We start from the raw sequence: 55037 nt of genomic DNA, 5'->3' as shown, positions 1-55037 counted from the left end.
GTTCACCACCACCTTGGCCCCCTCGCGGGCCAGGGCCAGCGCGAAGTCGCGGCCGATGCCGCCGCCCGCGCCGGTGACCAGGACCACCTTGTCCTTGACGAAGGTTCCGCTCATTTCGATTCCTCCCCGGAAGCCGGTCGCATGTGCGCGGTGGCGATCTCGTCGATGTGGTGCCAGATCTCCTCGCCCATGGGCCGCCGCGACTCCTCGAGGATGTGGCCGACCAGGCCCACCGCACGGGCCATCACGCCCAGGCCGCGGCAGATCTTCCAGTCGAAGCCCATCGTGCAGCACAGCGCGCCGATGGCGCCGGTGGCGTTCATGGGAAGCACCTTGCCGGTGGCGCGCCCGGCCTCCTCGGCGATCGCCTCCATCAGGCGCATGTACGGGCCGTCGAAGCCGGTCTCGCGGGCGATCTCCTGCAGGCGCGGGGCGCGCGGGTCCACCGGCTTGTGCACCGGGTGGCCGATGCCGGGGATGATGCGCTTGCCCTCGTGGGCGGACTTGACGACCTGGCGCGCGATCGCGGCGAAGTCGGCCTGCGCGTCGGCCTGGGGCATCACCTCGTACAGCAGCTTGGCCACCGCCTCGATGCTGCCCACGAACACGGTACCCAGGCCATTGAGGCCGGCGGCCACCGCGGACTGCATGGCCTCGGGCGCGCCCAGGTAGGTCAGGCGGGCGACCAGGGCGCTGGGCGTGATGCCGTGCTCCACCAGCGTGACCACCATCGCGTTGAACATGCGGGACTCGTCGGGCGAAGGGAAGCGCCCGGTCAGTTCCAGGAAGCCCATGTCGCCCAGGTTCAGGTTCCCCAGGATGTCGCGGGTGAAGTCACGCCCGAAAAGCGTGATGCTGCTGGCATTGCTCCAGCCGATGTCGGTGCGTATTTCCTTCTTCCTGCGCGGCATGGTTCTTTCCTGGTCTCCGGGTTGGCGATGCTAGGATCGGCACCGCCCAGGCACAAGTCAAATAATCTGAGTGATTGTTCATATCGGAACAGGCATTCCCACGGAGACGGCATGAAGGTCAACTTCAAGGTGCTCTCGACCTTCCTCTCGGTCGCCGAGCACACCAGCTTTCGCAAGGCCGCCGAGCAGCTGCACCTGTCGCTGCCGGCGGTGAGCATGCAGGTCAAGCAGCTCGAGGAGCGCCTGGGCGTGGCGCTGTTCCAGCGCACCACGCGGCGGGTGGAGCTCACGCCCGAGGGCGAGCAGCTGATGATCAGCACCCGCAAGGCAATGGCCGAGATCGACGGCGCGCTGGCGCGCCTGCAGCAGGCGGCCGACGCGCAGCAGGGCCACCTTTCCTTCGCCTGCGTGCCCACCATCGCCAGCACCCGGCTGCCGGCCCTGCTGGTGGAGTTCTCGCGCCAGTACCCCGGCATCACCGTGCGGGTGTTCGAGCTCACGCAGCCCGAGCTGCTGGAGGCGGTGCGCCGGCGCGAGGTGGACTTCGGCATCGGCCCCGCGCCCGACCGGCCCGGCGAGCTGGAGGTGCAGGCGCTGTTCGACGACGACTACGTCGCGGTGCTGCCCGCCGGGCATCCCTCGGCGGGCAAGTCCGGCATCACGCTGCGCGAGCTGTCGAAGATGCGGATGCTGGCGCTGGGCACCTCGCAGTTCCGCAAGCACCTGCACGCCACGCTGGAGGCCGAGGGCCTGCAGCCCGACCTGGGCTACGAGTTCACCCACGTGAGCACCACGATCGCGATGATCGAGGCCGGCCTGGGCGTGGGCATCCTGCCCGGCGTGGCGGTGCCCCGGCGCACCTCGCTGGCGGTGGTGCGCATCGTGCGGCCGGTGATGACGCGCACGATCTCCGTCATGACCATCCGCGGCCACACGCTCTCGCCCGCGGCGGCGCGCTTCGTGGCGATGTGCGGGCTGCTGGCGCCGCCGCCCGCGCCCAAGGGGCGCCGGGGGGCCCAGGCCGCGGCCTGAGGCCGGCGGCGGCCCGGGCGGAGCGGCGTTACTGCGGCTCGATGCCGGCCTGCTTCATCAGCCGCTCCCAGCGCGGGTTGTCGGTGCGCAGGCGCGCGGCCAGGTCCTTGGAAGACAGCGGCAGCACCGAGGTATTGAGCACCTGGAATTGCGCCTTGACGGGCGTGGTCGCCAGCGCCTGGCCGAGGGCGGCTTCCAGCTTGGCCACCACCGGCGCGGGCGTGCCGGCCGGCGCCATGATCGCGATGATCGTCTCCAGCGAGCCGGCGGCGCGCGGAAAGGCCTCCTGCAGCGTGGGCACCTCGGGCGCGCCGGCATAGCGCTGGGCCGAGGAGATGGCCAGGGCGCGCGCGGTCTTGCCGTTGATCTGCGCCAGGGCGCTGCCGATGTCCACCGCCGCCACCTGCACCTGGCCGCCGATCAGGTCGGTGATGGCCTGGGGGATGCCGCGGTAGCTCACCGCGATCGGCTTGGAGTCGGTGACCGTGGAGAACAGCGACACCGCCACCTGCCCGCTGGGCGAGCCGTAGGCCATGCTCACCGGCGGCTGGGCCTGCTTCGAGGCCTTGGCCAGGTCGGCGATGCTGCGCAGGGGCGAGTTCGCGGCGACCAGGAACATCATGGCGGTGGAGCCCACGCCGGCCACCGGGGTGAAGCTCTCCATCGGGTCATAGGGCAGCGTCTTGTACAGGCTGCGGGCCACGAACATGCCCGAGGAGCCGACCAGCAGGGTGTAGCCGTCCGGCTTGGCATTGGCCACGTAGGCCGCGCCGATGGTTCCCTGGGCGCCGGCCTTGTTCTCCACGACCACCGGCTTGCCCAGCGAGGTGGACAGGGCGGTGGCGAGCACGCGGGTGACGGCGTCGGTCACCGAGCCGGCGGGGAAGGGGGCGACCAGGGTCACCGGGCGGGAGGGGAAGTCGTCGGCCTGGGCGTGTACGCCAGCGGCGGCCGCGGCCAGCAGCGGCGCGGCGACGCAGGCCAGCAGGCTCCTGCGAGGGAACATCGTGTCTCCTGGTTGGAATAGGTTTTGCCGCAAGCCTAGGGCTTCGCACACGGTCGGACAAATCAAAGAATCTGAACGATTGTTCAGGCGCGAGTTCAGCCGCCCTGAACTATCCTTCCAATCATCTGAGTTGTGACGGCGTCGGGCGCTGCCTAGCATCCCGCAACCAGACAGGAGACCCGCCGCCATGGAGACGCCCCGCCCCAACCGACGCACCGTGGCCGCCGGCCTCGCCGCTGCCCTCGCCACCCTGCCGGCCCTGGCGCCCCTGCCGGGCCTCGCGCAGGACTTCCCTTCGCGCCCGGTGACCATCGTCGTCCCCTATGGCCCCGGCAGCTACACCGACCTGGTGCTGCGCCCCTTCGCGCCGGTGCTGCAGAAGCTCCTCGGCCAGCCGGTGGTGATCGACAACAAGGCGGGCGGCAACGGCGTGATCGGCAGCCAGTTCGTGGCCCGCGCGCGGCCCGACGGCTACACCCTGCTGGCCGGCTCCTCGACCACCCTGGCGGCCAATGCCGGCCTGTTCAGGGCCCTGCCCTACGACCCGCTCAAGGACTTCCAGCCGGTGGCGGGCCTGGCCTCCACCTCGATGATGTTCCTGGTACGCGCGGACGCCCCGGCGCGGGACCTCAAGTCCTTCCTGGCCCATGCCGCGCGCCAGCCCCAGCCGCTAGCCGTGGGCTACGGCTCCTCGAGCGCCCAGGTGGCGCTGGCGCAGCTGGCCAAGGCCAGCGGCGTGCGCTTCACGCCGGTGCCGTACAAGGCCACGCCGCAGGCGATGACGGACCTGATCGGCGGGCAGGTGCCGGCGGCGATCTCGGATGTGAGCAACGGCGTGCCACACGTGCGCGCCGGCAAGCTGGCCGCCCTGGCGATCTCGGCGGGCAAGCGCAGCCTGGCCGCGCCCGAGGTGCCCACGCTCGACGAGGCCTTCCCCGGCACGCAGCTGGTCACCTGGATCGGACTGGTCGCGCCGGCAGGCACGCCGCCCGCGGTGGTGGAGCGCATCGGCCAGGCCGTCACCGCCGCCCTCGCCTCGCCGGAGTTGCGCCAGCAGATGGCGGCGCTGTCCACCGACCTCGAGCCCATGTCCGCAACCGAGATGGGCCGGCGCATGCAGCAGGACCACGCCCAGTGGCTGGACCTGATCAGGGCCGCCGGCATCCAGCCCGAGTGACCCGGGCCGCCCTCAGGCGGGGCGTTTGCGAATCAGGTATTTCTGCAGCCCCTCCATCACCAGTTCACCGCGCTGGTTGTGGACGGTCGATCGCAGCGTGAGCACGCCGGTCGTGCGATTGGGCTCCAGCCCCGTGACCTCGAGCGCGGGGTAGACCGTGTCGCCTACGAACACCATCCCGAGGAAGCGGCTGCTCTGCTCGATGAAGCCCTTGAGCGAGTCCTCCACGTAGTAGGCGAACAGGCCCGCGCCGCCGCAGGTCTGCGCCAGCACCTGGAATCCGTGGGCCAGCATGTGCGGCATGCCGCGGGCCCGGCAGTACTCCACGTCGTAGTGGACCGGATGGTTGTCGCCGCTGGCCATCTGGAAGGCGGCGAAGACGCCGTCGGTCATGGTGCGCGAGGGCAACACGAAACGGTCACCGAGCCTGAAGTCCTCGAACCAGCGGGTCTCGACCATCCGGTGCTGGCGCGGATCGAAAGGCGGCTGCGCAGCGCCGCCGGCCGAGGGGGTATTCGTGCGCACACTCATTGCGGGCGCAGCCCCAGCTCGCGCACCAGTGCGCCGGTCGCCGCGCTCTCGACCTGGACCGAGCGGGCCAGCTCGGCGCCGTCGCGCCAGGCCGCCTGCACGCCCAGGGCTGCGAGCTTGTCGACCACGTCGGGCTTGTTCATGACGAACTGCAGGTCAGCCTGGATCCGATCCTGGACCACCTTGGGCAGGCCCTTGGGCGCCAGCACGATGTGCGAGAGCGAGATGCGCTGGTCGCGGATGCCCTGCTCCTGCAGCGTGGGCACCTGGGGCAGCGTCTTCAGGCGCACCGGCGTGGTCACCGCCAGCGCGCGCAGCTTGCCCGATTGCAGGTGGGGCAGGTTGTTCACCACCGCGTCCACGCCGACCTGGATTTCACCACCCAGCAGGGCCTTGGTCACGTCCGGCCCGCTCTTGTAGGGAACCCAGGTGAACTTGACCTTGGCCTCACGGGCGAACTGCTCCTGCACCAGCTGCGTCACCGTGGCCGGGCCGCCGGAGTTCAGCGCGCCAGGCTTGGCGCGGGCCTGGTCCACCAGCTCGGACACCGAACGCGCAGGGAACGCGTCGGGCACCAGCACCAGCATGGGCACGTCGGTGGCCTGGCCGATGAAGGTGAAGTCAGTCATCGGGTCATAGGGCACCTTGAGGGTGTGGGGCGTGAGCGTGAGCGTGGAATTGATCGCCATCAGCAGCGTGTAGCCGTCGGGTGCGGCGCGCTGCACCTCGGCGGCGGCGATCACGGTGTCGCCGCCGGGCTTGTTGTCGACGATGACCTGCTGGCCCCAGCGCTCGGACAGTTGCTGCGCGATGGTGCGGGCCGTCACGTCCGCGGTGCCGCCGGCCCCGAACGGAATGACCAGTCGCACGGAGCGCGCCGGCCAGGCCGGGGACTGGGCGTGCGCTGCCAGCACGGGCGCGAGGAGAGCGAAGCCGGCCGCGCACGCGGCGAGGCGACGACTGATGCGAGTCATGGGGATATCTCCTGGTGTAGTTCTGCGTCACAAGCGAAGACGCGGTGCCTGCACTCCACGCAGTGCCGCGCCAGTGTCTGGCAGGCGCAGGCCCGACCACAATTCATTTAAGTTGAAGCGGTGTTCAGGCTGCGGCGCGCATGGCGCAGCCTCAGGAAAACCGAACCACTCTTCACCAAATCTGACTTGTGCGCGGCGCGGAGGCGTCACTAGGATCGCTCATGCTTTCTCCTGCTGACTCCACGGCGGGCGCGCTGCCCCGCCCTGCCCTCGTCACTTCCCGCGAGGACAAGCGCCTGCTCATTGGCGGGCGCTGGGTGCCCTCGCTGTCGGGCCGGACCTTCGAGACCGCCGACCCGGCCACCGGGGAGGTGCTGGCGCGCCTGGCTCGCGGCAGCGCCGCCGATGTGGACGCCGCCGTCACCGCCGCGCGCCGAGCCTTCGAGAATGGCTGGAACCGCGCCAAGCCGTTTGAACGCCAGCGCCTGCTGCTGCGGTTCGCCGACCTGGTGGAGGCGCACTACGATGACTTCGCCATGCTCGACACGCTCGACATGGGCATGCCGATCTCCCGCAGCACGCTCAATCGCAACCGCGTGGTGGGCATGATCCGCTTCTACGCCGGCCTGGCCACCGCGCTGCAGGGCCAGACCATCGAGAACTCGCTGCCCGGGTCCTTCCTGTCGTACACGACCAAGGAGCCCGTGGGCGTGGTCGGCGCGATCACGCCCTGGAACGGGCCGACCACCCAGGCGGTGTGGAAGATCGCGCCGGCGCTGGCCGCCGGCTGCACCCTGGTGCTCAAGCCGGCGGAGCAGGCCAGCCTGTCATCGATCCGGCTCGCGGAATTGATCCAGGAGGCGGGCTTTCCCGACGGCGTGCTGAACGTGGTCACCGGCGACGGCGAACCCGGCGCCGCGCTGGCCGCCCACCCCGGCGTGGACAAGGTCGCCTTCACCGGCTCCACCGAGACCGGCCAGGCCATCGTGCGCGCCTCCGCCGGCAACGTGAAGCGGCTGTCCCTGGAGCTGGGGGGCAAGTCGCCCGACATCGTCTTCGCCGATGCCGACGTCGAGGCCGCCGCGGCCGGCGCGGCGGCGGCCATCTTCGCCAACTGCGGGCAGCTGTGCGTGGCCGGCAGCCGGCTGTTCGTGCAGCGCGGGATCTATGAGGAGTTCGTGCAGCGCGTGGCCGACATCGGCAGCCGGCTGAAGATCGGCTCCCCCCTGGACCGTGCAACCGAGCTGGGCCCGCTGGCCTCCCCCGAGCAGCTGGACAAGGTTGCCGGCTTCCTCGATGCCGGCCCGCGCGAAGGCGCCCGCACCATCACCGGCGGGCGCCGCCTCACCGAGGGCGCGCTGGGGCGCGGCTGCTTCGTGCAGCCCACCGTGTTCGCCGACGCCGACGAGCGCATGCGCATCGTGCGCGAGGAGATCTTCGGCCCGGTGCTCAGCGCCATGCCCTTCGACACCGAGGAGGAAGTGGTGCGCCGCGCCAATGACACGCCCTACGGCCTGGGCTCGGGCGTATGGACCCGCGACATCGGCCGCGCCCACCGCATGGCCGGCGCGCTTCGCAACGGCACGGTGTGGATCAACTGCTACCTGCAGATCGACCCGGCCATTCCCTTTGGCGGCTACAAGATGTCCGGCTACGGGCGCGAGTCCGGCACCGAGCACATGGACCACTACCTGCAGACGAAATCCGTGGTGGTGAATCTCGCATGAGCGCCGCCATGCAGACCATGGAAAGCTACCAGCTGGTCGAATGGGGCAAGCCCCTGCAGCTGCGCCTGCGCGAACGGCCCCGGCCGCAAGGGCAGGAGGTGCTGGTCAAGGTGGAGGCCGCGGGCGTGTGCCACAGCGACATCCACCTGCGTGACGGCTACTTCGACCTGGGCGGCGGCAAGCGCCTGACCGCGGCGCAATACGGCGCCAAGCTGCCCATGACCCTGGGCCACGAGATCGCCGGCACGGTGGCCGAGGTCGGCCCCGAGGTACAGGGGCTGGCGGTGGGCACGCGGGTGGTGGTCTACCCCTGGATAGGCTGCGGTCGCTGCGAGGCCTGCCAGGAGGAGCGCGACACCGACTGCGAAGCCCAGCGCAGCCTGGGCGCCAAGGGCGATGGCGGCTTCAGCGACCACGTGCTGGTGCCCAAGGCACGCTACCTGGTGCCCACCGGCGCGCTGGACCTGCGCCTGGCGGCGACCTTCGCCTGCTCCGGCCTCACCGCCTACGGCGCCCTCAAGAAGATGCCGCCGATGCGGCCGACCGACCGCCTCCTGGTCATCGGCGCCGGCGGCCTGGGGCTGGCCTGCCTGTCGGTCGCGCCGCAGGTGACTCAGGCGACCACCGTGGTGGCCGACATCGACCCGGCCAAGCTGGAGGCGGCGCGGCGCCAGGGCGCGGGCATCACCTTCGACTCGCGCACGCCGGACACGGCATCGGCGCTCAAGGCGGCGGCGGGCGGGCCGATCCGCGGGATCATCGACTTCGTCGGCTCCAGCGAGACCGCGGCGCTGGCGATGGCCGTCAGCGTCAAGGGTTCGGTGATCGTCATCGTGGGCATGATGGGGGGCAGCCTGGAGGTGCCGCTGCCGCTGCTGTCGCCGCGCAACCTCACCCTCCGCGGCTCGCATGTGGGCACGCTCGACGAGCTCAAGGCCCTGGTGGCCTTCGCCAACGAGGGCCGCATGCAGCCCCTGCCGGTGGGCACGCGGCCGATGCGGGAGGTGAACGAGGCGATCGACGACCTCGAGGCCCGCCGCACGGTGGGCCGGGTGGTGCTGACGCCCTGAGTTCCCGCGCGGCGGCACGGACCGCGCGCGGATGCGGGAAAATCGGGGCCGTTCGCCACTTCCCCCTGCGCGCGTGCCCTCCTCCCCGAACGCCCCCGCCCGGGCCGCCCCCTCGCCCCGCTTCGAGACCCTGCCCAACGGCCTGACCCTGCTGGCGGTGCCCATGCCGCAGCTGGCCAGCGCCAGCGTCGCCATCTTCGTGCGCGCCGGCTCGCGCGACGAGGCGGCGGCCCAGGCCGGGGTGAGCCACTTCCTGGAGCACATGGCCTTCAAGGGCACGGCCACGCGCACGGTGCAGGCGATCAACCTGGCCGCCGAGTCGCTCGGCGCGGACCTCAACGCCTACACCGACAAGGACGCCACCTGCTACTACCTCGAGGGCCTGGGCGAGCACGCGCCGCAGATGCTGGAGCTGCTGGCGGACATCGTGCTGGCCAGCACCTTCCCGGCGGACGAGATCGAGCGCGAGCGCGACGTGATCCTGCAGGAGGCCACCGAGTACGACGAGGACCCGCAGCAGCTGTCCTACCAGCTGCTGGACGCCGCGCTGTGGGGCGACCACCCCATGGGCCGGCCCATCATCGGCACGCCCGGGACCATCGGCGCGATCACCCGCGACGACCTGGTGGCCCATGTCGGCGCGCACTACCGCGCGCCCCGCATCGTGGTGGCCTGCGCCGGCCACTTCGACGTCGACGCCTTCCTGGCCCAGGCCGCCCGCCTGTTCGCCGCCGCGGCGGCGGGCGAGGCCCCCGGCCGCACCCCGCCGCGCGCCCCGGCGCACCGCGGCCAGGCCAAGGCCCGGCGCCTGCCCGGAATCTCGCAGACCTGGGTGAACGTGGCCTGGCCCACCGCCAGCCGCGCCGAGCACCCGCACCTGGCCAGCCTCGCGGCCACGCTGTTCGGCGGCGGCATGAGTGCGCCGCTGGTGGACGCCGTGCGCGAACGCCTGGGCCTGGCCTACTCGGTGGGCGCGGCCGCCGAGGTCGGCGACCTGCACGGCGTGTTCATGGTCGACGCCACCACCACCCCCGACAAGGTCGAGGCCTTCACGCGGGAGCTCGCGCGCCTGATGGCCGTGCATGCGCAGGGCATCGCGCCGGTGGACTTCGAACGCGCGCGCAACCAGGTCCGCGTGGGCCTGGTGCGCACGGCCGAACGGCCCCTGCGCATGCTGCAGCGCTGCGTCGACCAGCTCTGGGCCGGCGGCGGCACCTTCACCGTGCGCGAGGCGATCGAATCGGTGGACGCCATCGGCCCCGAAGCGCTGCGCCAGGCCTTCGAGGCGATGCGGGCCCACCCGCCGGCGACGGTGCTGGTGGGGGCCGGCGCGACCGCCCGCGCCGCCCGCGAGGTCCAGGAGCGCCTGCGCCTGGGCGCCTGAAAGCGCTTCTTCAGCGCCGCCGTATTCCGTAAGATGGGCAGCCCGGCCCGGGGAGCCCTGCCGGGGCTGCCAGCCGGACGGAGTCACACATGAGTGAACTGCTGCCGCTCGAGCTGCGGGGATTCCAGCGCAAGGTGCTGGCCATCTTCGGGATCGTCGCGGTTCTCATTGCCGGCCTGGCCGGCGTCACCTGGAAGGTGGCGGCCGACGCCGCCGACGCCGCGAAGTGGGTGAACCACACCTACGAGGTGCTGGACCACCTCGGGCGGATCCAGCTCGACACCGTGCGCATCGAGCTCGCCACGCAGGGCTTCCGGGTGTCCGGGGACCCCGCCCGGATCGAGGAGCGCGACCGCCTCGCCGATGCCCGCGAGCGGTCACTGGCGCAGGTCGAGGCCCTGGTCCGCGACAACCCGGCGCAGGAAGACCGGCTCGCGACGCTGCGCGCAATCATCGCCCAGCGCCTGGCCATCAGCCGCGAGGTGGAGGCCGTGCGCCGGTCCGCCGGCGCCGAGGCGGCCAACGCGCACGTGCAGACCCTGCCGCTGGCGCAGACCCGCCAGGCCGCCGCCGGGATCCTCGACGCGATGATGGGCGAGGAACGGCGCCTCCTGCGGGAGCGCCAGGAGCTGCGCCAGAGCCGCCAGCGCCTCGTGGTGGCCGGGAGCGCGGCCTCGGCCGTCCTGGTGCTGGCGCTGCTGGCGGCCACCTACGTCCTGATCCGCCGGCAACTGGGGCTGACGGAAGCCAGCCGCCAGGCCCTGGCGCGCAGCGAGCGCAGCCTGCAGGCGACGCTGCTGTCCATCGGCGACGGCGTGATCGCCACCGACACCGGGGCCTGCCTGGTCCACATGAACCCGGTGGCCGAGGCGATGACGGGCTGGAGCGCCGAGGAAGCCCGGGGCCGGCCGATCGCCACGGTGTTCCGCATCATCAACGAGCACACCCGCGAGCCCGCGCCCATCCCGGTGCAGGAGGCGCTGGCGACCGGCGAGGTGCGCGGCCTGGCGAACCACACGGTGCTGGTGGCGCGCGACGGCGTCGAGCGGCCCATCGCCGACAGCGCCGCCCCGATCCGCAACCTGGACGGCCAGATCACCGGCGTGGTGCTGGTCTTCCGCGACATGACGGCCGAGCACGAGGTGGCCCGGCTGGTCCAGGAACGCAATACCCGCCTGGAGAGCGAGGTCGCCGCGCGCACGCAGGAGCTGCGCGAGAGCCAGGCCCGCCTGCAGGCCTACCAGGCCGAGCTGGAGGTGGCGAACCAGGAGCTGCAGGCCCTGTTCGATCATGCGCCGGTGGGCATCCTGGTCAGCCGCCAGCGCCGGGTGGTCAGCTGCAACCGCAAGCTCGAGGAGCTGCTCGGGTACGACGCCGGCGAGCTGCAGGACCAGGTCACGCGCCCCTGGTACGGCAGCGAGGAGGAATTCCTCGCCGTGGGCGCCGAGGTCCGCGAGGCCCTGGCCGCCGAGGGCACGAGCTCGCGCGAGATGCCCCTGGTGCGCAAGGACGGGACGCGGCGCTGGTTCCGCTTCCGGATGCAGGCGCTCAACCCAGGCGAGGCCGCCGGCCTGGTGCTGACCATCATCGAGGACGCCAGCGAGGAGCACGAGACCCTGGAGCGGCTCGAGCAGCAGAAGGCCCGGGCCGTCGCGGAGAACGCGGCCAAGGGCTCCTTCCTCGCCAACATCAGCCACGAGATCCGCACCCCGCTCAATGCCATCACCGGCATGGCGCAGCTGATGCGCCGGCGCGGCCTGGAGCTCGACCAGCGTGCCCGCCTGGACAAGATCGAAACGGCCGCGGAACACCTGCTGTCGGTGGTGAACGACGTGCTGGACCTGTCGAAGATCGACGCCGGAAAGTTCGTGCTGGACGACCAGCCGATGCAGGTCGGCGCGGTCATCGCCAACGTGGTCTCCATGCTGCAGGACCGCGCCGCGGCCAAGCAGCTCGAGCTGGCCAGCGAGGTGCAGGCCCTGCCCCCCAACCTGTGCGGCGACGCCACCCGCGTGCAGCAGTGCCTGCTCAATTACGCGGGTAACGCGATCAAGTTCACGCACCGCGGCAAGGTCACCCTGCGCGCCCTGCTGGCGGCGGAGGACGACGAGGGCGTGCAGGTGCGCTTCGAGGTGGCCGACACCGGCCCCGGCATCGCCCCGGCGGACCTGGACCGCCTGTTCGCCGCGTTCGAGCAGGCCGACAACTCCATCACCCGCCAGCATGGCGGCACCGGCCTGGGCCTGGCCATCACGCAGCGCCTGGCCAACCTCATGGGCGGCGAGGCCGGGGCCTCGAGCACGCCGGGCCAGGGCAGCACCTTCTGGTTCACGGTGCGGCTTCGCAAGGCCGCCGGCGAGGTGGCGGCCCCGCCCGAACAGGCCTGGGAAGACGGCGAGCTGGCCCTGCGCGCGCGCTGCGCCGGCGCCCGCGTGCTGGTCACGGACGACGACCCGATCAACCGCGAGCTGACCAGCATCCGCCTGAAGGAGGCCGGCCTGCTGGTGGACCTGGCCTGCGACGGCGAAGAGGCCCTGGAGATGGCGCGCGCAGCCCCCTACGACCTGATCCTCATGGACATGCAGATGCCCCGCGTGGACGGGCTCGAGGCGACGCGTCGCCTGCGCCGCATGCCCGGGCTGGCCGGCATCCCCGTGGTGGCCATGACGGCCAACGCCTTCGCCGAGGACCGCATCCGCTGCCTGGAGGCGGGCATGAACGACTTCATCCCCAAGCCCTGCAAGCCCGAGCAGTTCTACGGGACCATGCTGGCGTGGCTCAAGCCGCGGCCCGGCGCCGGAGGTTTTTCCGGATAAGCCGCCTTGCGCGGTCATCCATCCGGATTTCGGCGGAATCGCCGAATGATTTTCGGAGTCCGTCCGGATGCATGACGCGTTTCCGAAGCCCTTTCTGCGCGGCCGGGCGAACAATGCTCTCCATGGAACAGCAAGAACTCGACCGCCCGGCGGCCCCGCCCGCCACGCCCGCGGCCCGCTCCCGCAACGGCGCCGAAACCCTCCTCGACACCCTGGTGGCCTGCGGCGTGGACACGATCTTCGGCTACCCCGGCGGCGCCGCGCTGCCCCTGTATGACGCGCTGCACGGCCAGCCCGCGATCCGCCACATCCTCGTGCGCCATGAGCAGGCCGCGGTCCACGCCGCGCAGGGCTATGCCCGTAGCACCGGCCGCCTGGGGGTGGTGCTGGTGACCTCGGGGCCGGGCGTGGGCAACACCATGACCGGCCTGCTCGACGCGATCAGCGACTCGATCCCGGTGCTGTGCATCAGCGGCCAGGTGGCGACCTCGGTGATCGGCACGCAGGCCTTCCAGGAGAGCGACGCCCTGGGCATGTCGCGGCCGGTGACCAAGTGGAACTGCCAGCCCTGGCATGCCAACGACGTGGCGCAGGCGGTGCGCACCGCGGTCCACACCGCGCTGTCGGGCCGCCCCGGCCCGGTGCTGATCGACGTGCCGAAGGACGTGCAGCTGCAGCGCGTGGACGAGCCCTCGCCCGCCACCCCCGCCCCGCCGGCGGCGCGCCCCGCCCTGCCGGCCGAGGCCGACCTGCGCCGCGCCGCCGAACTGATCGCCGGCGCCAGGCGCCCGGTGCTGTACGGCGGCGGCGGCCTGGTGAACGCCGGGCCGGCGGCCTGCGAGGCCTTCACCGCCCTCGCCCGGGCCTGGGACCTGCCCACCACCCTCACCCTGATGGGCCTGGGCGCCTTCCCCGGCTCGGACCCGCGCTTCCTGGGCATGCTGGGCATGCACGGCACGCTGGAGGCCAACCTGGCCATGCACCATGCCGACCTGGTGGTCTGCGTGGGCGCGCGCTTCGACGACCGCATCACCGGCCGCCTGGCCGACTTCTGCCCCGGCGCGCGCAAGGTCCACATCGACATCCACCCCGGCAACATCAACAAGGTGGTGCCGGTGGACGTGGCCCTGGCCGGCGACTGCGGCGAGGTGCTCGCGGCCCTGGCGCCCCACCTGCCCGCGGGGCCGGCGCCGGACCGCGGCGACTGGTGGGCCCGCATCGGCCGCTGGCGCGCGCAGGACTGCCTGGCCTTGCGCGAGGCGCCGGGCCAGATCCTGCCGCAGCGCCTGATGTCCGAGCTGCAGCGTCAGCTGGCCGGGCGCGACGCCATCGTCTCCACCGACGTCGGCCAGCACCAGATGTGGGCCGCCCAGTACCTGCGCTTCGACCGGCCCCGGCGCTGGCTCACCTCGGGCGGCGCGGGCACCATGGGCTACGGCCTGCCGGCGGCGATCGGCGCGCAGGTGGCGCACCCGGGCGCGCTGGCGGTCTGCGTCAGCGGCGACGCCTCGATCCTGATGAACATCCAGGAGCTGTCCACCGCCATGCAGCACCGCGCGCCGGTGAAGGTGGTGCTCTCGAACAACGGCTACATGGGCATGGTGCGCCAGTGGCAGGAACTGATCCACGGCAACCGCCTGAGCCACAGCTGGAACGCCGCCCTGCCCGACTTCGTGGCGCTGGCGCGGGCCTTCGGCTGGGGCGCAGGCGTGGTGGAGCGGCCCGAGGACCTGGCCGGGGCGCTGGCGCAGTGCCTGGCCTGGGAAGGCCCCTACTTCCTGGATGTGCGCGTCGCCGCGCAGGAGAACTGCTACCCGATGATGCCCGCGGGCCGCGGCCACCACGAGATCCTGCTGGCGGACGGGCACTGGTACCGGGAGGACTGAGCGCCGGGACCGGGCGCGCCAGGCTTCAGCGCCGGGCCTCAGCGCCAGGCCTCAGCGCCGCGGCCCCATCGTCCGCGCCAGCTCGCCGATGCGCGCCAGCCCGCGGCGCTCGGCGTCCCCCCAGGTGCCGGCGAAGCTCAGTCGCAGGCAGTGGCCGAAGCGGTCCGTCGCGGTGAACAGCGAGCCCGGCCCGAAGATGATCCCCTCGGCGCGGCAGGCCTCGAACAGCCGCATGGTGTCGAAGCCCTCGGGCAGCTCGACCCACAGCGTGTAGCCGGTCCACGGCGCGCTGACCCGCGTGCCGCGCGGGAAGGACTCGCTGACGATGCGGCGCGCCTCCCCCAGGCGCTCCTTCATCTGCGCGCTCAGGCGGCGCAGGCGGGCCTCGTGGCTGCCCTGCGTGAGCAGGTCGGCCAGCGCATGCTCCAGCACCGGGTTGGTGGGCACGCCCTGCACCCGCTTGAGGCGGGCCACGGTGTCCTTCCAGCGCCCGCCCTCCACCCACCCCAGGCGCATGCCGGGCGCCACGGTCTTGGAGAAGGAGCCGCACAGCATCACCCAGCCGCCGGTGTCGAAGGCCTTGGCGGCCTTGCGGCGCTCGTCGGAGGCGAGCAGGTCGTTGAAGATCACGTCCTCGATCAGGGGCACCTCGCGCGCGGCCAGCATCTCCACCAGGGCGCGCTTGTCGGCATGGCGCATCACCGTGCCCAGGGGGTTGGACAGCGTGGGCACCGCCAGCACCGCCTTCACCGGCTGCGTGTCCAGCGCCAGCTGCAGCGCCTGCAGCGACAGGCCGTCGCGCGGGTGGGTGGGGATCTCCAGCGCGCGCAGGTTCAGCGACTCGAGCAGGTCCAGAAAGCCGAAGTGCGTGGGCGACTCCAGCGCCACGATGTCGCCCGGCTTCGTCACCGCCTGCAGGCACAGGCCCACCGCATGGATGCAGCCGGCGGTGATGACGATGTCCTCGGCGGCGAGCTGGCACCCCATGTGCAGGGCGCGCCGCGCCACCGCCTCGCGCAGCGCCGGGGTCCCGGGCGCGTCGCTGTATTCGACCAGGGTGTGGCGGTGCACGCGGGTGGCCCGCTGCACCGCGATGCGCACGCGGGATTCGTCGAAGAACACCGGGTCCTTGGGGCAGGCGCCGCCGAAGCTCACGCCCTGCACGCTGGCCTGGGCGTTGAGCAGGTCGGCGCGGCTGGCGCGGTCCACCGCCAGGCTGTGGCGCGGCGGCCGGCTCATGGCGGGCAGCGCGGGCCCGCGGCTGCGCGGCGTGACGAAGTAGCCCGACTTGGGCCGGGCGGTGACGAGGTGGCGCTCCTCCAGCCAGCGGAAGGCCTGCACCGCGGTGGCGATGGACACGCCGTTGTGCGCGGCGATGTCGCGCACCGAGGGCAGCTTCTGGCCGGCCTTGAAGACGCGCTCGTCGATCAGGCCGGCCATGCGCTGGCCGATCTGGGCGTACAGGGGCAGGTCGGCGGCAGTGACGGGGGCGGCGGCGTCCATGGCCGGTTCATTGTGTCGAATCGGCGGTCGCATTTGAAGGGAAGGACCGGTACAGATCGGCCCGGATCCGGACGAACAGTCCGGCCGGCTGGATGGGGTGGCCCGGCGCACAAGGCGCCGGCCTGTGCCTGTCGCCCGCGGCCCGCAGCGCCGACAGTGAAGGCTCCCCCATGCCCCGCCAAGGAGCCCGCCATGTCCGCCCACGACTTCCTGCAGACCCTGCCTCCCGGCCGCCCGCTGACGCTGCGCGCAGCGGCCGGCACCGTGCTGCGCGTGCTGCGCGGGCGGGTCTGGCTGACGCGCTCGGGGGATGCGGCCGACCACTTCCTGCAGGCCGGCGAGGCGCTGCGCCTGGACGGCGCGCGCACCGTGGTCGAGGCCGACCGGGGCGAGGCCGCGCGCTTCGTTCTGGAGGCGCCGCAGGCGGCGACCGCGGCAGCGCCGCCGCGTCAGGCGGCCGCGCGCCCTTCAGCCTCTCAGGCCAGCGCTTCGTCCAGCACCTCGACCCAGTGCCGCACCGGGGTCTCGGTGCCGCTCTGAAGGTGGGTGATGCAGCCGATGTTGGCCGAGACGATGGCCGCCGGCTGCAAGGCGCCGAGGTGGCCCAGCTTGCGGTCCCGCAGCTGCTCGGAGGTGCCGGGCTGCAGGACCGAGTAGGTGCCGGCCGAGCCGCAGCACAAGTGCGACTCGTTGGCCGCCACGCGCACGGTGAAGCCCAGCTCGCCGAGCCACTGCTCGACGCCGCCGCGCAGCTTCTGGCCATGCTGCAGGGTGCAGGGCGGGTGGTAGGCGAGCAGGCGCGCGTCGGCCTTCACCCGGCCCTTGAGCGCGGGCACCAGCGAGGGCAGCAGCTCGCTCAGGTCCCGGGTGAGCTCGCTGATGCGGCGGGCCTTGTCGGTATAGGCCGGGTCGTCCCGCAGCACATGGCCGTACTCCTTGACCGTGACGCCGCAGCCCGAGGCATTCATGACGATGGCCTCGACCTGGCCCGACTCGACGTAGGGCCACCAGGCGTCGATGTTGGCGCGCATCTGGGCCTTGCCGCCGTCCTGGTCGTTCAGGTGGAACCGGACCGCGCCGCAGCAGCCGGCGGTCGGCGCCACCACCACCTGCACGCCGGCGGCATCGAGCACGCGGGCGGTGGCGGTGTTGATGTTGGGGGCCATCGAGGGCTGCACGCAGCCGGCGAGCATCAGCACCTGGCGCGCGTGCTTGCGCGACGGCCAGTCACCGGCCGGTTGCGGCGCGGGCACCTTTTTCTTCAGGGCCGCGGGCAGCAGGCCGCGGACCTTCTGCCCCATCTTCATCGCCGGGCCGAACAGCGGGGAGGACAGGCCCTCCTTCAGCGCCCAGCGCAGCGCGCGCTGGCCCAGGGGGCGCGGCACGCGCTCGTCGACCAGCTTGCGGCCGATGTCCACCAGGTGGCCGTACTGCACGCCGCTGGGGCAGGTGCTCTCGCAGTTGCGGCAGGTCAGGCAGCGGTCCAGGTGCAGCTGGGTCTTCTCGGTGGGCGGCGCGCCCTCGAGGACCTGCTTGATCAGGTAGATGCGGCCGCGCGGCCCGTCCAGCTCGTCGCCGAACAGCTGGTAGGTGGGGCAGGTGGCGGTGCAGAAGCCGCAATGCACGCACTTGCGCAGGATGGCTTCCGCCTCCTGGCCTTCGGGCGTGCCCTGGAACTCGGGCGAGAGCTGGGTTTGCATGCGGTGCGTCTCAGAAATCGGGGTACAGGCGGCCGGGGTTGAGGATCCCGGCGGGATCGAACTCGCGCTTGAGTTCACGGTGGATGCGGTCCAGGGGCGCGGCCAGCGGCGCGAAGCGGCCAGTGGCCTGGGCGTCGGCCGGCAGGAACAGCGTGGCGCTGCCGCCCGCGGCCCGGGCCGCGGCGCGCAGGCGCGCGGCCTGGCCCGGCTCGGCGCGCACCCAGCGCTGGCCGCCGTGCCACTGCACCAGCGGGTCCTCGGGCAGGTCGAGCACGGGCGCGGTCTGCGGCACGGACAGGCGCCAGAGGTCGCGGGCGCCGCGCTCGGCGAACCAGGGCAGCTTCAGGTCGCGGGTGGCGGCCCAGTCCTCGGCCACCGCCTCGACGCGCTCGCCGCCCAGGCTGCGGCAGGCGGCCTGGACCGCGGCGACCGCGCCGCGCAGGCGCAGGTACAGGGTGGGCACGCCGTTGTCGACGACCCAATCGCTGGCGTTCAGCGGCAGCGGGCGGCCGCCCCAGGCGTTGAGGCGGTCCAGCGCCTCCTGCTGCTTCATCTCGAAGCGCAGCGTGGCCTCGGCGGGCGCGACGGGCAGCACCTTGAGGCTCACCTCGGCGACCAGGCCCAGCGTGCCCATGGAGCCGGCGAGCAGGCGAGAGACGTCATAGCCGGCCACGTTCTTCATCACCTGGCCGCCGAACACCAGCACCTCGCCCCGGCCATTGACCAGGGTGGCGCCGAGCACGTAGTCACGCACCGAGCCGACGCTGGCGCGCGCCGGGCCCGACAGGCCCGCGGCCACCATGCCGCCGACGGTGGCGCCGCCGCCGAAGTGGGGCGGCTCGAACGGCAGGCACTGGCCCTGCGCGGCGAGCGCGGCCTCCAGTTCGGCCAGCGGCGTGCCGGCGCGCACGGTGACCACCAGCTCGCTGGGCTCGTAGCTGACGATGCCGGTGAGCTCGCGGGTGGAGAGCACCTCGCCCGGCGCGCCGGGCTCGCCGTAGAAGTCCTTGCTGCCGCCGCCCCGGATGCGAAGCGGCTGGCGCGCGGCGGCGGCGGCGCGGATGCGGTCGGTGAGGGCGAGCAGGGCGGGTTCCATGGGGCGAGATGGTAAGCGGCGCGGCCCCGGCCGCACCCGAGGGGAAACAGGTGTCAGGCGTCGGCGAAGTCCACCGGCCGGCCGGGGACGTCGACCCGCAGCCACAGCACGCGGCCGGACAGCGGGAGCTCGGCCAGCTCGCCGGCGGGGCGGCCCTTGCGGGCGCTGGTGAGGTAGAGGGTGCGCAGGTCGTCCCCGCCGAAGCAGGGCATCGTGGGGCAGCGCGCGGGCACCGCGAGGTCCCGCAGCAGCCGGCCCTGCGGCGAGAACTGCAGCAGGCGCGCGCCTTCGAACATCGCGCACCAGTAGTTGCCCTCGGCGTCGACGGCCGCGCCGTCGGGGCGGCCGCCGTAGCCCGCGTCACCGGGCTGCCAGCCGGCGGGCTTGGCGGGAAAGCGCAGGAACTCGCGCTCGCCCGAGAGCGTGTTGGCGGCGGCGTCCCAGTCCCAGGCGCGCACGGTGTGGGCGGGGGTGTCGGCCCAGTACACGGTGCGGGCGTCGGGCGCGAAGGCCAGGCCGTTGGCGGTGGTGGCCCCGCCCGCCATGCGGCGCAGCGCGCCGCCTTCCAGGCAGTACAGGGCGGCCGCGGCCTGGTCCTTGGGCTCGTAGAGGTTGCCGGCCCAGAAGCGGCCCAGGGGATCGGCCTTGCCGTCGTTGAAGCGCATGGTGGCGGTGTCGTGCGGCGCGGGGGCCAGGCGCTCCAGGGCGCCGCCCCAGGCGCGGGCGCGCCAGATGCCGTCACGCAGGGCGATGACCAGGCCGCCGGAGCGCGCCGGCGCGATGCATCCCGGCTCCGAGGGCATCGCCCAGTCCTGCACCTCGCCGGTGGCGGGGTCGGCCCGGCGCACCCGGGCGCCCGGCGTGTCGACCCAGTACAGCCTGCGTTCGGCGGGGTGCCAGAACGGCGATTCGCCCAGCGCGTCGGGCGACGCGGGCAGGGAGTTCCAGGGATGCGTGTTCATGGGCAAAGGCGTGGATTGTGCACACCGGCGCGCGCAGGCCGGCGCTTAACATGGCCCCGGGATTGTTCCACGATGACCGACCGCCCCGCCCCCTCCCCTGTCCCCTCCGGCAACGACGACGCGCTGCGCGTGGAGGCCGCGCGCCACGCCCTGCTGCGGCGCCTGGCGCCGTCGCTGCGCCACGAGGCCGTGGCGCACCTGCAGCCGATCGCCATGGTGGGCGGCGTGCTGGAGCGGCGCATCGCCGCGCCCGCGCCCGAGCTGCCGGCGCTGCGCGAGGGCGTGACCCGGCTGGTGGACGCGTCGCGCGCGGCGGTGCAGTCCAGCCTCGACCTGATCGCCTGGCTCGCCCCCGAGCCCGGCACACGGGCGCTGCACGAGGCCGTCGCCGAGACAGTCGCCCTGCTGCGGGGCAGCCTGGGCTTTCGCGGCTTCACGCTGCACGACGAGACCGCGGGCGCGGACAGCCCGGTGGCCCGCGCCGGCCTGCGCTACCTGCTGCCGGCCTGCCTGCTGTGGCTCACCGACCGCGCGGGCGCGCCGGCCGACGTGCGCCTGCGCGCACAGGTGGAGCCGGGGCTCGCGCGGCTGGCGCTGGCGCTGGCCCCCGGCGAGGGCTCGGCCGGCATGGACACGCCCCCGGCCTACCGGCCGCTGCGCCGCGAGGAGCTCGAGGCGCTGGCGCGCTCAGAGGGCATCGGCCTGGAAAGCGACGGCGACCGCCTGGTGCTGACGCTGCCCACGGCCGCCGGCGCCGCCCCCGCCGCCTGAGGCCGGCGCGGCAGGCAACGCACGAAAAAAAGGCCCGCCGAAGCGGGCCTTGGAGGCTTGGAGAAACCGGGTCCTGGCAGGAGGGATCAGCGGTGGTAGGCGGTCTCGCCGTGGCTGCTGATGTCCAGGCCTTCGCGCTCTTCCTCTTCGGAGACGCGCAGGCCGACCAGGAGGTCCACCACCTTGTAGGCCACGAAGGAGACGACGGCCGACCAGATCACGGTGGTGATCACGCCCTGGAACTGGATCCAGACCTGGGAGGCGATCGAGTACTCCTCGCCGACCTTGTTGGCGACGTAGTCGTAGATGCCGGTGCCGCCCAGGGAGGGCGCGGCGAACACGCCGGTCAGCAGCGCACCCAGGATGCCGCCCACGCCGTGGACGCCGAACACGTCCAGGGAGTCGTCGGCGCCGAGCATGCGCTTGAGGCCGTTGACGCCCCACAGGCACACCAGGCCGGCGATCAGGCCCATCACGATGGCGCCCATCGGGCCGACGAAGCCGGCGGCCGGGGTGATCACCACCAGGCCGGCGACGGCGCCGGAGGCGGCACCCAGCATCGAGGCCTTGCCCTTGGACAGCGCCTCGCCGGCGATCCAGGACAGGGTGGCGGCGCCGGTGGCGACCAGGGTGTTCACGAAGGCCAGGGCGGCGACGCCGGTGGCTTCCAGGTTGGAGCCGGCGTTGAAGCCGAACCAGCCCACCCACAGCAGCGAGGCGCCGACCATGGTCAGGGTCAGGCTGTGCGGCGTGAGGGACTCACGGCCGTAGCCGATGCGCTTGCCGATGACGTAGGCACCCACCAGGCCGGCGATACCGGCGTTGATGTGCACCACGGTGCCGCCGGCGAAGTCCAGCGCGCCCTTGGCCCACAGCCAGCCGGCGGCGGCGACGACCTTGTCATACGAAGCGGCGTCGGTGATGGCGTCCGGGCCGTCCCAGTACCAGACCATGTGCGCGACCGGCAGGTAGGCGAACGTGAACCAGATCACCACGAACAGCAGCACCGCGGAGAACTTGATGCGCTCGGCGAAGGCGCCGACGATCAGCGCGCAGGTGATGGCCGCGAAGGTGGCCTGGAAGGCGACGAAGGACAGCTCCGGCACGACCACGCCCTTGCTGAAGGTGGCCGACACGGACTCCGGCGTCACGCCCTTGAGGAACAGCTTGTCGAAGCCGCCCAGGAACGCGTTGCCGCCGGTGAACGCCACGCTGTAGCCGTAGATGACCCACAGCACGTAGACCAGCGAGGCGACGACGAAGACCTGCATCAGCACGGACAGCATGTTCTTGCTGCGCACCAGGCCGCCGTAGAACAGGGCCAGGCCGGGCAGGGTCATGAGGATCACCAGCAGGGTGGACACGGTCAGGAAGGCCGTGTCGCCCTTGTTGGGGGTGGGCGCCGGGGCGGCCTCGGCCTTGGCAGGCTCGGCGGCGGCGGCCGGTGCGGTCGCGGCGGCAGCGGCGGGGGCGGCCGCGGGCGCTGCCGTCTCCGCCTTGGCGGCGGCTGCGGCCGGCGCGGCGGGGGCCTGCGCCAGTGCGGCGCCGCCACCGGTCAGGAAAGCCAGGCCCAGGGCCAGGCTGGCAAGAAGCTTCTTCATGGTTGCTTGCTTTCCGTGAGGGGGATTAGAGGGCTTCCTTGCCGGTCTCGCCGGTGCGGATGCGGACGACCTGCTCGAGGTCGTAGACGAAGATCTTGCCGTCGCCGATCTTGCCGGTGCGGGCGGCGCCCTCGACGGCTTCGATGACGCGCTCGACGAGGTCGTCGGCCACGGCGGCCTCGATCTTCACCTTGGGCAGGAAGTCGACCACGTACTCCGCGCCGCGATACAGCTCGGTGTGGCCCTTCTGGCGGCCGAAGCCCTTGACCTCGGTGACGGTGATGCCCTGCACGCCGATGCCGGAGAGGGCTTCACGCACCTCGTCCAGCTTGAACGGCTTGATGATGGCGGAAACGAGTTTCATGGGATGTCCTCGGTGGGGGGCTCAGAAGCTGTACTTGACGCCGGCCACGGCGCCGGCCTTGCCGACGTACTTGCCGCCCCAGGTGTACAGGGCTTCCTTGGCGGTGGTGTCCACCAGCATCAGCGAGGCGGACAGGCCGTTGCCCAGGTCCTTGCCCAGGGTCACCGAGTAGTCGGTGTAGTTGTAGGCCTCGTTGTTCTTGATCACCTGGCGGCCCACGTGCGGGGTCACCGTCCAGCCGCCGCCCAGGTCGAAGGTGGCGTTGATGTCGAGGTACTGGCTGTTCTTGCTGTCGAGGTAGCCGAACAGGTTGGAGACGCTGTGCGAGTACTTGGCGGTGAACGGGCCGACGGTGACGGCGGCGTACAGCTCGTTGGTGTTGGCGTTGGCGAAGCCGGGGACGTTGCCCAGCTTGTTGCCGACGTACTCGTAGCGCAGGAAGCCGACGTCGTAGCCGATGTCGCCCGCGGTGCCCTTGTAGCCGCCGTAGATGTCCAGCTCGATGCTGCCGTCGGTGGCGCCGGAGTCCTTGATCCACTTGATGTTGGTGGCCCAGGTGCCCAGGTACAGGCCGCTGCTGTGACCCAGGTCGGCGCCGGCCTGCACGGCGGGCTTCAGGCGGGTCTGGGAGATGCCACGGTAACGGTAGTCGGTGACCACGCCGGCATTGAACGACAGGGTGTAGTCGGGCTCGGGAGCCTTGGTCTGGGCGAACACGGCGCCCGACAGCGCGAGGGTGGACAGCAGGACGGTGGCTTTCAGCTTCATGGTCTTCTCCGTTGATCCGTTGATGGTTGAAAAGGTTGGCAGCACCTTTAAGCATGACCCGTGCCACCCGGGCAGCAGGTTGTACGGACGCGCCCCGGCGGTCCCGGCCGCACCTGGACGGCACCGGCGCGCACCGAAACATGAACCAAATCGGTGCAATTTCAATGGGAAACGTGCGCCCGGGACCGAGGCGCACTGATCTGGGGAGGAGGCCGCCATGAGCCTTTGTTTGGTGCATAGCCGCGCCCTGGTGGGCCTGCGGGCCGAGCCGGTGGCGGTGGAAGTCCACCTGGCCAACGGCCTGCCCGGTTTCACGCTGGTGGGCCTGGCGGAGATGGAGGTGCGCGAGGCCCGCGAGCGGGTACGGGCCGCCCTGGCGACCTGCGGTCTGGAGTTCCCCCACAACCGGCGCATCACCGTCAACCTGGCGCCGGCCGACCTGCCCAAGGACTCGGGCCGGTTCGACCTGCCGATCGCGCTGGGCCTGCTGGCGGCCAGCGGGCAGGTGGACCCGTCCGCCCTGGCGGGGCACGAGTTCGCCGGCGAGCTCTCGCTGTCGGGCGAACTGCGGCCGGTGCGCGGCGCCCTGGCCATGAGCCTGGCCCTGCAGGGCCAGGGCGAACGGGTGCAGCTGGTGCTGCCCCCGGGCAGCGCGGAGGAGGCGGCCCTGGTGCCCGGCGCCGCGGTGTGGCGGGCCCGGCACCTGATGGACGTGGTCCGGCGCTTCCGCCCGGGCGGGCCGGCGGACCCCGGCGAGGGCTGGGCCCGGCCCGGCCCGCCGCCGGCGCAGGCCGCGGCGCAGGCGCCGGACCTGGCCGACGTGAAGGGACAGCACGGGGCGCGCCGGGCCCTGGAGATCGCCGCGGCGGGCGGCCACAGCCTGCTGCTGGTGGGGCCGCCGGGTTCGGGCAAGTCGATGCTGGCGCAGCGCCTGGCCGGCCTGCTGCCGCCCATGACCGCGCAGGAGGCGCTGGAAAGCGCCGCAGTGGCCAGCCTGTGCGGCGGCTTCGACCCGGCGCACTGGTCGCAGCGGCGCACCTGCGCCCCGCACCACTCGGCCAGCCCGGCGGCCCTGGTGGGCGGCGGCTCGCCGCCCCGGCCGGGGGAGGTCTCGCTGGCGCACCACGGGGTCCTCTTCCTGGACGAGTTGCCCGAGTTCCCGCGCAGCACGCTGGAGGCCCTGCGCGAGCCGCTGGAGACGGGACAGATCCGCATCTCGCGCGCCGCGCGGCAGGCGCTGTTCCCGGCGCGCTTCCAGCTGGTGGGCGCGATGAACCCCTGCCCCTGCGGCTGGCTGGGCGCGGCGCAGCGCGCCTGCCGCTGCACCGGCGAGCAGGTGGCGCGCTACCAGTCCCGCCTGAGCGGGCCGCTGCTCGATCGCATCGACCTGCAGGTGGAGGTGCCGGCGCTGGCGCCGAAGGCGCTGGTGCAGGCGCCGCCCGGGGAGGCCTCATGCGCCGTGCGCGAACGCTGCACCGCCGCCCGCGAACGGGCGGTGGCCCGCCAGGGCTGCGCCAACCAGGCGCTGCAGGGGCGGGAGATCGACGCGCAGGCCCGCCTGCAGCCCGCGGCCGCCGCCTTCCTGCAGCAGGCCGCGACCCGGCTCGCCTGGAGCGCGCGCGCCACCCACCGGGCGCTGAAGGTGGCACGCACCATCGCCGACCTCGAGGCCTCGGCCGAGGTGCAGGTGGCGCACGTGGCCGAGGCGGCGCAGTACCGGCGGGCGCTGGCGGCGGCGCGGGACTGAGTCGCGCCCCCCGGCGCATTTCGCGGCGCGCCGGGCGCAGCCCCCCGAAGGGGCCCCGGCCCGGGCGCGCCGGCCCGCCTCAGGCGACGAGGTGCCGGAGCAGGTCGCGCACGTCGCGCAGCTCGTGCAGCCGCTCGATGGCGGTGAGCAGGGCGTCCACCTGCGACGCCGCCAGCGGGTGGGCGGCATAGGCCATGCAATCGCGGAAGCGCTTCTGGTGCTGGTCGTCGTCCAGCTCATTGCCCGGGTAGCCGGGCGCGATGTCCAGCGTGCGCACATGGGACTGGCCGTCGGCGGTGACGAGGGTGACGTCGACCGACGAGTGCCCGCGCGCATCGAGCGCCGGGTCGGCCACCGCGCTGACGCGGCGGGCCAGGGCCAGCACCGCGTCATCGGCCACCTGCTCGGGACGGAAGTGGGCCAGCTGCGAGTCGCCGCGCACGATGGCGTTGGCCACGCAGTACTGCACGCTGAACTGCGCGTTCACCCGCGGGTTGTCGCCCATCTCGAATTCATGGCCCACCAGGCGGTGGCAGTACGGGTTGAGCCGCACCTCGGCGCTGCGCACCTGGTCCGGCGTGAGCGACAGCTCGCGCACCAGCTGCAGCGTCAGCTCGGTCAGGCCCTGGGTGGCGCCGCAGCTGGGGTACTTCTTGAACATCATGCGGTTCAGGCGCCACTCCTGGCCCAGGCCCGCGACGACATCGGCCGGCTGGAGCTGCCCACGGCCGTACAGGTGGGCGTAGCCATAGACCCCGCCCAGGAAGTTGCGCGGCCCGGTGAGGCCGGCCCGGGCCATCTGCGCGCACTCGACGCCGATGGCGGCCACCCAGCCCTGGATCACGCGCACGGCCAGGGTGCCGTCGATGTTGCTCTGGAAGCTGCCGCCGCAGCGGTTGAAGGCCAGGCCCAGGGCGTTGAGCGTCTGCTTCTCGTCGAGGCCGAGGACGCGCGCCGCGGCGGCGGTGGCCGGGAAGACGATGGCCACGCCCGTCGGGTCGAAGCCGTCGTACATGGCCTCGGTGAGGTTGAAGCGGGCGCCGAGTTCGCAGCCCGCCACCAGGGCGGCCAGGAAGGTCTCGCCGCTGCAGCCGCCCGCCAGTTCGGCGGCGGCCAGCGCCGCCGGCACCAGCGAGGAGCCGATGTGGATGCCGGGCGCCATCGCGTCGCAGTAGTCCAGGGCGCGGCACATCGTGCCATTGAGCTGCGCCGCCACCACCGCCGGCAGGGCGTCGCCGAACACCAGGCTGCGGGCCTCGGCCTTGCCGCCGCGGTCGACGAGCAGCTGGCGCAGGGCGGCGATGCCGTCCTCGCCGGCGCCGGCGATGCCGGTGCCCAGGGCCGCCATCAGCACACGGCGGGTGGTGCGCAGGGCCTGCGGCTCGACGTCGCCGGCCTGCAGCCCGGTGACGAAGCGGGCGAGGGACTGCTCGGGCGTCATGCCGCTCCCCCGCGTGCGGCCTGCCGGGGCTCGGCTCCCGGCGTGAGCTCGGTGCCGGACTGGTTCTCGACCCAGCGCACCAGCTCGCTCACGCTGGCGCCGGGCCCGGCGGCCCGGTCGGCCATGCGCCAGAGTTGCTGGCCCAGCCCCCAGATCGGCACGGCGGACGCGGTCTCGCGGGCGAGTTCGACCGCGATGCCCACGTCCTTGAGCATCAGCTCCAGCTTGAACGGGTCGTCGAAGGCGCGGTTGAAGACGCGCTGGTTGAAGTGGGTCTGGGTGATCCACGAGCCGCCGGTGGATTCATTGAGCACATCGACCATCACCTTCGGGTCGAGGCCGTAGCGCTTGCCGGCCACCAGGCCCTCGGCGGTGTTGGCCAGCGTGATCGCGGTGATGCAGTTGTTGATGCACTTCATCGCATGGCCGCAGCCCAGGCCGCCGAGGTGGAAGACCGCGCGGCCCATCACGTCCAGCAGCGGGCGCACGCGGGCCACGTCGGCGTCGGCGCCGCCGACCATGAAGACCAGCTTGGCGTCCTGCGCGCCCCAGGCCGCGCCGGAGACCGGCGCGTCGACCATGGTGGCGCCGCGCCCGGCCAGCGCGCGGGCGGTCTGCTCGGTGAGCCAGGGCTCGCAGCTGGATGTGTCCAGCAGCAGCGCCCCCGGGCGCAGCCCGTGCAGCACGCCCTCCTCGCCCAGCACCACCTGCTGCACCACCTGGCCATTGGGCAGCATGGTGATGATCACGTCGCTGTGCTGCGCCACCTCGCGCGGCGTGCGCACGGCCTGCGCCGGCGCGCCCAGGCGGGCGGCCAGGTCGCGGGCCACGCCCTCCTGGGCATCCAGCAGCGTCAGCCGGTGGCCGGCGCGCGCCAGGTGCGTGGCCATCGGGGCGCCCATGACGCCCAGGCCGATGAAGCCGATGTCGATTCCCATCGTCGGTCCTTCCTTCGAAAACTCAGTCCATGAAGCGCAGGATGAACAGCGCGATGTCGGGGAAGGCGATCAGCAGGGCCAGGCACACCAGCTGGGCCCACATGAAGGGCCACACCCCCCGGAAGACGGTCTGCAGCGAGACGCGCGGCAGCAGCGAAGTCAGCACGAACAGGTTCATGCCCACCGGCGGGCTGATCAGGCCGACCATGACCACCACCACGATCAGCACGCCGAACCAGTGCGGGTCGAACCCGAGCTGCACGATCAGCGGGAAGAACACCGGTACCGTGAGCAGGATCATGGAGAGTTCCTCCATCGCCGTGCCCAGGATCACGTAGATCACGCAGATCGCGACCACCACCAGGATCGGATGCACGCCGAACTGCATCACGAACTCCTTGAGCGCATCGGGCATGCCGGAGAAATTGACGAAGTTGCCGAAGATCAGCGCGCCCATGAGGATGGTGAACAGCATCGCCGTGGTGCGCGCCGACTCGGACAGGATCTCGCCCAGCACCCGCACGGTGATGACGCGCCGCGACAGCGCGAACGCGAAGGCGCCGAAGGCGCCGAAGCCCGCACCCTCGGTGGCGGTGAACAGGCCGCCGTAGATGCCGCCCATGACCAGCCCGAACAGCAGCACCACGCCCCAGATCTCGCCGAGCGCCCGCAGCCGCAGGCCCCAGCCCTGGCGCTCGCTGCGGTTGGCCATCTCGGGATGGCGCCAGACCATCCACGCCACCGCCAGGCACAGGAGCACCGTCATCAGCAGCCCGGGCACGATGCCGGCCGCGAACAGCTTGCCGATGTTGGTCTGGGTCATGATCCCGTAGATCACCATCACCGTCGACGGCGGGATCAGGATGCCCAGCGTGCCGCCCGAGGAGATGGCGCCGGTGGACAGGCGATCGTCGTAGCCCAGGTCCTTCATCGCCGGGTAGGCCACCTTGGCCATGGTGGCCGCGGTGGCGATGGAGGAGCCGCAGATCGCCCCGAAGCCGGCGCAGGCGCCGATGGTGGCCATGGCCAGGCCGCCGCGGCGGTGGCCCAGGAAGGACCGGGCCAGGTCGAACAGCTCGCGGGCCATGCCGGCACGCGCGGTGAAGTTGCCCATGAGGATGAACAGCGGCACCACCGACAGGGTGTAGGAGAAGCCGGTGCTCTTGACCACCTCCAGGGTGCTGGCGACGGCCACGTTCCAGTTGCGAAGCAGGGCCAGGCCGGCGAAACCCACCACGCCCATCGCGATCGCGATGGGAATGCGCAGGGCCATGAGCAGGAAGATGGCCGCGAAGCCGAGAAGACAGACAGTCATGGGGTATCAGCTCCCGGACGGGAGCGCCTCGTCGGGTTCGACCGGGTCGCGGTCCACGGTGGCGGCGCGCACCAGGTGCATCACGGCGGCGACGCCGACCAGCACGGCGATCAGGTAGACGAACCAGCCGATCGGCCACTTCAGGTAGACCGTGACCTCGCCGTCCTCCATGGTGCGGCCGGCGAACTTCCAGACCGCCGCGGCGAGGGCGCCGAAGACCACGCCGCAGAACAGGTCCATGAAGACCCGGGACCAGACGGCGGCCGCGCCGCGGTACATCTTGTCCACCAGCTCGAAGCACACGTGCTCGGCGTGCCAGGCCACCAGCGGCAGCCCGGAGAACAGCAGGACCACCATCAGGATCTCGCTGACCTCCAGCGCGCCGGGCACGGAGACCCAGAACTTGCGACCCATGACGTCCAGGAACGTCAGCACCATCATGGCCAGCAGGGCCAGGCCCGCCACCCCGGTGAGGGCGCGGTCCAGTCCCCGGGCCAGGGCTTCCAGAGCCGCGCGCATCGTCACGGCTTGCGCGCCTCGGCGCGGAACTCCTGCAGGACCTTGTCCGGATTGGCCAGGCCCTTGCCGCGCGCGGTCTCGATCCACTTCTGGTCCAGCACGCCGACCTTGGCCTGGATGGACTTGACCATGTCCGGCGAGGCGGGCGTGACCTTGATGCCGCTGGCCTGGGCCAGTGCGGTGCCTTCCTGGTCCTTCTCGTCGAAGGAGCGGCCCAGCGCGCGGGCGAAGGGCTCGCCGGCCATCTTGTCCACGATGGCGCGGTCGGACGCCGGGATGCGCTGGTAGGCGTCCCTGTTCATCATGACCAGGAAGGCCGAGTTGTACAGGCCGCCGGGGAAGGTGGTGGCATGGCGAATGAGCTTGTCGATCTTGTAGGTCGAGATCGACTCGAACGGCAGGAAGACGCCATCCATCACGCCGGTGGACAGCAGCTCGTACGACTCGGTGGCGGGCTTGAGCGTGGTGTTGGCGTCGATCAGCTTGCCCACCTCGTTGACCACGCCGCCGCCGACGCGGAACTTCAGGCCCTTGAGGTCGTCCAGGGTCTGCACCGGCTTCTTCATGTTGAAGATCACGCCGGGGCCGTGGGTGAACAGCGCGAGTACCTTCACGTCCTTGTATTCGGCCATGAACTGCGGGTGGCGCTCGGCCACGCGCTGCAGGGCCACCGAGTTCGCCTCGGCGGTGATGCCCATGAGCGGCAGCTCCGCGAGTTCGGACAGGGCGAAGCGGCCCGGGGTGTAGCCCAGCACGGTGAAGCTCACGTCGGCCAGGCCGTCACGCACGGCGTTGTAGTGCGCCTGGGGCGTGGCCACCGCCTTGGGCAGGGTCTGGAACTTCACGCGGCCGGCGGTGGCCTTCTCCACGTCCTGGATCCACTTGTTCATCGCGTTGGCGACGGGATGGCCCACGGGCACCCAGTTCGACACGGTCAAGGTGGTCTGGGCCTGCGCGGGCGCGGCCAGGACGCAGGCGACGGACGCGGCGAGCGCGCAGAGGGTACGGCGATTCCACATGGTGCTTGTCTCCTTGTAGTACGGGATGGGTGGGATTCAGTAGGCGATGCAGACCGACTTGAGCTCGGTGTAGGCCTCGATGGCGCTGCGGCCATGCTCGCGGCCGACCCCGGAGGCCTTGAAGCCGCCGAAGGGCATGTGGGGGTCGACCATGTTGTGGGTGTTGACCCAGACGGTGCCCGCCTCCAGCGCGTCGATCGCGCGCTGCGCCTTCTGGAGGTGGTGGGTCCAGACGCTGGCGCCCAGGCCGTAGGCGCTGGCATTGGCCTGCTGCAGCACCTCGTCCAGGTCGGTGAAGGGCATGGCCACCAGGACCGGACCGAAGACCTCCTCGCGCACCAGCGTGAGGTCCTTGCCGGCGGTGTTGGCCACCACGGTGGGACGCACGAAGTAGCCCGGGCCGTCGCCGCGGCGGCCGCCGGCGACGACCTCGCCGCCCTCGGCGGCGGCGGTGCCGATCAGGCCCATCACCCGGTCGCGGTGGCGCGCCGAGACCATCGGTCCCATCTGCGCGTTCGCATCGAAGCCGCCGCCCAGCACCGTGGCATCGGCCGCCTGCGCGAGGCCGGCCACCACCTTCTCGTACAGCGGCTTGGCGACGTACAGGCGCGAGCCGGCGGTGCAGACCTGGCCATGGTTGAAGAAGATGGCGCCGGCCGCGCCGGCCACGGCGGTCTCGACGTCCATGTCGTCCAGGACGATCACCGGGCTCTTGCCGCCGAGCTCCAGCGCGACGCGGCGGATGTCGCGGCCGCACTGCGCGCCGATCAGGCGCCCGACCTCGGTGGAGCCGGTGAACGAGACCTTGTCCACGCCGGGGTGGCGCACCAGGGCGGCGCCGGCGGTCTCGCCGTCGCCGGTGACCACGTTCAGCACGCCGGGCGGGAACCCCGCCTCCAGGGCCAGTTCGGCCAGGCGCAGCGCGGTCAGCGGCGTCTCCTCCGCGGGCTTGAGGACCACGGTGCAGCCGCAGGCCAGGGCCGGCGCAATCTTCCACACGGCCATCGCCAGCGGGAAGTTCCACGGCACGATGGCGCCGACCACGCCGACCGGCACGCGCTGGGTCGAGGCGCGGTACTTCGTGCCGGGCGGGAAGGGAATCGAGACCTCGAAGGTGCTGCCCTCGATCTTGGTGGCCCAGCCCGCCATGTACCGCAGCCACTGCGCGCTGCCGCCCACCTCGATGGCCTGGCTCCAGGGCAGCAGCTTGCCCTGGTTCAGGGTCTCCAGCCGGGCGAGTTCGTCGCCGTGTGCCTCGACCAGGTCAGCCAGCTTGTGGATCAGGCGCTCGCGGGCGTAGGGCGTGAGGCCCCTCCACTGCGGCGACACCAGCGCCCGGCGCGCCGCCTGGACGGCGCGGTCGACATCGCGCTCGCTCGCCTGGGGCACGCGCGCGATCACCTCGCCGGTGGCGGGATTGAACACCTCGAAGGTGGCGCCGCTGTCAGCGGCGGCCCACGCGCCGTCGATCAGCATCTGGTCGCGCAAGGGAGGCACCGCGGGATGGGGAGCATTCATGGTGTGGCCTGTCGGAACGGGAGTCGGGAACGGGTATCAGCGCGCGACGCGCACCTGCACGCGGTGGTCGATCGCGCCGAAGACGCTGCGCCCGTCGTCGAGCGCCTCGATGCGCACGCGGTCGCCGTGGCGCAGGTAGGGCCGCAGCCGGTCGTCCGGCACGCCGGCCAGCGTGGCGCGCACGCGGGCCTCGGTGATGCAGGCGCTGCCGGTGCGCTCGTCGGCGTTGGAGATGGTGCCGCCGCCGACGATGGTGCCGGCCGCCAGCGAGCGGGTGCGGCACAGGTGCTCGATCACGCGGCCGAAGTCGAACACCACCTCCTCGCCCGCGTTGGGCGCGCCGAACCACTCGCCGTTGATGTGGACCTGCACCGGCAGGTGCAGCGTGGCGTTGCGCCAGGCGGCGCCGAGGGCGGCGGGCGTGACGGCCAGCGGCGCGAAATGCGTCGCCGGCTTGCTCTGGTAGAAGCCGAAACCGCGCGAGACCTCGCCCGGGATCAGCCCGCGCAGGGACACGTCATTGATCAGGACGACCAGCGCGATGTGGTCCACCGCCTCGGCCGCCCGGGTGCCCATGGGGACGTCGGTGGTGATCACGCCGATCTCGGCCTCGAGGTCGATGCCATGGGCCTCGTCCACCGCCTCCAGCGGGTCGCAGGGCCCGAGCATCACGTCGGAGCCGCCCTGGTAGACCAGGGGCTCGTCTTCGTAGCGCGGCGGGATCGGCTCGCGGCGCCACTGGTAGATCAGGCGCGCGTGGTTGCGGTAGCAGGAGGCGTCGGCCCACTGGTAGGCGCGCGGCAGCGGCGCCATGCAGGCGGCCGGGTCGAAGGCCTGCGCGCCGGGCCAGCCCGCGGCGTCCAGGCGCGCCTGCTCGGCGGCGAGCCGGGGGGCGGCGGTGGCCCAGTCGTCGAGGGCGGCCTGCAGGTGCGCCGCGATGTGGGGCACGGCGAGGCAACGGCGCTGGCCGGCGTCCACCAGCACCAGGCGGCCGTCGCGGCTGCCATCGCGCAGGGACGCCAGGCGCAGCGAGAGGGAGGTGTCGTGAGCCATGGGGTCAGCGTCCCTGCTTGTCCCGGGTCCAGCGCGCGAGCTGCTCGTGCGCGCTGCGGGCGTAGCCGTCGACCGTGGCCGCCGAGGCGACCTCGGTGGTCAGCTCCAGGCGGATGCCGTTGGGGTCGAAGAAGTAGATGGAGTGGATGTAGTCGTCGTGGTTGGTGACCCCGAGCACCGCCACGCCGTGGGCCAGCAGGCGCTGGCGCATGGCCTCCAGGTCCTGCGGGCCGTCCACCCGCAGGGCGATGTGGTTCACCCAGGCCGGCGTGTTGGGCGAGGGCTGGGCGGCCTGGCCGTCGCCGAGGTCGAAGAACGCGATGCACGAGCCGTCGCGCATGCGGAAGAAGATGTGCACGTAGGGGCAGTACTCGCCGGTGCTCGGCACGTGGTCCTTCTGGATCACGTGCACCAGCGGCAGGCCCAGCAGGTCCTCGTAGAAACGGCGCGTCTCCTCGGCATCGCGGCAACGCCATGCGAAGTGATGCAGTCCGTGCACCGGGCGGGGCTCGGTGGCGTGGGCGGTGGCCATGGGGCTTGTCTCCTGTCGCGGCGGATTCTTCCCCTGCCCCCGGGCGGCGTCTGTCCTGTCGAACAACGACAGCACTTTCTTCTCAATGGAAAGTACCAATCCCGCAGGGGGCCGCGCGGGCCGGCGCCTGCACGGACAATGTCCGCATGAAGACGATCTCCCTGTCCGGCGATTGCGCATCGCCTGTGGCGAGCGCGATGTGGGGCGTGGTCGAAGCCATCGGCGACGAGCATTTCGTGCCGTCGCTCCTGGGCTTTTGCCGCGAGGCCGTCGGGGCCAGCGACTGCTCCCTCTTCGTGCATGCGGGCGCGGCGCCGGTCCGCATCGGCACGGCCCGCCTGCCCGGGCTGGAGGCCCACAGCGTGGGCGAGTGCTATGTGCGCGACGGCTTCTACCGCGTGGACCCGACGGCGCGCGTCGTCGAGCACGCCCGGGACGATCTCCTGCTCAATTGCCTGAGCCGCGAGGAGCTGCCCGACCACCAGTGGGCCCGCAGCTACGAGGACATCGGCCTGGCCGAGCGGCTGTCGCTGATCGTCGCGGTCGATGGCGGATGGGGCGTCCTCAACGCCTACCGGCCGTCGATCTGCGACGTGCCCCTGGAAGGCGCGCTCGCGGCCTTCGGCGGCCAGGCGCGGCTGGTGGCGTCGGCGCTGCGGCGGCACCTCGCGCTGGCCGCCCCCGCGGTGGCGGCATCGCCCGGGCCGGACGGGCGCTTCGCCCTGCTGTCCCCGCGCGAACGCCAGGTGGTCGACGCCATCCTGGACGGCCGCAGCGCCAAGGAGTGCGCCCGCGACATGGGCCTGAGCCCCACCAGCGTGGCCACCTACCGCCAGCGCGCCTTCGAGAAGCTGGGCATCCAGCGCCAGCGCCAGCTGTTCCAGTTGCGCGGCGTGCACTGAGGCGGCCGCACCTGTCGTTGTCCGACAGGACAGACGCGGCAGCGGCGCGCCGGTAACTTCCATGGCCTGAAGGAGTCCGCATGCGGACCCGGGAGACACAGACCATGGAGACAAGCACCCACTACCGCCTGCCGGAGTTCGAGTTCGTGCCGCCGCCCGAGCTGGCGCCCGGCGCCGGCGGGCAGCAACGTAAGCGGCACTCCCTCGTCATCGTCGGCGCCGGCCTGGCCGGCCTCACGCTGGCGGCCGACCTGGCCTCGCGCGGCGTCGCCTGCACCGTGCTGGACGAGGACAACACCGTGGGCGTGCGCGGCGCCTCCAGCCGCGGCATCGCCTACATGCAGAAGACGCTGGAGATCATGGCGCGCGTGGGCATCTACGAGCGCATCGCCGCCAAGGGCACGCGCTGGTCGGTGGGCAAGGTGCTGTCCGGGCCGGACGTGCTGTACGAGTTCGACTTCCAGCCCGCCAGCGTGTCGCTGCAGCCGCCCTTCGTGAATATCCAGCAGTTCTACCTGGAGTGGTACCTGGTCGACCGCCTCCTCGAGCTGGGACTGACGGACCTGCGCTGGAAGAACAAGGTCACCGGCGCGCGCAACCTCGACGACCGCGTCGAGCTGGACGTGCAGACGCCCGCGGGCGCCTACACGCTGGAGGCCGACTGGGTGGTCGACGCCGAGGGGGTGAACAGCGCGGTGCGCCAGCTGCTGCAGCTGCGCGAGCACACCGAGCGCGGCCTGGACCGCTGGTGCATCACCGACGTGAAGTTCACCCACAAGCGCCTGAACGAGCGCTGGACCTGGGTCGAGGCGCCCTTCAACGACAACCGCGGCGTGTGGCAGCACCTGATGGCCGACCAGGTCTGGCGCCTGGACTTCCAGATGGCGCCGGACGCCGACCCGGCCTACGTGAGCCGCCACGACGTGGCCCGCGAGCGCGTGCGCGCCATGCTGGGGCCGGACGTGGACTTCGAGATCGTCTGGGTCGGCGCCTATTCCTACCGCACCATGCTGATGGAGCGTTTCCGCCATGGCCGCCTGGTCTTCATCGGCGACGCCGCCCATGCCAAGAGCCCGTTCGGCGCGCGCGGCGGCAACTCCGGCATCGCCGACGCCGACAACCTGGGCTGGAAGCTGCAGCTGCTGCTGCAGGGACGCGCCGGCCCCGAGATCCTCGACACCTACCACCTCGAGCGGCACCGCGCGGCGCAGGAGAACATCCGCATCACCAGCCGCTCGGGCCGGTTCATGCAGCCGCGTTCGCCGATGGAGTTCACGCTGCGCCAGGCGGTGGTGCAACTGGCCCGCGAGCAGTACGCCTTCGCCCGCGGCCTGGTGAACACCGGCCGGATGATGTCCTCGCACCACTACGGCGGGCTGCCGACCGTGGGCCCGGGGCCGCAGGACGGCCGGCTGATTCCCAACGTGCCGCTGCGCGCGGGCGGCCGCGACCTGGGCCTGGTGGACGTGCTGCGCGAGACGGGCTGCGAACACGCCGCCTTCGTCTTCCCCGCGGCTGGCTCCGCGCCCGCCCTGGGCGCGCTGGCCGCCGCCACCGACGGCCTGCCGGTGCGCCTGTGGGTCGTGGGCCGCGACGTCGAGGACCCGCAGGGCCTGCTCGCCGCCCAGGCCGGCACCGCGCCCGGCGGCATCGCCCTGGTGCGGCCCGACGGCCACCTGGCCACCGCGCTGGCCCGCCACGACGGCGCGGCCCTGGCCGCCGCCGTGCGCCGCAGCCTCGGCCAATCCCTTCCCGTGACCTCCTGAGGCCTCCATGCAAGCCGACCTCTCCACCTCGCGGCTGTCCGACCCGGACGGCTTCTACGCCGCGCTCGTCGCCGCCCACGAAGGCCTGGGCGACGGCGACAGCGCCCTGCTCAATGCGCGCCTCGTGATGCTGCTGGCCAACCAGGTCGGCGATGCCGCCACGCTGCAGGCCTGCATCGACGCGGCCGCCGCCCCCCTTCGCAACCCCCGGCCCGCCTGAACCATGACCACCGTCTCCTTCGCCTCCGCCGCCGACAGCCGCCAGCAGACTGCACGCCTGGTGCAGCTGTCCGACAACGCCTGGGCCTATGCGTCCGACTACGACCCCAACTGCGGCTTCATCGTCGGCCCGGACAGCGTGCTGGCCATCGACACGCGCGCCACGCCGGCGATGGCGCGCGACTTCCTGGCGGCGATCCGCAGCGTGACGCCGCTGCCGGTGCGCCATGTGTTCCTGACCCACTACCACGCGGTGCGCGTGCTGGGCGCCAGCGCCTTCGAGGGCGCGACGGTGATCGCCAGCGACGGCACCCAGGCCTGGATCCGCGAGCGCGGGCAGGCCGACTACGACAGCGAGCGGGGCCGCTTCCCGCGGCTGTTCCAGGGCCACGAGCAGATCCCCGGGCTGACCCACCCCCACATCACCTTCGGCGACCGCCTCACGCTGTGGCTGGGGGACCTGGAGGTGCAGCTGCTGCACGTGGGCCGCGGCCACTCGCGCGGCGACAGCGTGGCCTGGATCCCCTCGCAGCAGGTGCTGTTCGCCGGCGACCTGGTGGAGAACCAGTGCGCGGTGTATGCGGGCGACGGCTACATCCGCGAATGGTCGTCGACGCTGTCGCAGCTGGAGGCCCTCGCCCCGCGCGCGCTGATGCCGGGTCGCGGCGCGCCCCTGATGGAGGCCGCCGGCGCGCGCACGGCCATCGCCGCCACGCGCGGCTTCCTCGACGACCTGTGGGCCTGCGTGGCCGAGGCCCACGGCCGCGGCTGCAGCCGGCGCGAGACCTACGAGGCCGCGCTGGCCGCCATGCGGCCGAAGTACGGCCAGTGGCCGGTGTTCCAGCACGTGATGCCGTTCGACGTGTGCCGCGCCCTCGAGGAGCTGGCCGGCGGCGGCGAGCCCTCGATCTGGACCGACGCGCGCGACCGCGAACTCTGGAACGAACTGAACGGGTGACACCCCCGGGCATGCCGGCCCCACCGTGCGTGGAAGAATCACGCGCATGAGCCTGTCCCCGCCCAGCGACCGCTACGACCGCCGCGTGGTCGGTTGGCTGTCGCTGGGGCAGCTGGTCACCTGGGGGAGCGTCTTCTATGGCTTCTCGCTGCTGATGGAGCCGGTGGAACGCGAGCTGGGCCTGGGCCGCGCCCAGAGCTCGCTGGCCTTCAGCCTGGCGCTGCTGGTGGAGGGCGCGCTGGCCTACCCGGTGGGCCGATGGATCGACCGCGGGCACGAGCGGCTGGTCATGGCCGGGGGCTCGCTGGTGGTGGCCGCAGGCCTGGGGCTGCATGCCTTCGTCAGCGGCATCGCCTCGTTCTACGCGGTGTGGATGCTGCTCGGGGCGGGACTGTCGGCCACGCTCTACCCGCCGGTGTTCGCGGTGGTCACGCGCCGCTACCCGCAGGATTTCCGGCGGGCCATCATCACCCTCACCTTCCTGGGCGGGCTGGCGAGCACGGTGTTCATTCCCCTGACCGCCTGGCTGGTCGACACGCTGGGGTGGCGCGGCGCGGCCGGCGTGCTGGCGCTGCTGCACCTGGGCCTGTGCGTGCCGCTGCATGCGTGGGTGCTGGCCCGGGGCGTACCGCCGCCGGCGCCGCCCCATCCCGCGCATGCGCCGCACGAGGCGCCGGGCCGCCTCATGCGCGGCGCGCCCTTCCTGCTGGTGGCGGTGTTCACCGTGGGCATGATGGGCGTGGCCGCGGCGCTGCCCGCGCACATGGTGAGCCTGCTGCGCGAGGCCGGCCTGCCGGCGGCGTGGGTGGTGGGCGTGCCGGCGAGCGTGGGCGTGATCCAGGTGCTGGGGCGGGCCCTGCTCTATGTCTCGGACCAGCGCTTCGACCCGCACCTGGCGAACCGGCTGGTGCCGCTGCTGATCCCCCTGGGTCTGGCCACCCTGCTCGCCTGCCTGGCCGCTGGCGGTTCGTTCACGCTGGCCCTGGTGTTCATCGGAGTGTACGGCCTGGGCAACGGGATGATCACCATCGTCAAGGGCACGGCCATCGCGCAGTACGTGAGCCGCGCCCACGTGGCCACGCTCAATGGCGCGCTGGGCCTGCCGATCGCGCTGGCGCGGGCGCTGGCACCGTGGCTGATGGGGTTGCTGTGGACGCCCGCGGGGGGCTACACCGCGGGCCTGTGGGTGATGCTGGGAGCCAGCCTGCTGGCGGCGCTGGCGCTGTGGGGGGCGCAGCGGCTGGCGCGGCAGGCTGCCTAGGACTCCAGCCCCATGCGGCGCGCCATCTCGCGCCGCCACTCGCTGCGGGGACGGAAGCCGGGCAGGGTGCGCGCGTGGCGCTCGGCCCAGGCCATCAACTCGTCGGGTGGCAATTCGATCGGAGCCGGCACGCGACAGGGCTGCGTGACGTACCAGGGCGTGTCGACATAGAGCTCGACGCGGTTGCCCTCCGGGTCGCGGAAGTAGACCGACAGGGCATTGCCATGGGTGACCGGAAGGATCTCGGCCGCCCCGGCTTCCTGCAACCGGCCGTGGAACTGCTGCAGCGTCGCCAGCGAGTCGGCCTTGAGCGAGACCTGGTTGATCACGTTGAACGGGACCTGCGCGGGCCGCCCCGAGATCAGCACGATCTGGTGGTGTTCGTCCGGGTCACGGCTGAGGAACACGAGTTGCATCGGACCCTGCGGGCCCTCGAGCAGGCCGCGGTCGGTCTCGGTGAATTCGAGGACGCGGGTGTAGAAGTCGGCCTGCCGCTCGAGGTCGGTGACGAAGAAGCCGACATGGCTGAAGGTGAGGCCGGGACGCTGGCTCATGGGTGGCTCCGGGAGGCGGCGGGTGCGAGCTGGTGCGCGAACCAGCCGGCGATCACGCCATTGCGTTCGGCCGCGTGGTTGTAGAGGCAGTGCCCGCCCTCGGGCCAGGCCTCGAGCGTCGCCGCGTCGGCGCCACGCCGTGCGACGAGGCGGTGCATCTCCTCGTCGGTCACCAGCGGGTCCTGGCCGCCATGCAGGCACAGCAACGAGGCACGCATGCGGCGGGCCGCCTGCGTGAGGTCGACGGCGTCGAAGAAGGCGGCAACCTCGGCCTCGCCGACGCCGACGCCAGCGCCAGCGCCAGCGCCAGCGCCAGCGCCCAGCATCCGGCCGAACCGCTGGAGGACGCGCGGAAACTTCTGCAGGCCCCGCAGGAGCTGGTCCGAGCTGCCGTTGCTGCAGCAGGCCCGGATGCGGTCGTCGGCCGCGGCGGCGGCCAGTGTCAGGGCGCCGCCGGCGCTGTGGCCGGCGACCCCGAGGCGCTGCGGATCCGCTCCGCGTTCGACCAGCGCGTCGAGCGTGGCCGAGACCAGTCGGGTGAAATCGGGCTGCAGGAAGGAGCCGTGACGCAGCCGCGCGAGCCCCTGGCCCGGCAGCTCGAGCAGGCACACCGACAGACCACGCTCGAGGTAGGCGGACACGCCGGCGTGGAAAGCCTCGCACCAGCCGTCGGCGCCGCCCCAGACCACTACCGCGGGACCGCCCGACGACAGCGTGGCGGCGGGAAACAGCCACGCCGCGTGCGAGGCCCCGTGGTGCCGGACCTCGAAGTAGTCGCTGCCGGTCCCTGGCGCCGGCCGCAGGGCAGCGCGGAACAGGCGAGCCTGGCGCTCGTAGACCGCCAGGCGCTGCGCGGGTTCCTCCTCGAGGCTCGCCTGGGCCACCCGGCAGCAGGCCGCGGCGTGCAGGAGGTAGCGCGTAGCGGTCGCCGACTGGCCGGCGCTCGCAGCCGCCTCGGCCCGCACCTCGTTGTCGTCCGCCAGCAGGCGGGCGACATCGGGCCAGGCGTGGCCGGCCTCGACGCGGCGGCGCAGCTTCAGCACGTCTTCGAGGGCGCAGCCGTAATCGACCATGCGCTCGATGGAATACGCGCGCAGCATGGCCTGGTCCAGCTCACGGTCAGGACTGGGCGGCGGCGATGCCGCGAGGAAACTGTCGACGTGCAGCGGGGCGCCCGGCATCTCAGGCCAGCGCCACGGGCAAGGCGTCGAGGACGGCCTGCAGCTGCGCGCCGTCCTGGATCGTCGCGTGGACATAGCGGTCGGGTCGCAACAGGAGGGCAGGCGCGCCGTAGGGCGCCAGGGTCTCGGCCTGGCCGGCCGGCAGGGTCACCACGCGCAGGCCGCCGCAGGCCACTTGACGCCGGGCCGCGTCGGCGTGGCTGCGCACGAAGTCCTCGGTGGCCACCAGAGCGAAGGCGTGGCCGATGCGGTCGTCCATCAGCACGCCGTGCAGGCGCGGCTGCACGAATTGGCGGCCCAGGCCACCCTGCCCGTGGTCATCGCGCAGGCCCGGGCCGAGCGCGGGGTTGGGCGGCGCATAGGCCTTGGGGTTGGCGCGCATGTCCTGGGCACGGGCGGCGAGCGCGACGGGGTCGGCCATCTGGATCAACGTGCCCGCCTCGACCGCCCCCCGGATGAAGGCGCGCACATGGGGCACGCGCTCGGTCTCGTAGGTCGCCAGCAGGTCCTCGCTGGCACGCCCCTGGCAGACGGCGGCCAGCTTCCAGGCCAGGTTGGCGGCATCCCGGATGCCGGCGCACATGCCCTGGCCGAGGAAAGGCGGGGTGCGGTGGGCCGAGTCGCCGGCGAGCAGCAGCCGGCCCTTTCGCCACTGGTTCGCGATCAGGGATTCGAAGGTATAGACCACGGCCCGCGTGATCTCGCCATCCTCACGCCGGATCGGGCGTACCGAGTTCTCGATGAAGTCCCAGACGACGTTCTCTCGCGTGATGCGGGTGACGTCGTCGCCGGGCATGACCATGAGCTCCCAGCGCAGCTTCCCGCCGGACGTGCTGCTCGCGAAGCTCGGGCGGGCCGGGTTGCAGTGCTGCGTGCTCACGGGCTCCAGGCCCAGGTCGCGGGATGTCTGGACATCCACCACGAGCCACCGTTGCTTGAAGCCCAGGTCCTCATGCTCGGAACCGATGGTGCGGCGCACGAGCGAGCGGGCCCCGTCGCAGCCGACCACGTAGCGGCCACGCAGGCTGACGAGGCGGGCGTTGGCGGTGTCCTCGGCGCGCACGACGACATGGTCCCCCCGCTCCTCGAGCGCGTAGACATCATGCAGGAGGAAGGACTTCGCGCGCGGCGAGCCGGCGAGCCGGGCGCGCAGGATGCGCTCGAGGTCGGGCTGGTGGAACATGTAGTCGCTCACCCAGCCCGAGGGCCCCTTGGCCCCCCCGCGCTTCCACTCCATCAGCAACTGGCCGTCGGCGTCGACGAAGCGCATGCCCGTGGTGATGCCGCATTGCGGCTCCATCTCGTCGGCGACGCCGATGCTTTGCAGGACCCGCATGATCTCGGCGTCGAAGTGGCCAGCGCGCGCGAGGTGGTAGACGCTGGCCTCGCGCTCGAGGATGGCGACCGACAGGCCCTGCTGCACCAGCAGGTTGGCGAGCGTGGCGCCAACAGGGCCATACCCGACGATGACGACGTCGAACAGGCCGGAATCGTGGGGATCCATGGGGCGGTCCTGACAGGCGATGTCTGTCAGTCGAGTTTGATGTTGAGGTCCGTGATCAGCTTGCGATAGAGGTCCTGCTCGCCGCGGATCTGGTCGGCGAAGGGTGCACCGGCCAGGTAGGCTGACTGCACGCCGGCGGGCAGCCGGGTGCGCAGCTCGGGCCGGGCCGCGGCGTTGCGCAGGGCCGTCGACAGGCGCGCGGTGAGGGCTGGGGGCACGTTCTTCGGCGCGAAGATGCCGAACCAGCCGGCCTGGTCGTAGGCGATCTTCAGGTCACGGGTGGTGGGCACCTCGGGCAGGTCCGGCAGGCGGGCGTCACCGACCACGGCCAGGGCCCGCGCGGTGCCGGCCTTGACGTGGGCGATGTTGGCGGGCTCGGAGTACACGTCGATACGGCCCGCCAGGAAGTCCTGGAGGGCCGGGCCCATGCCCTTGTAGGGAACATGCAGCAGCTTGAAGCCCGCCGTCGATTGCAGCGCCTCCATGCCCATGTGCAGCAAGGTGCCCTCGCCGGGCGAGGCGTAGCTGTACTTGCCGGGGTTCTGCCTGGCCAGCGCCACGAACTCGGCCCAGGTCTTCGCCGGGAAGCCGCTGGACACGGCGACCACCAGGTTGATGGTGGCGATGCGCGCCACGGGGGTGAAGTCCGAAGGCGCGTAGGGCGCCTTCCGCACGAAGGGGGTGATCGACATCATCGCGGTGGTGCCGAGCAGGAAGGTCGTCTGGCTGTTGCTCCGCGCCACCGCGTCGGCGGCGATGAAGCCGGCGGCGCCGGGCTTGTTGTCCACGACGATGGGGACCTTCAGTTCCTGGGAGGCCGCCTCGGCCACGGCACGGGCAGTCGCGTCGAGTGCATCACCCGGCGGGAAAGGCACGACCAGGGTCAGGGGGCTGTCCGATTGGGCCTGGGCAGAGAGCGCGAGGCCCAGCAGGGCCGCGGCAGCAAAGGATCGACGCTTCATGGGGGTGTCTCCTAGGAGAAGGGGAGACTGTGCGACGCCAATCATTTATTTGCAATATATGGGAAACCCTCAGTCTTTGACGCCAAGCCCAATCATTAGACTGGGTTGCGTTTTCAACATTTTTGCCGCCATTTGAAAATTCAATAAATCATAGGCGAACGTCACCGCGCAGGGGCTCGAGCGCGGCGCTCAAAGCGTCCGACGCGAGGCGCATCTGCTCGAGCAGCCCTTCGCGGCTCAACACCTTGGCCCGGGCGCTGGAGAACACCAGGCTCACGCTGCCAACCACGGAGCCATCGGCCATCACGGGCACGCCCAGCCCATGGAGGCCGGGATCGAGTTCGCCGTGGCTCTCGCTGAAGCCCTGGCGACGCAGGGCCTGCATGTGCCGCCAGAACGCGAGCCAGTCCTCGCCCAGCCCGCTGGCGGCGATCTCGGCCTGGCGGGCCGCATGGATCTTCAGCAACTGCGCCCGGCTCATGAAGGGGAGGATGGATTTGGCGACCGCGCCGCGGAACAGGGGGTGCTGCCGGCCGCGGGTGTACGAAACGTTCAGGGACTCGACGCCGGGGACATGCAGCACGTTGATGATGTGGGAGCCGTAGACGTTGGACAGCAAGGCGTCGCAGCCGGTGGTCTGGGCCAGGCGCTGCAGGATCGGCAGGCCCACCTTGCCCACCGGGTCGGAGGTGCGCATCACGTACTCGAGCTCGATCACGCGCGGCCCGAGGACATACATGCCCCCGGTCAGGCGGGTCAGTAGGCCGGCTGCCGAGAGTTCGCGGATGTAGCGGTAGCCGCTCGAGGTGGAAAGCTGCAGGTGCTCGCAAATGGCATCCGCCGTCCAGTTCGCGTGCCCCTCGTCGAACAACTCGAGGATCGAGAGCATCTTGCTGAGGCTGGTGGCCATGGCGGTCGGCGGGCGTCGGGCACCGGCACATCCCGGCTGGGCAAGTCTAGCAACCTGACCCGACGGCTCTCTGCGAGGCCGGCACCGCGTCGTGCCGCGGGCCGCGGCCTCCAGCGGCACGGCAGCCTCAGAGATTCGGCGCCAGCAGCCGCTCGAGCTGCGCCACCTCCTCGCCGCGGCGGCGGGCCAGGTCCTGCACCTGGTCGTCGCCGATCTTGCCGACGTTGAAGTAGGTGGCCTGCGGGTGGGCCAGGTAGAAGCCGCTCACGCTGGCGGCCGGCGTCATCGCCAGGCTCTCGGTCAGCCCCATGCCGATTTCCTGCGCCTGCAGCAGCTCGAACATGCCGCGCTTGGCGCTGTGGTCGGGGCAGGCCGGGTAGCCGGGCGCGGGACGGATGCCGCGGTACTTCTCGCCGATCAGGTCCTCGTTGGACAGCGCCTCGTCCGCCGCATAGCCCCACAGGTCCTTGCGCACGCGCTCGTGCAGGCACTCGGCGAAGGCCTCGGCCAGACGGTCGGCCAGGGCCTTGAGCATGATCGCGGAGTAGTCGTCGTGGTCGTCGAGGAAGTACTGCTCCTTCTTGTCCACGCCGATGCCGGCGGTCACGGCGAAGACGCCCACGTAGTCCTTCGCCACGCCCTTGGGCGCGACGAAGTCGGCCAGGCAGCGGCTCGGGCGCATCACGCCGTCCACCGCCTGCTTCTCGGCCTGCTGGCGCAGGCCGTACCAGGTCATGGCCACCTGCGAGCGCGACTCGTCGGTGTACAGCTCGATGTCGTCGTCGTTCACGGTGTTGGCAGGCCACAGCCCCATGACCGCATTGGCGGTGAGCCAGCGGCCCTCGATCAGGCGCTTGAGCATGCGCTGGCCGTCGGCGTAGACACGCACGGCCTCGGTCCCCACGACCTCGTCCTTCAGGATCGCGGGGAACGGCCCGGCCAGGTCCCAGGTCTGGAAGAACGGGCCCCAGTCGATGTACTTCGCGAGCTCGGCGAGGTCGAAGTTGCGGAACACACGCCGGCCGATGAACTTCGGCTGCGGCGGGGTGTAGGCCGACCAGTCGATCGGCGTCTTGTTCGCGCGCGCCTTGTCCAGCGGCCACAGCGGCGCCTGCTTCTTGCCGGCGTGCTGCTGGCGCACCTTCTCGTAGTCGGCGTTCACCTCGTCGATGTACTTGGCCGCCTGCTCGGACAGCAGGCTGGTGGCCACGCTCACGCTGCGCGAGGCATCGGGCACGTAGACCACCGGGCCCTCGTAGTGGGGCGCGATCTTCACCGCCGTATGCACGCGGCTGCAGGTGGCGCCGCCAATGAGCAGCGGGATCTTGCGCAGGCGGAAGTGCTCGTCCTTCTGCATCTCGGCGGCGACGTACTGCATCTCCTCCAGCGAGGGCGTGATCAGGCCCGACAGGCCGATGATGTCCGCGCCCTCGACCTTGGCCCGCGCCAGGATCTCGTGGCAGGGGACCATCACGCCCATGTTCACCACCTCGAAGTTGTTGCACTGCAGGACCACGGTGACGATGTTCTTGCCGATGTCGTGCACGTCGCCCTTGACGGTGGCGATGACGATCTTGCCCTTGGCCTTGACGTCCTCGCCGGCCGCCTCCTGCTGGCGCTTCTCCTCCTCGATGTAGGGGATCAGGTGGGCCACCGCCTGCTTCATCACGCGGGCGGACTTCACCACCTGGGGCAGGAACATCTTGCCCTGGCCGAACAGGTCACCCACGATGTTCATGCCGTCCATCAGCGGGCCTTCGATCACGTGCAGCGGGCGGCCGCCCTGGGCCAGCACGTTGCGGTAGGCCTCCTCGGTGTCCCCGGTGATGAAGTCGGTGATGCCGTGCACCAGCGCATGCGACAGGCGCTGTTCCACCGTGCCGTTGCGCCACTCGTTGCGCTTGCTGTCGTCCTTGGCCGCGCCCTTGGCCTGCTCGGCGATCTCCACCAGGCGCTCGCCGGCGTCGGGCCGGCGATTGAGCACCACGTCCTCCACGCGCTCGCGCAGGGTGGGCTCCACCTCGTCGTAGACGCCGACCATGCCGGCGTTGACGATGCCCATGTCCATGCCCGCCTGGATGGCGTGGTACAGGAACACGGTGTGGATCGCCTCGCGCACCGGGTCGTTGCCGCGGAAGGAGAAGCTCACGTTGGACACGCCGCCCGAGACCTTGGCGCCGGGCAGGTGCTGCTTGATCCAGCGGGTGGCCTCGATGAAGTCGACCGCGTAGTTGTCATGCTCCTCGATGCCGGTGGCGATCGCGAAGATGTTGGGGTCGAAGATGATGTCCTCGGGCGGGAAGTCGAGTTCGTCCACCAGCAGCCGGTAAGCCCGCTCGCAGATCTCGATCTTGCGCTGGTAGGTGTCGGCCTGGCCCTTCTCGTCGAAGGCCATCACCACGGCGGCGGCGCCATAGCGCTTGATCAGCTTGGCCTGGTGGCGGAACGGGGCCTCGCCTTCCTTCAGGCTGATCGAGTTGACGATGGCCTTGCCCTGGATGCAGCGCAGGCCGGCCTCGATCACCTCCCACTTGGAGCTGTCCACCATGATCGGCACGCGGGCGATGTCGGGCTCGCTGGCGACCAGGTTCAGGAAGCGCACCATCGCCGCCTGGCTGTCCAGCATGGCCTCGTCCATGTTGATGTCGATCACCTGGGCGCCGTTCTCCACCTGCTGGCGGGCCACGGCCAGGGCCTCCTCGAACTGGCCGTTCAGGATCAGGCGGGCGAAGGCCTTGGAGCCGGTGACGTTGGTGCGCTCGCCGATGTTGACGAACAGCGTCTTCTCGCCGACCAGCACGGGTTCGAGGCCCGCGAGGCGCATGGGAGGGACGGGAAGGGTGTCGGGATGGGGAGCGTCGGTCTGCATGTGGACTCACCTGGCGGGGAAACACGGGGCTAGGTGAGCGCGGTTGGATTCCTCAAGCCTGACGCCGGGCGGGCCCGGCGCTGCAGCGCTCCTTGAGTGGACCGGCATTTTACCGGCTGCGCCGCGGGCGGGACAGGGCAGGCAACTCGACCGGAGTGGTTGTTACGGACCGGTCTTGCCCGCAGGAACCCGCCATGTTCAAGACCACCAGCCAACGCTTCCTCGCCCCCACCCTGGTCCACGCCGCCCAAGTGGCGACGCCCCGGGCCGCCAGCTCGTCGTCCTCGCTGACCTCGCTCAACTACGCCCTGTGCAGCCGCCTGTCTGACCTCGACCCCCACCACCCCTCGGCCCACCGGGCCGATTCGATCGAGCGCCTGCACGAGGAGTTCGCCGAGTCCCTGGCGGAGGAGTGGCGGGCCCTGGGGTCGCAGGCCCGCTCCGGCCTTTCGCCCGAGGAGCAGGACACCCTGCGCCTGAACCGCACCATCAACGCCAACCTCTCGACGACGCTGGAACACGCGCCCCGGCTGCTGCGGGCCTTCACCCCCGATGCCGACCCCGACGTGCCGGGCCACGCCGCGCTGAAATCCGAGTCGGGCAAGGTGTTCTCCCGCATGGTGCAGCACCCCACCCGTCGGGCGCAGGCCATGGTCTATGCCGCGGCCACCCGTTCGGGTGACCACAAGGCCCTGGGCATCCTGCTGCCCACCCCGCAGGAGCGCCGCGAGGTCGAGCGCATGCGCGAGCAGGCCGGCGACCGCGGGCTGGACCTGCGCACCGTGGTCCAGCTCCGCGACTACGCCCACTTCGCCACCGGCTCCTTCAACTTCTACCGGGCGGCCTCCATCCTGAAGACGATGCATGCCACCTTGGACGTGGCCCTGCTGGTGGAGGACGTGACGGCGCCGTTCACCGAGGCCATCGAGCGCCTGTGGGCCTTCCCCGACGCCCGCGTGACGGGCGACGACGTGCACAAGGGGTGGGTGGGCACCAAGGCCCTGCCGCTGGCACCCGGCACCGGATTCGAATTCAGCCGCCCCATCTCGGCCACGGTGCGGGCGGAGGGCAGCTACGTGCTGCGGGTCACGCCCGACTTGCGCAGCTACAACGTGCACCTGGTCATGCGCGGCGGTGAGGGCCAGCGGGTCAAGGCCGTCCACTTCAGCCTCTACAACGCGCTGTCCACGGTGCACGAGGGCGAGGTCATGGTGCTGCCGAACCAGCGCTTCGTGGTGAAGTCGGCCACCGAGGAGGACGTGCGGGACGGCCAGTCCCTGCAGCCGGTCACCCGCTGCATCGCGCAGAAGGTGGGCGAGCCCCACGTGCTGTGAGGCCCGCGCCGCGCCCGTGCCTTACGCGGCGTCCCTGTAGAAGAAGTCCTTGCGCACGCTGCGAGCGGCCAGCGGCGCGACGGCCTGGCCGATGGCGGCGATGTGCTCCGGCGTGGTGCCGCAGCAGCCGCCGACGATGTTGATCAGCCCCTCGGCCGCGAACTCCCGCAGCAGGCGTGCCGTGACCTCGGGGGTCTCGTCGAAGCCGGTCTCGCTCATGGGGTTGGGCAGGCCGGCGTTGGGGTAGCAGCTGATGTAGGTGTCGCCGGCCACCTTGGCCAGCTCCTGGATGTAGGGGCGCATCAGGGCCGCGCCCAGCGCGCAGTTCAGGCCCACGGCCAGCGGCTTCGCATGGCGCACCGAGTACCAGAAGGCGGTGACGGTCTGGCCGCTGAGGATGCGGCCGGAGGCGTCGGTCACCGTGCCGCTGATGATGATCGGCAGGCGCTCGCCCGATTGCTCGAAGTACTCGTCGATCGCGAACAGGGCAGCCTTGGCGTTCAGCGTGTCGAAGATGGTCTCGACCAGGATCAGGTCCACCCCGCCCTCCACCAGCGCCTGCACCTGCTCGAAGTAGGCGGCGCGCAGCTGCTCGAAGGTGACGTTGCGCGCGCCCGGGTCGTTGACGTCGGGGCTGATGCTGGCAGTGCGCGGCGTGGGGCCGAGGGCGCCGGCGACGAAGCGCGGCTTGTCCGGGGTGGAGAACTTGTCGGCGGCCTCGCGGGCCACCTTCGCGGAGGCCAGGTTCAGCTCGCGCGCCAGGTGGCCGAGCTCGTAATCGTCCTGGGCGATGGAGGTGGCGCCGAAGGTGTTGGTCTCGATCAGGTCCGCGCCGGCGGCCAGGAAGCCCTCGTGGATGTCGCGGATCACGTCCGGGCGGGTCAGGCTCAGGAGCTCGCCGTTGTTCTTCACGTCCACGCCGTGGTCGGCGAAGCGCTCGCCGCGCACCTGTTCCTCGGTCAGGCGCAGGCGCTGGATCATCGTGCCCATGGCACCGTCGATGAGGGCGATGCGCTGGGCGAGGATGCCGGGCAGGGCCTGGCCGCGGGTGTAGGCGATGGGGGAGCTCATGATCCCCGTGATTGTAGGAACTGGCAGGGTCCGGCGCGGGGCCGGGGGATCCGATGACACACCCCCGGGCGTTGCGACGACAATTCCCGGATCTTGTCCGCTCTCCTGAATTCCCCCGCCTCCGCCCCCCTCGCCGTGCTGCGCGAGGTGTTCGGCTACGAGCAGTTCCGCGGCCCGCAGGCCGCCATCATCGACCACGTCAGCGCCGGCGGCGATGCCCTGGTCCTCATGCCCACCGGCGGCGGCAAGTCGCTGTGCTACCAGGTGCCCGCCATCGTGCGCCAGCGCGCCGGGCACGGCGTGACGATCGTCGTCTCGCCCCTGATCGCGCTGATGCACGACCAGGTCGGCGCCCTGCACGAGGCCGGCGTGGAGGCCGCTTTCCTCAACTCCACCCTCAGCGGCGAGGAGGCCAGCGCGGTCGAGCGGCGCATGCTGCGCGGCGAAATCACCCTGCTGTATGCGGCGCCCGAGCGCGTGACCACGCCGCGCTTCCTGGCGCAGCTGGACTCGCTGCACGAGCGCGGGCTGCTGTCGCTCTTCGCGATCGACGAGGCGCACTGCGTGAGCCAGTGGGGCCACGATTTCCGCCCGGAATACCGCGCCCTCACCGTGCTGCACGAACGCTATGCCGGCGTGCCGCGCATCGCCCTCACCGCCACGGCCGACGCGCTCACGCGGCAGGACATCGTCGAGCGCCTGCAGCTCGAGGAGGCGCGCCAGTTCGTCTCCAGCTTCGACCGGCCGAACATCTCCTACACCATCGTCGAGAAGAAGGACCCGTCGCTGCAGCTGCTGCGCTTCATCGAGAACGAGCATGCGGGCGAGGCGGGCGTCGTCTACTGCCAGTCGCGCAAGCGGGTCGAGGACACCGCGGCCTCGCTCAAGGAGCAGGGCATCAACGCCCTGCCCTACCACGCCGGCCTCGATGCCGAGGTGCGCCAGCGCCACCAGGACCGCTTCCTGCGCGAGGACGGCATCGTGATGGTCGCCACCATCGCCTTCGGCATGGGCATCGACAAGCCCGACGTGCGCTTCGTCGCCCACCTGGACATGCCCAAGAACATCGAGGGCTACTACCAGGAGACCGGCCGCGCGGGGCGCGACGGACTGCCCGCCGCCGCCTGGATGGCCTACGGCCTGCAGGACGTGGTGAACCAGCGCCGCATGATCGACGAGAGCCCCGCCGGCGAGGAGTTCAAGCAGGTCATGCGCGGCAAGCTCGATGCCCTGCTCGCCCTGGCGGAGGCCACCGACTGCCGCCGCGTGCGGCTGCTCGGGTACTTCGGCGAGGCCAGCCAGCCCTGCGGCAACTGCGACAACTGCCTGAACCCGCCCCAGGTCTGGGACGGCACCGACGCCGCGCGCAAGCTGCTGTCCACCATCTACCGCGTGCAGCAGCTCAGTGGCATCAGCTTCGGCGCCGGCCACGTCATGGACATCCTGCGCGGCAAGGCGACGGAGAAGGTCAAGCAGTTCGGCCACGAGCAGGTCTCGACCTTCGGCATCGGCGCGGAGTTCAGCGAGGCGCAGCTGCGCGGCGTGCTGCGCCAGCTGATCGCCGTCGGCGCGCTGTCGGTCGATGCCTCGGCCTTCAACACCCTGCAGCTCACCGAGGGCTCGCGCGCGGTGCTGCGCGGTGAGCAGCAGGTCATGCTGCGCGAGGCCGTGGCCGCGCCCGCCTCGCGGGGCCGCCGCACCGCCACGGCCAAGCCCGCGGCGGCGGCGGTGGTCGCGGGGCTCACCGAGGCCGGCCAGGCGCGCTTCGCCGCCCTGCGGGCCTGGCGGGCCGAGGTGGCGCGGGCGCACAACCTGCCGGCCTACGTGGTGTTCCAGGACGCCACGCTCGCCGCCATCGCCGCGCAGGACCCGCACAGCCTGGACGACCTGCAGGGCATCAGCGGCCTGGGCGCCAAGAAGCTCGAGGCCTACGGCGAGGAAGTGCTGCGGGTGGTGGCCGGGGTGCGCTGAGGCCGGCGGGCGGGCCCGGCCGCGCACGCGGCATCACTCGAGGGACACCCCGGTCGCCTCGACGACCGGGCGCCACTTGTTCACCTCTGCCTGCAGGTAGGCCTGGAAGGCGGCGGGATCGCGGACCTGCTGCTCAAGCACCAGCCCCTGCGCTTCGAGCGTGGCGACGATCGTGGCGTCCGCGAGGACCTTCTTCAGGGCCTGGTCGATGCGCTCCACCACCGGGCGCGGCGTCCCGGCCGGGGCCAGCAGCCCGTACCAGGTGCTGGCGGAGTACCCCGGCAGGCCGGACTCGGCCACCGTGGGGATCTCCGGCGCGATCTTCACGCGCGAGCTGCTGGTGACCGCGAGCGCCCGGATGCGGCCGGACTTCACATGGGGCAGCAGCGTCATCATGCTGGAGACCATCACCGGCACTTCGCCCGACAGGAGCGCAGGCATGGCCTGCCCGGCGCCCTTGTACGGAATGCGGGTCATGCGGGTGCCCGCGCTCAGGTTGAACAGCTCGGTCGCGAACTGCGTGATGCTGGAGCTGGAGGCGTAGTTCAGGGGCGGGTTGGCCGACTTCGCGTGGCTGACCAGTTCGGGGATGGACCTCACTGGCAAGCCGGCATTCACCGCGACGATGTTGGGCGACTCGCCGACCAGGGTCACCGCGGTGAAGTCCCTGACCGAGTCGAACGGCAGCTTCCGGTAGAGGGAGGCATTGATGGCGTGAGTGCTCGGCGCGAGCAGGAGCGTGAAGCCGTCCGGCTTGGCGCGGGCCACCTGGGCCGCGGCGATGCCGCCATCGGCGCCTGGCCGGTTTTCCACCACGACGCTGGTGCCCAGCGCGCCGCCCAGGGCCTTGGACAAGGTACGGGCGACGAGGTCCGCCGGCCCACCGGCCGAAAAGCCGACGACGAGCTGGATGGCGCGGTCCGTCGGGGCGTTGCTGGCCAGGGCCGGCGCTGCGAGGGCGGCGGCCAGCCCCGCCAGGGCGGCCATGAGCGTACGGCGCGAAGGTTCAGGTTTCATGGGCTCTGTCTCCTCTTGTCATGGGTGATCGGTTCAGGCCGCGCCCCGCCCGGGGTCGCCCGCCAGCAGGCGCTTGGCCACGTAGCGCATGACGGTCACGTCGTCCTGGTTGATGATGGCCACCTCGGATGCCACGACCGCCCGCCCGTGCTTGGAAGTCGGGCGGATGCCCGTGATGCGCACATGGCCGTGGACGGTGTCGCCGACGCGCACCGGCGCCAGGATTTTCTTCTCGACCTCGAGCAGGGCCATCCCCGTGCCCTGGATCATTCCCTGGACCAGCAGGCCCTCGATCAGCGTGTACGTCAGCGCCGCCGGGACGACGCGCCCCGTCATGGCGCCCTGGTGGAGGATGTCGGTGAAGATCACCTCGGTCATGCCGGTGACGGTGATGAAGTTCATCAGGTCGGTCTCCGTCAGGGTGCGCCCGTAGGTCACGAATTCCTGCCCGGGCGCCAGGTCCTGCCAGTAGTAGCCGCGGCCGATCAGGGTGGGGGTAGGGGTGGGGGTGCTCTGGGTGTCCATCGGGTGTCGCTCTCGTCGAAGGGAAAAACGGGAAGGGCGGCCTGGCCGCGGTTCAGGTCGCGGCGGGCGCCGGTCGGCCGGCCAGCTCGGCGATGAGCGCCTCGGTGTGTTCGCCCAGGCGCGGCGGCACGCCCAGCTCAGGCCGGACCCCGTCGAACAGGACGGGCGCGCCGGGAAAGCAGAGAGGCCCCATCACCGGGTCGTCGATCCGCTGGAAGTAACCCACCGCCTGCAGGTGCGGATCGCCCGGCAGGTCTTCCGGCTCGCAGACGGCTGCCGCCGGGATCTCCAGGGCCCCGAGCCGCTCGAGCCAGTCGGCGGTCGGCCGCAGCGCCAGCAGCGAGGCCAGCGTCTCGTACACGAAATCGGTGTGTTCACTGCGCGCCGCGATGTTGGCGAACCGGGGGTCGTCCACCAGGTCGGCGCGGCCGGCATCGTGCAGCAGGTCGCGCCAGTGGCGGTCGGTGTAAGGCATCACGCAGAGATAGCCGTCGCGCGTCGCGAACGGCTTGCGCCACCGCCCGAGGGCCCGTGGATAGCCCATCGTTCCGTCGCGGCCGGCGAAGGTCCGGCCGTGCATGTGTTCCACCAGGGTGTACGACACGATCGACTCGAACATCGGCACTTCGACCGTGCAGCCCCCGCCCTGGCGCTCGCGCCGCACCACGGCGGCCAGGATGGCGCCCGCGGCCATCGCGCCGACGGTCTTGTCCGCGACGATGGTGGGCAGGTAATGCGGCGCACGCTGGCCGTGTCGCCCGGCCAGCGCGGCCAGGCCGGACATGCCCTGGATGATGTCGTCGTAGGCCGGCTTGCCGCCGTAGGGGCCGTCCTGCCCGAAGCCGGTCAGGCTGACATGCACCAGGCGGGGGTTCAGGGCGCGGGCCTGGTCGGCAGCCAGGCCCAGGGCATGCAGCTTCTGGGGCCGGATGTTGTGGACGAGGACATCGGCCGAGCAGATCAGCCGCGCCAGCAGCGGCCGCGAGGCCGGGTCCTTGAGGTCCAGCACGAGGCTGCGCTTGCCGCGGTTGACCCCCAGGAACAGCGAGGCCATGTCCTTCTCGGTCGAGACCCCGGTGCGACGGGAGTCGTCCCCCTCGGGCGGCTCGATCTTGATCACGTCGGCGCCGTAGGACGCCAGGAGCTGGGTCGCGTAGGGGCCCATCACGACATTGCAGAAGTCGATGATCCGGATTCCGTCGAGGGGCAGCATGGTCGGCGTACAGGCCAGTAGTGAAGGGATGGCCGCCACGATAGGACTGGCATCGATCACAAGCCAATACAATATTTCGACGGATTGATCGCATTTCGCGATCAGCCTCAGGCTCCCGCCCGGCAAGGCTCCCCATGAACGACCGGCAGCTTCGGCATTTCCTCGCGCTCGGCGAACTGCTCAATTTCCGCAAGGCCGCGGAGCGGCTGAACATCGTGCAGCCCGCGCTGTCGGCGTCGATCCGCCGCCTCGAGGAGGAGTTCGGCACGCCCCTGTTCGAGCGCACCACGCGCCATGTCCGGCTCACCCCGTCCGGCGAGGCTGCGCTCGCCGAGGCCCGCAAGGCGGTCCAGCACCTCGACCAGGCCCTGCACAATGCCCGGGCCGCGGTCGACGGCACGTTCGGCCACCTGTCCATCGGCTTCGTCGGTTCGGCCAGCTACACGCTGCTGCCCAAGGTCGTGCGGGCCTTCCGCACCGAGTTCCCCGACGTCGTGCTGTCGCTCCAGGAATCCGCCGGCCGCCGGATCCTGCAGTTGATCGAGCAAGGCGAGATGGACCTGGGGCTGGTGCGGACCCCCGCCGTCTTCAGCCCGCACGTCGTGCTCACCCCGGTGGAGCGTGACCAGCTGGTGGCGGTCCTGCCCAACGACAGCCCGTGGGCACCGCCGGCGAAGGCCCGCAGCCTCCCGCTGGCGCGGCTCGCCGCGGCGCCCTTCATCAACTATTCCCATGCCGAGTCGCCGATGCTGCACATGGCGGTGGTCAATGCCTGCCGGGAAGCCGGGTTCTCCCCGAACATCGTGCAGGAAGCGATCCAGGTGCAGACCGTGATCACCCTGGTCGAGAGCGGCCTCGGCGTCGGCCTGGTGCCGGCCGTGGCCGCCCACCACAAGCCCGGCAATGCGCGCCTGATCAAGCTGGCCCACCCGACCCCGGCCTGCGAGACCGGGCTGGCGATCGCCTGGAACCCCGCACACCTGCGCGGGGTGAGCCGCAACTTCATCGATACGCTGCGGCGGGTCACCGCCGCCCGACCGTCCCGCCGGCCGGCGCCGGCCGCCGGGTCGTGAAGGGGGCCGGGCGCCTCAGGCCCCGTCCAGCAGCCGCACCTTCACGCCACGGCCCTTGATGCGCGCCGCATTCAGGCGGCTGGCCGCCTGCGCCGCGATGCTGCGCTCCACCGCGACATAGGTCGAGAAGTCGTTGATGTCGATCTTGCCCACCTGCTCGCGGGTGTAGCCCAGGTCGGCGGTGAGCGCGCCCAGCACGTCGCCCGCGCGGATCTTGTCCTTGCGGCCGGCCTGGATCTGCAGCGTGGCCATCGGCGGCACCAGCGGGCCGCCCGGGGCGGGCTTGAGCTCGGACAGCGGGTGCCATTCGCTCTCGCGGCCCTGCAGCTGGTCGATGCGGCCGACCGCGCCCATCTCGTCCAGGCTGGCCAGGCTCAGCGCCAGGC

At 71.7% G+C, this 55037-nt stretch carries 49 protein-coding genes and 1 riboswitch (2 of these 50 only partly in view); of the genes, 18 read left to right on the top strand and 31 right to left on the bottom strand.

Translation table 11 applies throughout. The features are described from left to right. Positions 1 to 114, bottom strand: the start of a protein-coding gene (locus tag ACT80S_RS11445) for an SDR family NAD(P)-dependent oxidoreductase (RefSeq protein ID WP_377415797.1). 804 nt of this gene lie to the left of the window's left edge; 114 of the gene's 918 nt are visible here — the first part of the coding sequence; its start codon is at positions 112 to 114; its stop codon lies beyond the left edge, outside the window. Further along, a complete protein-coding gene (locus ACT80S_RS11440; RefSeq protein WP_377415795.1) occupies positions 111 to 911 on the bottom strand; it encodes a citryl-CoA lyase in 801 nt (266 codons plus the stop codon). Before ACT80S_RS11440 ends, ACT80S_RS11445 begins: the two co-directional genes overlap by 4 nt. A 111-nt stretch (positions 912 to 1022) precedes the next feature. Here ACT80S_RS11440 and ACT80S_RS11435 point away from each other — a divergent pair, with 111 nt between their 5' ends. Further along, positions 1023 to 1943: a LysR family transcriptional regulator gene (locus ACT80S_RS11435; RefSeq protein ID WP_377415793.1), complete on the top strand. Its 921-nt coding sequence runs from the start codon at positions 1023 to 1025 to the stop codon at positions 1941 to 1943. Positions 1944 to 1971: 28 nt separating this feature from the next. Here the strand turns inward: ACT80S_RS11435 and ACT80S_RS11430 are convergent, their stop codons facing one another. Next, complete coding sequence (locus ACT80S_RS11430; RefSeq protein ID WP_377415792.1) at positions 1972 to 2949, bottom strand: Bug family tripartite tricarboxylate transporter substrate binding protein; 978 nt, start codon at positions 2947 to 2949, stop codon at positions 1972 to 1974. A 187-nt stretch (positions 2950 to 3136) separates the two neighbouring features. Here ACT80S_RS11430 and ACT80S_RS11425 point away from each other — a divergent pair, with 187 nt between their 5' ends. Further along, entirely contained in the window at positions 3137 to 4126 is a 990-nt protein-coding gene (locus tag ACT80S_RS11425) for a Bug family tripartite tricarboxylate transporter substrate binding protein (RefSeq protein WP_377415790.1), read from the top strand. Between the two features lie 12 nt (positions 4127 to 4138). Here the strand turns inward: ACT80S_RS11425 and ACT80S_RS11420 are convergent, their stop codons facing one another. Together ACT80S_RS11420 and ACT80S_RS11415 are read right to left on the bottom strand one after the other, a co-directional pair. Further along, on the bottom strand, positions 4139 to 4585 hold the full coding sequence (locus tag ACT80S_RS11420; RefSeq protein ID WP_377415871.1) for a MaoC family dehydratase: 447 nt from the start codon (positions 4583 to 4585) through the stop codon (positions 4139 to 4141). A gap of 68 nt (positions 4586 to 4653) precedes the next feature. After that, positions 4654 to 5631 (bottom strand): Bug family tripartite tricarboxylate transporter substrate binding protein, encoded by a 978-nt coding sequence (locus tag ACT80S_RS11415; protein ID WP_377415788.1) that lies wholly within the window; start codon positions 5629 to 5631, stop codon positions 4654 to 4656. A 221-nt stretch (positions 5632 to 5852) separates the two neighbouring features. Between ACT80S_RS11415 and ACT80S_RS11410 the strand changes: the two genes are divergently transcribed. The 5 genes from ACT80S_RS11410 to ilvB all read left to right on the top strand — a co-directional run bounded on the left by ACT80S_RS11410 (position 5853) and on the right by ilvB (position 14514). Further along, positions 5853 to 7358, top strand: a complete 1506-nt coding sequence (locus ACT80S_RS11410) for an aldehyde dehydrogenase family protein (RefSeq protein WP_377415786.1) — start codon at positions 5853 to 5855, stop codon at positions 7356 to 7358. Next, positions 7355 to 8428: an alcohol dehydrogenase gene (locus ACT80S_RS11405; protein WP_377415784.1), complete on the top strand. Its 1074-nt coding sequence runs from the start codon at positions 7355 to 7357 to the stop codon at positions 8426 to 8428. The genes ACT80S_RS11410 and ACT80S_RS11405 overlap by 4 nt, the downstream gene beginning before the upstream one ends. 73 nt (positions 8429 to 8501) lie before the next feature. Continuing rightward, complete coding sequence (locus ACT80S_RS11400) at positions 8502 to 9812, top strand: M16 family metallopeptidase (protein ID WP_377415782.1); 1311 nt, start codon at positions 8502 to 8504, stop codon at positions 9810 to 9812. Positions 9813 to 9901: 89 nt separating this feature from the next. After that, entirely contained in the window at positions 9902 to 12628 is a 2727-nt protein-coding gene (locus tag ACT80S_RS11395) for a response regulator (protein WP_377415780.1), read from the top strand. A gap of 113 nt (positions 12629 to 12741) precedes the next feature. After that, the gene (gene ilvB / locus ACT80S_RS11390; protein WP_377415779.1) at positions 12742 to 14514 is read left to right on the top strand and encodes a biosynthetic-type acetolactate synthase large subunit; all 1773 of its coding nucleotides are present in this window, start codon (positions 12742 to 12744) and stop codon (positions 14512 to 14514) included. 51 nt (positions 14515 to 14565) lie between these two features. Here the strand turns inward: ilvB and ACT80S_RS11385 are convergent, their stop codons facing one another. Continuing rightward, entirely contained in the window at positions 14566 to 16017 is a 1452-nt protein-coding gene (locus ACT80S_RS11385) for an aminotransferase-like domain-containing protein (RefSeq protein WP_377415778.1), read from the bottom strand. Positions 16018 to 16209: 192 nt separating this feature from the next. On the opposite strand from ACT80S_RS11385, the gene ACT80S_RS11380 reads away from it, so the two are divergent. Next, positions 16210 to 16557: a DUF2917 domain-containing protein gene (locus ACT80S_RS11380; protein WP_377415776.1), complete on the top strand. Its 348-nt coding sequence runs from the start codon at positions 16210 to 16212 to the stop codon at positions 16555 to 16557. Here the strand turns inward: ACT80S_RS11380 and glcF are convergent. Genes glcF through ACT80S_RS11365 form a run of 3 tightly spaced genes read right to left on the bottom strand, consistent with a single transcriptional unit; the run spans position 16494 to position 19775 of the window. After that, entirely contained in the window at positions 16494 to 17717 is a 1224-nt protein-coding gene (gene glcF, locus ACT80S_RS11375) for a glycolate oxidase subunit GlcF (protein WP_377415774.1), read from the bottom strand. The genes ACT80S_RS11380 and glcF overlap by 64 nt on opposite strands. Before the next feature lie 10 nt (positions 17718 to 17727). Then, positions 17728 to 18813, bottom strand: a complete 1086-nt coding sequence (glcE, locus tag ACT80S_RS11370) for a glycolate oxidase subunit GlcE (protein WP_377415773.1) — start codon at positions 18811 to 18813, stop codon at positions 17728 to 17730. A 53-nt stretch (positions 18814 to 18866) separates the two neighbouring features. Beyond that, positions 18867 to 19775: an SMP-30/gluconolactonase/LRE family protein gene (locus tag ACT80S_RS11365; RefSeq protein ID WP_377415771.1), complete on the bottom strand. Its 909-nt coding sequence runs from the start codon at positions 19773 to 19775 to the stop codon at positions 18867 to 18869. A gap of 72 nt (positions 19776 to 19847) precedes the next feature. On the opposite strand from ACT80S_RS11365, the gene ACT80S_RS11360 reads away from it, so the two are divergent. Continuing rightward, positions 19848 to 20546, top strand: coding sequence for a hypothetical protein (locus ACT80S_RS11360; RefSeq protein ID WP_377415769.1), 699 nt, complete (start codon positions 19848 to 19850; stop codon positions 20544 to 20546). A gap of 86 nt (positions 20547 to 20632) precedes the next feature. Here ACT80S_RS11360 and ACT80S_RS11355 read toward each other — a convergent pair whose 3' ends face one another. Genes ACT80S_RS11355 through ACT80S_RS11345 form a run of 3 tightly spaced genes read right to left on the bottom strand, consistent with a single transcriptional unit; the run spans position 20633 to position 23279 of the window. Next, complete coding sequence (locus tag ACT80S_RS11355) at positions 20633 to 22147, bottom strand: ammonium transporter (RefSeq protein ID WP_377415767.1); 1515 nt, start codon at positions 22145 to 22147, stop codon at positions 20633 to 20635. 25 nt (positions 22148 to 22172) lie between these two features. Beyond that, on the bottom strand, positions 22173 to 22511 hold the full coding sequence (gene glnK / locus ACT80S_RS11350; RefSeq protein ID WP_377415766.1) for a P-II family nitrogen regulator: 339 nt from the start codon (positions 22509 to 22511) through the stop codon (positions 22173 to 22175). A 21-nt stretch (positions 22512 to 22532) separates the two neighbouring features. After that, positions 22533 to 23279: a TorF family putative porin gene (locus ACT80S_RS11345; RefSeq protein WP_377415764.1), complete on the bottom strand. Its 747-nt coding sequence runs from the start codon at positions 23277 to 23279 to the stop codon at positions 22533 to 22535. A 217-nt stretch (positions 23280 to 23496) separates the two neighbouring features. Between ACT80S_RS11345 and ACT80S_RS11340 the strand changes: the two genes are divergently transcribed. After that, positions 23497 to 25026 (top strand): YifB family Mg chelatase-like AAA ATPase, encoded by a 1530-nt coding sequence (locus ACT80S_RS11340; RefSeq protein WP_377415762.1) that lies wholly within the window; start codon positions 23497 to 23499, stop codon positions 25024 to 25026. Positions 25027 to 25105: 79 nt separating this feature from the next. Here the strand turns inward: ACT80S_RS11340 and ACT80S_RS11335 are convergent, their stop codons facing one another. From ACT80S_RS11335 to ACT80S_RS11300, 8 genes are read right to left on the bottom strand one after another with little or no spacing between them, the layout of a single operon-like run. Continuing rightward, positions 25106 to 26467 carry an MmgE/PrpD family protein gene (locus tag ACT80S_RS11335; RefSeq protein ID WP_377415761.1) on the bottom strand — a complete coding sequence of 454 codons (1362 nt, stop codon included), beginning with the start codon at positions 26465 to 26467 and terminating at the stop codon, positions 25106 to 25108. Further along, positions 26464 to 27405 carry an NAD(P)-dependent oxidoreductase gene (locus tag ACT80S_RS11330; protein WP_377415759.1) on the bottom strand — a complete coding sequence of 314 codons (942 nt, stop codon included), beginning with the start codon at positions 27403 to 27405 and terminating at the stop codon, positions 26464 to 26466. The genes ACT80S_RS11335 and ACT80S_RS11330 overlap by 4 nt, the downstream gene beginning before the upstream one ends. Positions 27406 to 27427: 22 nt before the next feature. Next, positions 27428 to 28720, bottom strand: coding sequence for a TRAP transporter large permease (locus ACT80S_RS11325; RefSeq protein WP_377415757.1), 1293 nt, complete (start codon positions 28718 to 28720; stop codon positions 27428 to 27430). A 6-nt stretch (positions 28721 to 28726) separates the two neighbouring features. After that, a complete protein-coding gene (locus tag ACT80S_RS11320) occupies positions 28727 to 29239 on the bottom strand; it encodes a TRAP transporter small permease (RefSeq protein ID WP_377415870.1) in 513 nt (170 codons plus the stop codon). Between the two features lie 2 nt (positions 29240 to 29241). Next, a complete protein-coding gene (locus ACT80S_RS11315) occupies positions 29242 to 30258 on the bottom strand; it encodes a TRAP transporter substrate-binding protein (protein WP_377415756.1) in 1017 nt (338 codons plus the stop codon). A gap of 36 nt (positions 30259 to 30294) precedes the next feature. Beyond that, on the bottom strand, positions 30295 to 31776 hold the full coding sequence (styD, locus tag ACT80S_RS11310) for a phenylacetaldehyde dehydrogenase StyD (RefSeq protein WP_377415754.1): 1482 nt from the start codon (positions 31774 to 31776) through the stop codon (positions 30295 to 30297). A gap of 36 nt (positions 31777 to 31812) precedes the next feature. Continuing rightward, complete coding sequence (locus ACT80S_RS11305) at positions 31813 to 32829, bottom strand: fumarylacetoacetate hydrolase family protein (protein WP_377415752.1); 1017 nt, start codon at positions 32827 to 32829, stop codon at positions 31813 to 31815. 4 nt (positions 32830 to 32833) lie between these two features. Continuing rightward, positions 32834 to 33361, bottom strand: a complete 528-nt coding sequence (locus ACT80S_RS11300; RefSeq protein WP_377415750.1) for a VOC family protein — start codon at positions 33359 to 33361, stop codon at positions 32834 to 32836. 146 nt (positions 33362 to 33507) lie between these two features. On the opposite strand from ACT80S_RS11300, the gene ACT80S_RS11295 reads away from it, so the two are divergent. The 5 genes from ACT80S_RS11295 to ACT80S_RS11275 all read left to right on the top strand — a co-directional run bounded on the left by ACT80S_RS11295 (position 33508) and on the right by ACT80S_RS11275 (position 38467). Next, a complete protein-coding gene (locus tag ACT80S_RS11295) occupies positions 33508 to 34263 on the top strand; it encodes a helix-turn-helix transcriptional regulator (protein WP_377415749.1) in 756 nt (251 codons plus the stop codon). A gap of 104 nt (positions 34264 to 34367) precedes the next feature. Next, positions 34368 to 36029, top strand: a complete 1662-nt coding sequence (locus ACT80S_RS11290; protein ID WP_377415748.1) for an FAD-dependent oxidoreductase — start codon at positions 34368 to 34370, stop codon at positions 36027 to 36029. Between the two features lie 7 nt (positions 36030 to 36036). Continuing rightward, entirely contained in the window at positions 36037 to 36249 is a 213-nt protein-coding gene (locus ACT80S_RS11285) for a DUF2783 domain-containing protein (protein WP_377415747.1), read from the top strand. Positions 36250 to 36252: 3 nt separating this feature from the next. Continuing rightward, a complete protein-coding gene (locus ACT80S_RS11280; protein WP_377415745.1) occupies positions 36253 to 37206 on the top strand; it encodes an MBL fold metallo-hydrolase in 954 nt (317 codons plus the stop codon). A 46-nt stretch (positions 37207 to 37252) separates the two neighbouring features. Beyond that, positions 37253 to 38467: an MFS transporter gene (locus ACT80S_RS11275; RefSeq protein ID WP_377415743.1), complete on the top strand. Its 1215-nt coding sequence runs from the start codon at positions 37253 to 37255 to the stop codon at positions 38465 to 38467. Here the strand turns inward: ACT80S_RS11275 and ACT80S_RS11270 are convergent. The 6 genes from ACT80S_RS11270 to metH form a co-directional block, all read right to left on the bottom strand. After that, positions 38464 to 39021, bottom strand: coding sequence for a VOC family protein (locus tag ACT80S_RS11270; RefSeq protein ID WP_377415741.1), 558 nt, complete (start codon positions 39019 to 39021; stop codon positions 38464 to 38466). The genes ACT80S_RS11275 and ACT80S_RS11270 overlap by 4 nt on opposite strands. Next, on the bottom strand, positions 39018 to 40202 hold the full coding sequence (locus tag ACT80S_RS11265) for an alpha/beta hydrolase family protein (protein WP_377415740.1): 1185 nt from the start codon (positions 40200 to 40202) through the stop codon (positions 39018 to 39020). The genes ACT80S_RS11270 and ACT80S_RS11265 overlap by 4 nt, the downstream gene beginning before the upstream one ends. A 1-nt stretch (position 40203) precedes the next feature. Then, positions 40204 to 41706 (bottom strand): bifunctional 3-(3-hydroxy-phenyl)propionate/3-hydroxycinnamic acid hydroxylase MhpA, encoded by a 1503-nt coding sequence (gene mhpA / locus ACT80S_RS11260; RefSeq protein WP_377415738.1) that lies wholly within the window; start codon positions 41704 to 41706, stop codon positions 40204 to 40206. Between the two features lie 26 nt (positions 41707 to 41732). Next, positions 41733 to 42668 carry a tripartite tricarboxylate transporter substrate binding protein gene (locus tag ACT80S_RS11255; protein ID WP_377415737.1) on the bottom strand — a complete coding sequence of 312 codons (936 nt, stop codon included), beginning with the start codon at positions 42666 to 42668 and terminating at the stop codon, positions 41733 to 41735. A gap of 148 nt (positions 42669 to 42816) precedes the next feature. Continuing rightward, entirely contained in the window at positions 42817 to 43578 is a 762-nt protein-coding gene (locus ACT80S_RS11250; protein ID WP_377415735.1) for an IclR family transcriptional regulator, read from the bottom strand. Between the two features lie 127 nt (positions 43579 to 43705). Continuing rightward, positions 43706 to 46402: a methionine synthase gene (gene metH / locus ACT80S_RS11245; RefSeq protein ID WP_377415733.1), complete on the bottom strand. Its 2697-nt coding sequence runs from the start codon at positions 46400 to 46402 to the stop codon at positions 43706 to 43708. Between the two features lie 73 nt (positions 46403 to 46475). Continuing rightward, a riboswitch (S-adenosyl-L-homocysteine riboswitch) is annotated at positions 46476 to 46547 on the bottom strand. Positions 46548 to 46641: 94 nt separating this feature from the next. Between metH and ACT80S_RS11240 the strand changes: the two genes are divergently transcribed. After that, a complete protein-coding gene (locus ACT80S_RS11240) occupies positions 46642 to 47781 on the top strand; it encodes a hypothetical protein (protein ID WP_377415732.1) in 1140 nt (379 codons plus the stop codon). Positions 47782 to 47802: 21 nt separating this feature from the next. On the opposite strand, the gene ACT80S_RS11235 is transcribed toward ACT80S_RS11240, so the two are convergent. Further along, positions 47803 to 48852, bottom strand: coding sequence for a homocysteine S-methyltransferase family protein (locus ACT80S_RS11235; protein WP_377415730.1), 1050 nt, complete (start codon positions 48850 to 48852; stop codon positions 47803 to 47805). A gap of 93 nt (positions 48853 to 48945) precedes the next feature. On the opposite strand from ACT80S_RS11235, the gene recQ reads away from it, so the two are divergent. Continuing rightward, the gene (gene recQ / locus ACT80S_RS11230; RefSeq protein WP_377415728.1) at positions 48946 to 50823 is read left to right on the top strand and encodes a DNA helicase RecQ; all 1878 of its coding nucleotides are present in this window, start codon (positions 48946 to 48948) and stop codon (positions 50821 to 50823) included. A 33-nt stretch (positions 50824 to 50856) separates the two neighbouring features. Here recQ and ACT80S_RS11225 read toward each other — a convergent pair whose 3' ends face one another. From ACT80S_RS11225 to ACT80S_RS11215, 3 genes are read right to left on the bottom strand one after another with little or no spacing between them, the layout of a single operon-like run. Further along, positions 50857 to 51840, bottom strand: coding sequence for a tripartite tricarboxylate transporter substrate binding protein (locus ACT80S_RS11225; RefSeq protein ID WP_377415726.1), 984 nt, complete (start codon positions 51838 to 51840; stop codon positions 50857 to 50859). 33 nt (positions 51841 to 51873) lie between these two features. Beyond that, positions 51874 to 52365 (bottom strand): MaoC family dehydratase, encoded by a 492-nt coding sequence (locus tag ACT80S_RS11220; RefSeq protein WP_377415724.1) that lies wholly within the window; start codon positions 52363 to 52365, stop codon positions 51874 to 51876. Positions 52366 to 52417: 52 nt separating this feature from the next. Then, positions 52418 to 53578, bottom strand: coding sequence for a CaiB/BaiF CoA transferase family protein (locus ACT80S_RS11215; protein WP_377415722.1), 1161 nt, complete (start codon positions 53576 to 53578; stop codon positions 52418 to 52420). Between the two features lie 134 nt (positions 53579 to 53712). Between ACT80S_RS11215 and ACT80S_RS11210 the strand changes: the two genes are divergently transcribed. Further along, positions 53713 to 54651, top strand: a complete 939-nt coding sequence (locus ACT80S_RS11210; RefSeq protein WP_377415720.1) for a LysR family transcriptional regulator — start codon at positions 53713 to 53715, stop codon at positions 54649 to 54651. Between the two features lie 15 nt (positions 54652 to 54666). On the opposite strand, the gene dbpA is transcribed toward ACT80S_RS11210, so the two are convergent. Further along, positions 54667 to 55037: the 3' portion of an ATP-dependent RNA helicase DbpA gene (dbpA, locus tag ACT80S_RS11205; RefSeq protein ID WP_377415719.1), read on the bottom strand. The gene runs 1018 nt beyond the window's last position; 371 of the gene's 1389 nt are visible here — the last part of the coding sequence; its start codon lies off the right edge, out of view; its stop codon occupies positions 54667 to 54669.

The sequence above is a fragment of the Ramlibacter sp. MAHUQ-53 genome, assembly GCF_052600055.1.
Note: the sequence above shows the minus strand (reverse complement) of the source record. Positions and strands in the feature narration are given on the sequence as shown.

What these genes read in the sequence shown, in the direction of transcription:
- ACT80S_RS11440 (WP_377415795.1), bottom strand. Translation starts at nt 911, where the DNA reads ATGCCGCGCAGGAAGAAGGAAATACGCACCGACATCGGCTGGAGCAAT.
- ACT80S_RS11435 (WP_377415793.1), top strand. Translation starts at nt 1,023, where the DNA reads ATGAAGGTCAACTTCAAGGTGCTCTCGACCTTCCTCTCGGTCGCCGAG.
- ACT80S_RS11430 (WP_377415792.1), bottom strand. Translation starts at nt 2,949, where the DNA reads ATGTTCCCTCGCAGGAGCCTGCTGGCCTGCGTCGCCGCGCCGCTGCTG.
- ACT80S_RS11425 (WP_377415790.1), top strand. Translation starts at nt 3,137, where the DNA reads ATGGAGACGCCCCGCCCCAACCGACGCACCGTGGCCGCCGGCCTCGCC.
- ACT80S_RS11420 (WP_377415871.1), bottom strand. Translation starts at nt 4,585, where the DNA reads ATGGTCGAGACCCGCTGGTTCGAGGACTTCAGGCTCGGTGACCGTTTC.
- ACT80S_RS11415 (WP_377415788.1), bottom strand. Translation starts at nt 5,631, where the DNA reads ATGACTCGCATCAGTCGTCGCCTCGCCGCGTGCGCGGCCGGCTTCGCT.
- ACT80S_RS11410 (WP_377415786.1), top strand. Translation starts at nt 5,853, where the DNA reads ATGCTTTCTCCTGCTGACTCCACGGCGGGCGCGCTGCCCCGCCCTGCC.
- ACT80S_RS11405 (WP_377415784.1), top strand. Translation starts at nt 7,355, where the DNA reads ATGAGCGCCGCCATGCAGACCATGGAAAGCTACCAGCTGGTCGAATGG.
- ACT80S_RS11395 (WP_377415780.1), top strand. Translation starts at nt 9,902, where the DNA reads ATGAGTGAACTGCTGCCGCTCGAGCTGCGGGGATTCCAGCGCAAGGTG.
- ilvB (WP_377415779.1), top strand. Translation starts at nt 12,742, where the DNA reads ATGCTCTCCATGGAACAGCAAGAACTCGACCGCCCGGCGGCCCCGCCC.
- ACT80S_RS11385 (WP_377415778.1), bottom strand. Translation starts at nt 16,017, where the DNA reads ATGGACGCCGCCGCCCCCGTCACTGCCGCCGACCTGCCCCTGTACGCC.
- ACT80S_RS11380 (WP_377415776.1), top strand. Translation starts at nt 16,210, where the DNA reads ATGTCCGCCCACGACTTCCTGCAGACCCTGCCTCCCGGCCGCCCGCTG.
- glcF (WP_377415774.1), bottom strand. Translation starts at nt 17,717, where the DNA reads ATGCAAACCCAGCTCTCGCCCGAGTTCCAGGGCACGCCCGAAGGCCAG.
- glcE (WP_377415773.1), bottom strand. Translation starts at nt 18,813, where the DNA reads ATGGAACCCGCCCTGCTCGCCCTCACCGACCGCATCCGCGCCGCCGCC.
- ACT80S_RS11365 (WP_377415771.1), bottom strand. Translation starts at nt 19,775, where the DNA reads ATGAACACGCATCCCTGGAACTCCCTGCCCGCGTCGCCCGACGCGCTG.
- ACT80S_RS11360 (WP_377415769.1), top strand. Translation starts at nt 19,848, where the DNA reads ATGACCGACCGCCCCGCCCCCTCCCCTGTCCCCTCCGGCAACGACGAC.
- ACT80S_RS11355 (WP_377415767.1), bottom strand. Translation starts at nt 22,147, where the DNA reads ATGAAGAAGCTTCTTGCCAGCCTGGCCCTGGGCCTGGCTTTCCTGACC.
- glnK (WP_377415766.1), bottom strand. Translation starts at nt 22,511, where the DNA reads ATGAAACTCGTTTCCGCCATCATCAAGCCGTTCAAGCTGGACGAGGTG.
- ACT80S_RS11345 (WP_377415764.1), bottom strand. Translation starts at nt 23,279, where the DNA reads ATGAAGCTGAAAGCCACCGTCCTGCTGTCCACCCTCGCGCTGTCGGGC.
- ACT80S_RS11340 (WP_377415762.1), top strand. Translation starts at nt 23,497, where the DNA reads ATGAGCCTTTGTTTGGTGCATAGCCGCGCCCTGGTGGGCCTGCGGGCC.
- ACT80S_RS11335 (WP_377415761.1), bottom strand. Translation starts at nt 26,467, where the DNA reads ATGACGCCCGAGCAGTCCCTCGCCCGCTTCGTCACCGGGCTGCAGGCC.
- ACT80S_RS11330 (WP_377415759.1), bottom strand. Translation starts at nt 27,405, where the DNA reads ATGGGAATCGACATCGGCTTCATCGGCCTGGGCGTCATGGGCGCCCCG.
- ACT80S_RS11325 (WP_377415757.1), bottom strand. Translation starts at nt 28,720, where the DNA reads ATGACTGTCTGTCTTCTCGGCTTCGCGGCCATCTTCCTGCTCATGGCC.
- ACT80S_RS11320 (WP_377415870.1), bottom strand. Translation starts at nt 29,239, where the DNA reads ATGCGCGCGGCTCTGGAAGCCCTGGCCCGGGGACTGGACCGCGCCCTC.
- ACT80S_RS11315 (WP_377415756.1), bottom strand. Translation starts at nt 30,258, where the DNA reads ATGTGGAATCGCCGTACCCTCTGCGCGCTCGCCGCGTCCGTCGCCTGC.
- styD (WP_377415754.1), bottom strand. Translation starts at nt 31,776, where the DNA reads ATGAATGCTCCCCATCCCGCGGTGCCTCCCTTGCGCGACCAGATGCTG.
- ACT80S_RS11305 (WP_377415752.1), bottom strand. Translation starts at nt 32,829, where the DNA reads ATGGCTCACGACACCTCCCTCTCGCTGCGCCTGGCGTCCCTGCGCGAT.
- ACT80S_RS11300 (WP_377415750.1), bottom strand. Translation starts at nt 33,361, where the DNA reads ATGGCCACCGCCCACGCCACCGAGCCCCGCCCGGTGCACGGACTGCAT.
- ACT80S_RS11295 (WP_377415749.1), top strand. Translation starts at nt 33,508, where the DNA reads ATGAAGACGATCTCCCTGTCCGGCGATTGCGCATCGCCTGTGGCGAGC.
- ACT80S_RS11290 (WP_377415748.1), top strand. Translation starts at nt 34,368, where the DNA reads ATGGAGACAAGCACCCACTACCGCCTGCCGGAGTTCGAGTTCGTGCCG.
- ACT80S_RS11285 (WP_377415747.1), top strand. Translation starts at nt 36,037, where the DNA reads ATGCAAGCCGACCTCTCCACCTCGCGGCTGTCCGACCCGGACGGCTTC.
- ACT80S_RS11280 (WP_377415745.1), top strand. Translation starts at nt 36,253, where the DNA reads ATGACCACCGTCTCCTTCGCCTCCGCCGCCGACAGCCGCCAGCAGACT.
- ACT80S_RS11275 (WP_377415743.1), top strand. Translation starts at nt 37,253, where the DNA reads ATGAGCCTGTCCCCGCCCAGCGACCGCTACGACCGCCGCGTGGTCGGT.
- ACT80S_RS11270 (WP_377415741.1), bottom strand. Translation starts at nt 39,021, where the DNA reads ATGAGCCAGCGTCCCGGCCTCACCTTCAGCCATGTCGGCTTCTTCGTC.
- ACT80S_RS11265 (WP_377415740.1), bottom strand. Translation starts at nt 40,202, where the DNA reads ATGCCGGGCGCCCCGCTGCACGTCGACAGTTTCCTCGCGGCATCGCCG.
- mhpA (WP_377415738.1), bottom strand. Translation starts at nt 41,706, where the DNA reads ATGGATCCCCACGATTCCGGCCTGTTCGACGTCGTCATCGTCGGGTAT.
- ACT80S_RS11255 (WP_377415737.1), bottom strand. Translation starts at nt 42,668, where the DNA reads ATGAAGCGTCGATCCTTTGCTGCCGCGGCCCTGCTGGGCCTCGCGCTC.
- ACT80S_RS11250 (WP_377415735.1), bottom strand. Translation starts at nt 43,578, where the DNA reads ATGGCCACCAGCCTCAGCAAGATGCTCTCGATCCTCGAGTTGTTCGAC.
- metH (WP_377415733.1), bottom strand. Translation starts at nt 46,402, where the DNA reads ATGCGCCTCGCGGGCCTCGAACCCGTGCTGGTCGGCGAGAAGACGCTG.
- ACT80S_RS11240 (WP_377415732.1), top strand. Translation starts at nt 46,642, where the DNA reads ATGTTCAAGACCACCAGCCAACGCTTCCTCGCCCCCACCCTGGTCCAC.
- ACT80S_RS11235 (WP_377415730.1), bottom strand. Translation starts at nt 48,852, where the DNA reads ATGAGCTCCCCCATCGCCTACACCCGCGGCCAGGCCCTGCCCGGCATC.
- ACT80S_RS11225 (WP_377415726.1), bottom strand. Translation starts at nt 51,840, where the DNA reads ATGAAACCTGAACCTTCGCGCCGTACGCTCATGGCCGCCCTGGCGGGG.
- ACT80S_RS11220 (WP_377415724.1), bottom strand. Translation starts at nt 52,365, where the DNA reads ATGGACACCCAGAGCACCCCCACCCCTACCCCCACCCTGATCGGCCGC.
- ACT80S_RS11215 (WP_377415722.1), bottom strand. Translation starts at nt 53,578, where the DNA reads ATGCTGCCCCTCGACGGAATCCGGATCATCGACTTCTGCAATGTCGTG.
- ACT80S_RS11210 (WP_377415720.1), top strand. Translation starts at nt 53,713, where the DNA reads ATGAACGACCGGCAGCTTCGGCATTTCCTCGCGCTCGGCGAACTGCTC.